This is a genomic window from Pseudomonas sp. BN415, from assembly GCF_029871195.1.
GTDB classification, from domain to species: domain Bacteria; phylum Pseudomonadota; class Gammaproteobacteria; order Pseudomonadales; family Pseudomonadaceae; genus Metapseudomonas; species Metapseudomonas resinovorans.
Genome location: NZ_SSOK01000052.1, coordinates 57,672 through 113,659 on the forward strand (window position 1 = coordinate 57,672; position 55,988 = coordinate 113,659).

52 protein-coding genes, 1 tRNA gene and 1 pseudogene (2 of these 54 cut by a window edge) are annotated in these 55,988 nt (G+C 64.8%); 29 read left to right on the forward strand and 25 right to left on the reverse strand.

What is annotated here, in order from left to right:
* From E8F20_RS12705 to pfkB, 3 genes are all read left to right on the forward strand, one after another.
* Positions 1-631, forward strand: partial view of an EAL domain-containing protein gene (locus tag E8F20_RS12705; RefSeq protein ID WP_280284027.1) — the 3' end only. The gene continues 3,107 nt to the left of window position 1, outside the view; the window shows 631 of its 3,738 coding nt (coding positions 3,108-3,738); its start codon lies beyond the left edge, outside the window; its stop codon occupies positions 629-631.
* Positions 632-646: 15 nt separating this feature from the next.
* Positions 647-723, forward strand: a tRNA-Ile gene (locus tag E8F20_RS12710).
* 99 nt (positions 724-822) lie between these two features.
* Positions 823-1,776, forward strand: coding sequence for a 6-phosphofructokinase II (gene pfkB, locus E8F20_RS12715; RefSeq protein ID WP_280284028.1), 954 nt, complete (start codon positions 823-825; stop codon positions 1,774-1,776).
* Positions 1,777-1,830: 54 nt separating this feature from the next.
* Here pfkB and E8F20_RS12720 read toward each other — a convergent pair whose 3' ends face one another.
* A complete protein-coding gene (locus E8F20_RS12720; RefSeq protein WP_280284029.1) occupies positions 1,831-2,328 on the reverse strand; it encodes a DUF1543 domain-containing protein in 498 nt (165 codons plus the stop codon).
* Positions 2,329-2,707: 379 nt separating this feature from the next.
* Here E8F20_RS12720 and E8F20_RS12725 point away from each other — a divergent pair, with 379 nt between their 5' ends.
* Complete coding sequence (locus E8F20_RS12725; RefSeq protein WP_280284030.1) at positions 2,708-3,178, forward strand: phage antirepressor; 471 nt, start codon at positions 2,708-2,710, stop codon at positions 3,176-3,178.
* Between the two features lie 194 nt (positions 3,179-3,372).
* Here the strand turns inward: E8F20_RS12725 and E8F20_RS12730 are convergent, their stop codons facing one another.
* Both E8F20_RS12730 and E8F20_RS12735 read right to left on the reverse strand, forming a co-directional pair.
* Positions 3,373-4,110, reverse strand: a complete 738-nt coding sequence (locus E8F20_RS12730; protein WP_280284031.1) for an aspartate/glutamate racemase family protein — start codon at positions 4,108-4,110, stop codon at positions 3,373-3,375.
* A gap of 8 nt (positions 4,111-4,118) precedes the next feature.
* On the reverse strand, positions 4,119-4,808 hold the full coding sequence (locus E8F20_RS12735; protein ID WP_028631099.1) for a GntR family transcriptional regulator: 690 nt from the start codon (positions 4,806-4,808) through the stop codon (positions 4,119-4,121).
* A 142-nt stretch (positions 4,809-4,950) separates the two neighbouring features.
* On the opposite strand from E8F20_RS12735, the gene E8F20_RS12740 reads away from it, so the two are divergent.
* From E8F20_RS12740 to E8F20_RS12770, 7 genes are all read left to right on the forward strand, one after another.
* A complete protein-coding gene (locus E8F20_RS12740; RefSeq protein WP_280284032.1) occupies positions 4,951-6,036 on the forward strand; it encodes an ABC transporter ATP-binding protein in 1,086 nt (361 codons plus the stop codon).
* 1 nt (position 6,037) lies between these two features.
* Positions 6,038-6,952 (forward strand): ABC transporter permease, encoded by a 915-nt coding sequence (locus tag E8F20_RS12745; RefSeq protein ID WP_028631101.1) that lies wholly within the window; start codon positions 6,038-6,040, stop codon positions 6,950-6,952.
* The gene (locus E8F20_RS12750) at positions 6,952-7,743 is read left to right on the forward strand and encodes an ABC transporter permease (protein ID WP_028631102.1); all 792 of its coding nucleotides are present in this window, start codon (positions 6,952-6,954) and stop codon (positions 7,741-7,743) included. The genes E8F20_RS12745 and E8F20_RS12750 overlap by 1 nt, the downstream gene beginning before the upstream one ends.
* Before the next feature lie 49 nt (positions 7,744-7,792).
* Positions 7,793-8,845 carry an extracellular solute-binding protein gene (locus tag E8F20_RS12755; protein ID WP_280284033.1) on the forward strand — a complete coding sequence of 351 codons (1,053 nt, stop codon included), beginning with the start codon at positions 7,793-7,795 and terminating at the stop codon, positions 8,843-8,845.
* Between the two features lie 361 nt (positions 8,846-9,206).
* Positions 9,207-10,403 carry an amidohydrolase family protein gene (locus E8F20_RS12760; RefSeq protein WP_280284034.1) on the forward strand — a complete coding sequence of 399 codons (1,197 nt, stop codon included), beginning with the start codon at positions 9,207-9,209 and terminating at the stop codon, positions 10,401-10,403.
* Positions 10,404-10,405: 2 nt separating this feature from the next.
* Positions 10,406-11,920: an amidohydrolase family protein gene (locus tag E8F20_RS12765; protein ID WP_280284099.1), complete on the forward strand. Its 1,515-nt coding sequence runs from the start codon at positions 10,406-10,408 to the stop codon at positions 11,918-11,920.
* Positions 11,914-12,576: a flavin reductase family protein gene (locus tag E8F20_RS12770; RefSeq protein ID WP_280284035.1), complete on the forward strand. Its 663-nt coding sequence runs from the start codon at positions 11,914-11,916 to the stop codon at positions 12,574-12,576. The genes E8F20_RS12765 and E8F20_RS12770 overlap by 7 nt, the downstream gene beginning before the upstream one ends.
* 99 nt (positions 12,577-12,675) lie before the next feature.
* Here the strand turns inward: E8F20_RS12770 and E8F20_RS12775 are convergent, their stop codons facing one another.
* Positions 12,676-13,587, reverse strand: a complete 912-nt coding sequence (locus E8F20_RS12775; RefSeq protein WP_280284036.1) for a LysR substrate-binding domain-containing protein — start codon at positions 13,585-13,587, stop codon at positions 12,676-12,678.
* A gap of 111 nt (positions 13,588-13,698) precedes the next feature.
* Between E8F20_RS12775 and E8F20_RS12780 the strand changes: the two genes are divergently transcribed.
* Positions 13,699-14,547, forward strand: coding sequence for an EamA family transporter (locus tag E8F20_RS12780; RefSeq protein ID WP_280284037.1), 849 nt, complete (start codon positions 13,699-13,701; stop codon positions 14,545-14,547).
* A 115-nt stretch (positions 14,548-14,662) separates the two neighbouring features.
* On the opposite strand, the gene E8F20_RS12785 is transcribed toward E8F20_RS12780, so the two are convergent.
* Positions 14,663-14,821 (reverse strand): YqaE/Pmp3 family membrane protein, encoded by a 159-nt coding sequence (locus E8F20_RS12785; protein WP_003084988.1) that lies wholly within the window; start codon positions 14,819-14,821, stop codon positions 14,663-14,665.
* A 116-nt stretch (positions 14,822-14,937) separates the two neighbouring features.
* On the opposite strand from E8F20_RS12785, the gene E8F20_RS12790 reads away from it, so the two are divergent.
* From E8F20_RS12790 to E8F20_RS12805, 4 genes are all read left to right on the forward strand, one after another.
* Positions 14,938-16,401 carry a sigma 54-interacting transcriptional regulator gene (locus tag E8F20_RS12790; RefSeq protein WP_280284038.1) on the forward strand — a complete coding sequence of 488 codons (1,464 nt, stop codon included), beginning with the start codon at positions 14,938-14,940 and terminating at the stop codon, positions 16,399-16,401.
* A gap of 273 nt (positions 16,402-16,674) precedes the next feature.
* Entirely contained in the window at positions 16,675-18,060 is a 1,386-nt protein-coding gene (locus E8F20_RS12795; protein WP_280284039.1) for a GntP family permease, read from the forward strand.
* A 169-nt stretch (positions 18,061-18,229) separates the two neighbouring features.
* Entirely contained in the window at positions 18,230-19,786 is a 1,557-nt protein-coding gene (locus tag E8F20_RS12800) for an acyl CoA:acetate/3-ketoacid CoA transferase (protein ID WP_280284040.1), read from the forward strand.
* Between the two features lie 123 nt (positions 19,787-19,909).
* Positions 19,910-21,169 carry an OprD family porin gene (locus E8F20_RS12805; RefSeq protein WP_280284041.1) on the forward strand — a complete coding sequence of 420 codons (1,260 nt, stop codon included), beginning with the start codon at positions 19,910-19,912 and terminating at the stop codon, positions 21,167-21,169.
* A 104-nt stretch (positions 21,170-21,273) separates the two neighbouring features.
* Here E8F20_RS12805 and speB read toward each other — a convergent pair whose 3' ends face one another.
* Both speB and E8F20_RS12815 read right to left on the reverse strand, forming a co-directional pair.
* Positions 21,274-22,236: an agmatinase gene (gene speB, locus E8F20_RS12810; RefSeq protein ID WP_280284042.1), complete on the reverse strand. Its 963-nt coding sequence runs from the start codon at positions 22,234-22,236 to the stop codon at positions 21,274-21,276.
* 77 nt (positions 22,237-22,313) lie between these two features.
* Positions 22,314-23,396 carry a polyamine ABC transporter substrate-binding protein gene (locus E8F20_RS12815; protein WP_280284043.1) on the reverse strand — a complete coding sequence of 361 codons (1,083 nt, stop codon included), beginning with the start codon at positions 23,394-23,396 and terminating at the stop codon, positions 22,314-22,316.
* Between the two features lie 110 nt (positions 23,397-23,506).
* On the opposite strand from E8F20_RS12815, the gene E8F20_RS12820 reads away from it, so the two are divergent.
* Complete coding sequence (locus tag E8F20_RS12820) at positions 23,507-24,418, forward strand: LysR family transcriptional regulator (RefSeq protein ID WP_280284044.1); 912 nt, start codon at positions 23,507-23,509, stop codon at positions 24,416-24,418.
* Between the two features lie 153 nt (positions 24,419-24,571).
* On the opposite strand, the gene E8F20_RS12825 is transcribed toward E8F20_RS12820, so the two are convergent.
* From E8F20_RS12825 to E8F20_RS12840, 4 genes are all read right to left on the reverse strand, one after another.
* The gene (locus E8F20_RS12825) at positions 24,572-25,924 is read right to left on the reverse strand and encodes a glutamine synthetase family protein (RefSeq protein WP_280284045.1); all 1,353 of its coding nucleotides are present in this window, start codon (positions 25,922-25,924) and stop codon (positions 24,572-24,574) included.
* Between the two features lie 25 nt (positions 25,925-25,949).
* A complete protein-coding gene (locus tag E8F20_RS12830) occupies positions 25,950-26,507 on the reverse strand; it encodes an XRE family transcriptional regulator (protein WP_280284046.1) in 558 nt (185 codons plus the stop codon).
* Between the two features lie 34 nt (positions 26,508-26,541).
* On the reverse strand, positions 26,542-27,831 hold the full coding sequence (locus tag E8F20_RS12835; protein ID WP_280284047.1) for an FAD-binding oxidoreductase: 1,290 nt from the start codon (positions 27,829-27,831) through the stop codon (positions 26,542-26,544).
* 184 nt (positions 27,832-28,015) lie between these two features.
* On the reverse strand, positions 28,016-28,921 hold the full coding sequence (locus E8F20_RS12840) for a LysR family transcriptional regulator (RefSeq protein ID WP_280284048.1): 906 nt from the start codon (positions 28,919-28,921) through the stop codon (positions 28,016-28,018).
* A 232-nt stretch (positions 28,922-29,153) separates the two neighbouring features.
* On the opposite strand from E8F20_RS12840, the gene E8F20_RS12845 reads away from it, so the two are divergent.
* Positions 29,154-29,723, forward strand: a complete 570-nt coding sequence (locus E8F20_RS12845; protein ID WP_280284049.1) for a tetratricopeptide repeat protein — start codon at positions 29,154-29,156, stop codon at positions 29,721-29,723.
* Between the two features lie 154 nt (positions 29,724-29,877).
* Here E8F20_RS12845 and E8F20_RS12850 read toward each other — a convergent pair whose 3' ends face one another.
* Positions 29,878-31,998 (reverse strand): TonB-dependent siderophore receptor, encoded by a 2,121-nt coding sequence (locus E8F20_RS12850; RefSeq protein WP_280284050.1) that lies wholly within the window; start codon positions 31,996-31,998, stop codon positions 29,878-29,880.
* Positions 31,999-32,399: 401 nt separating this feature from the next.
* Positions 32,400-32,657 (reverse strand): DUF2790 domain-containing protein, encoded by a 258-nt coding sequence (locus E8F20_RS12855; RefSeq protein ID WP_280284051.1) that lies wholly within the window; start codon positions 32,655-32,657, stop codon positions 32,400-32,402.
* A gap of 231 nt (positions 32,658-32,888) precedes the next feature.
* Here E8F20_RS12855 and E8F20_RS12860 point away from each other — a divergent pair, with 231 nt between their 5' ends.
* Positions 32,889-33,626 (forward strand): tellurite resistance TerB family protein, encoded by a 738-nt coding sequence (locus E8F20_RS12860; protein WP_280284052.1) that lies wholly within the window; start codon positions 32,889-32,891, stop codon positions 33,624-33,626.
* On the opposite strand, the gene E8F20_RS12865 is transcribed toward E8F20_RS12860, so the two are convergent.
* The gene (locus tag E8F20_RS12865) at positions 33,623-34,075 is read right to left on the reverse strand and encodes a YMGG-like glycine zipper-containing protein (RefSeq protein ID WP_280284053.1); all 453 of its coding nucleotides are present in this window, start codon (positions 34,073-34,075) and stop codon (positions 33,623-33,625) included. The two genes, E8F20_RS12860 and E8F20_RS12865, sit on opposite strands and share 4 nt — an antisense overlap.
* A gap of 178 nt (positions 34,076-34,253) precedes the next feature.
* On the opposite strand from E8F20_RS12865, the gene E8F20_RS12870 reads away from it, so the two are divergent.
* The 5 genes and pseudogenes from E8F20_RS12870 (at position 34,254) to E8F20_RS12890 (ending at position 39,010) form a co-directional block, all read left to right on the forward strand.
* A complete protein-coding gene (locus tag E8F20_RS12870; RefSeq protein WP_280284054.1) occupies positions 34,254-34,721 on the forward strand; it encodes an Lrp/AsnC family transcriptional regulator in 468 nt (155 codons plus the stop codon).
* 343 nt (positions 34,722-35,064) lie between these two features.
* Positions 35,065-36,747, forward strand: coding sequence for an NAD(P)/FAD-dependent oxidoreductase (locus E8F20_RS12875; RefSeq protein WP_280284055.1), 1,683 nt, complete (start codon positions 35,065-35,067; stop codon positions 36,745-36,747).
* Between the two features lie 14 nt (positions 36,748-36,761).
* Positions 36,762-37,556 (forward strand): carbon-nitrogen hydrolase family protein, encoded by a 795-nt coding sequence (locus E8F20_RS12880; protein ID WP_280284056.1) that lies wholly within the window; start codon positions 36,762-36,764, stop codon positions 37,554-37,556.
* Positions 37,557-37,793: 237 nt separating this feature from the next.
* A pseudogene (locus tag E8F20_RS12885) lies at positions 37,794-37,910 on the forward strand (LysR family transcriptional regulator); the annotation flags it as partial.
* A 449-nt stretch (positions 37,911-38,359) separates the two neighbouring features.
* Positions 38,360-39,010: an endonuclease gene (locus E8F20_RS12890; protein WP_280284057.1), complete on the forward strand. Its 651-nt coding sequence runs from the start codon at positions 38,360-38,362 to the stop codon at positions 39,008-39,010.
* 165 nt (positions 39,011-39,175) lie between these two features.
* On the opposite strand, the gene E8F20_RS12895 is transcribed toward E8F20_RS12890, so the two are convergent.
* The 10 genes from E8F20_RS12895 to bioB form a co-directional block, all read right to left on the reverse strand.
* The gene (locus tag E8F20_RS12895) at positions 39,176-40,954 is read right to left on the reverse strand and encodes an acyl-CoA dehydrogenase C-terminal domain-containing protein (RefSeq protein WP_280284058.1); all 1,779 of its coding nucleotides are present in this window, start codon (positions 40,952-40,954) and stop codon (positions 39,176-39,178) included.
* Between the two features lie 186 nt (positions 40,955-41,140).
* On the reverse strand, positions 41,141-42,934 hold the full coding sequence (locus E8F20_RS12900; RefSeq protein WP_280284059.1) for an acyl-CoA dehydrogenase C-terminal domain-containing protein: 1,794 nt from the start codon (positions 42,932-42,934) through the stop codon (positions 41,141-41,143).
* A 99-nt stretch (positions 42,935-43,033) separates the two neighbouring features.
* Positions 43,034-44,326, reverse strand: coding sequence for a GGDEF domain-containing protein (locus tag E8F20_RS12905; protein ID WP_280284060.1), 1,293 nt, complete (start codon positions 44,324-44,326; stop codon positions 43,034-43,036).
* 175 nt (positions 44,327-44,501) lie between these two features.
* Positions 44,502-46,307: a phenylacyl-CoA dehydrogenase gene (locus E8F20_RS12910; RefSeq protein WP_028631141.1), complete on the reverse strand. Its 1,806-nt coding sequence runs from the start codon at positions 46,305-46,307 to the stop codon at positions 44,502-44,504.
* 278 nt (positions 46,308-46,585) lie between these two features.
* Positions 46,586-46,831, reverse strand: coding sequence for a hypothetical protein (locus tag E8F20_RS12915; protein ID WP_280284061.1), 246 nt, complete (start codon positions 46,829-46,831; stop codon positions 46,586-46,588).
* A gap of 63 nt (positions 46,832-46,894) precedes the next feature.
* Positions 46,895-47,590: a dethiobiotin synthase gene (gene bioD, locus E8F20_RS12920; protein ID WP_280284062.1), complete on the reverse strand. Its 696-nt coding sequence runs from the start codon at positions 47,588-47,590 to the stop codon at positions 46,895-46,897.
* A 1-nt stretch (position 47,591) separates the two neighbouring features.
* Positions 47,592-48,407, reverse strand: coding sequence for a malonyl-ACP O-methyltransferase BioC (bioC, locus tag E8F20_RS12925; RefSeq protein WP_280284063.1), 816 nt, complete (start codon positions 48,405-48,407; stop codon positions 47,592-47,594).
* On the reverse strand, positions 48,400-49,125 hold the full coding sequence (locus E8F20_RS12930) for an alpha/beta fold hydrolase (RefSeq protein WP_280284064.1): 726 nt from the start codon (positions 49,123-49,125) through the stop codon (positions 48,400-48,402). The genes bioC and E8F20_RS12930 overlap by 8 nt, the downstream gene beginning before the upstream one ends.
* Positions 49,118-50,299 carry an 8-amino-7-oxononanoate synthase gene (gene bioF, locus E8F20_RS12935; protein ID WP_280284065.1) on the reverse strand — a complete coding sequence of 394 codons (1,182 nt, stop codon included), beginning with the start codon at positions 50,297-50,299 and terminating at the stop codon, positions 49,118-49,120. Before bioF ends, E8F20_RS12930 begins: the two co-directional genes overlap by 8 nt.
* 97 nt (positions 50,300-50,396) lie before the next feature.
* Positions 50,397-51,455, reverse strand: coding sequence for a biotin synthase BioB (gene bioB, locus E8F20_RS12940; protein ID WP_028631147.1), 1,059 nt, complete (start codon positions 51,453-51,455; stop codon positions 50,397-50,399).
* Between the two features lie 227 nt (positions 51,456-51,682).
* Between bioB and E8F20_RS12945 the strand changes: the two genes are divergently transcribed.
* The 5 genes from E8F20_RS12945 (at position 51,683) to rarD (ending at position 55,676) form a co-directional block, all read left to right on the forward strand.
* Positions 51,683-51,976, forward strand: coding sequence for a hypothetical protein (locus E8F20_RS12945; RefSeq protein ID WP_280284066.1), 294 nt, complete (start codon positions 51,683-51,685; stop codon positions 51,974-51,976).
* 22 nt (positions 51,977-51,998) lie between these two features.
* Positions 51,999-52,727, forward strand: a complete 729-nt coding sequence (locus tag E8F20_RS12950; RefSeq protein WP_280284067.1) for a ComF family protein — start codon at positions 51,999-52,001, stop codon at positions 52,725-52,727.
* 66 nt (positions 52,728-52,793) lie between these two features.
* Positions 52,794-53,558 carry a TOBE domain-containing protein gene (locus E8F20_RS12955; RefSeq protein ID WP_280284068.1) on the forward strand — a complete coding sequence of 255 codons (765 nt, stop codon included), beginning with the start codon at positions 52,794-52,796 and terminating at the stop codon, positions 53,556-53,558.
* Positions 53,559-53,624: 66 nt separating this feature from the next.
* Positions 53,625-54,599 carry a serine/threonine protein kinase gene (locus tag E8F20_RS12960; RefSeq protein ID WP_280284069.1) on the forward strand — a complete coding sequence of 325 codons (975 nt, stop codon included), beginning with the start codon at positions 53,625-53,627 and terminating at the stop codon, positions 54,597-54,599.
* A 189-nt stretch (positions 54,600-54,788) separates the two neighbouring features.
* Positions 54,789-55,676 (forward strand): EamA family transporter RarD, encoded by an 888-nt coding sequence (gene rarD, locus E8F20_RS12965; RefSeq protein WP_274800959.1) that lies wholly within the window; start codon positions 54,789-54,791, stop codon positions 55,674-55,676.
* Between the two features lie 46 nt (positions 55,677-55,722).
* Here rarD and E8F20_RS12970 read toward each other — a convergent pair whose 3' ends face one another.
* On the reverse strand, positions 55,723-55,988 hold the 3' portion of the coding sequence (locus E8F20_RS12970; RefSeq protein WP_028631153.1) for a glycine cleavage system protein R. The gene runs 253 nt beyond the window's last position; only the last 266 of its 519 coding nucleotides appear in the window; its start codon lies beyond the right edge, outside the window; its stop codon occupies positions 55,723-55,725.

Genomic DNA, 55,988 nt, shown 5'->3' on the forward strand with positions numbered 1-55,988 from the left:
CGCGGAAGAAAGCGGACTCATCCTCCCGCTTGGTGACTGGGTACTGGAACACGCCTGTCGGCAAATGCAGCACTGGCAGGAACGCCATGTCCCCTTCGGCCCACTCTCGATCAACCTCGCCGGCGCGCAACTGCGCCAGCCGCAGCTGGTGGAACGCCTGCAACGGCTCATCCAGACCCTCGGCCTCGAGCCGCAACGGCTGCAACTGGAAATCACCGAAAGCTTCATCATGAGCCAGGCCGAAGAAGCCCTCAGCGTGCTGCACAACCTCAAGGCCCTCGGCGTGCAACTGGCCATCGACGACTTCGGCACCGGCTACTCCTCCCTGAGCTACCTCAAGCGCCTGCCGCTGGACGTGCTGAAAATCGACAAGTCCTTCGTCCGCGGCCTACCCGACGACCCCAACGACGCCGCCATCAGCCGCGCCATCATCGCCCTCGGCCGCAGCATGCAACTCACCGTCATCGCCGAAGGGGTCGAAACCAAAGCCCAGGAACACTTCCTCGCCGCCGAAGGATGCGAACAAATTCAAGGATTTATCGTCAGCGCCGCGCTGCCGGCCGAGACCTTCGCCCGCAAATTCCTCAACCCCCTCCCCGCGATTGGCGCCCAGCAAAAGGCGCCTGTATAATCCGCCGGCCTTCTGGGGCCTATAGCTCAGTCGGTTAGAGCAGAGGACTCATAATCCTTTGGTCCACGGTTCGAGTCCGTGTGGGCCCACCAAATCAAAAGCCGCGCAATGCGCGGCTTTTGCGTTTCCGCCCCCTGCCATCACCTACGCTGAACCCATAGGCTGTAGTCCGGCAGTTGGAGTCGTTCGGCATGATCGCCCACCGTATCGTCACGATCACACTCAACCCGGCGCTGGATCTGGCGACCGGGGTGCCGCGTCTGTGTCCCAATGACAAGCTGCGTTGCAGCGCGCCGGTTTATGCGCCGGGGGGTGGTGGGATCAATGTGGCGCGGGCATTGCGGCGGCTGGGTGGGGAGGCGTTGGCGTTGTTTCCGGTCGGGGGCTCTACGGGGGAGCATCTGGTGGAGCTGCTGGAGGCCGAGTGCGTGGCCTGCGAGGTGGTGCCGGTGGACGGCTGGACCCGTGAGTGCATCAACCTGACCAATCAGGCCGACGGCCAGCAGTACCGCTTTGTCTTGCCGGGCAGCCCGCTCAGCGACGCGGAGCAGGCAAGCCTGTTGGCTGCGTTGGAGGCGCTGCCGGTGCCGGAGTTTTTGGTGATCAGCGGGAGCCTGCCGGAAGGTCTGCCCGCGGGTTTTCTCGCGCGCCTGCTGCGAAGCGCCCAGCAACGCGGCAGCCGTTGTGTGGTGGACAGTTCCGGCAGCGCGCTGCGGGAGGCGCTGGACTGTGGCGGTCTTGCCTTGATCAAGCCGAATCTGGAGGAGTTGGCGGCGCTGGTCGGCCACCCGATCGCCGGCCCGGAGCAGCTCGCCCGTGTGGCGTGGGACCTGTTGGCCGAGGGGCGCAGCGAGGCGGTGCTGGTGTCGCTGGGGCCACAGGGTGCCTTGCTGGTGACGCCGCATGTTTGCGAACGCATTCCCGCGCCCACGGTGCCCCGGCGCAGTACCGTGGGCGCTGGCGATAGCCTGGTGGCGGCCATGGTGTTGAAGCTCGCAGCCGGCGCGGACTGGCGTGAAGCGGCGCGCTACGGCGTGGCGGCCGGAACGGCGGCGATCATGGTCGAAGGCAGCGAGTTGTGCCGGCGCGAGGATGCGGAGCGCCTGTACGGCTGGCTGAACGGGACGCCCGCACCCTCGGCATGAGCGCGGCGCAACGGCCTGCAGCAGCCGTTGAGCCGATTAGCGCAGTTATTCGGCTCACCCCAGCACGATGTAGTCATTCCCCGAGCGAACACCACGGTGTTCCCCAGGCACCAGGTGCACATAGCGCCCGGCCACGCAGTCCAGCGGGATGCAGTCGTCCACGTCGTGCAGGTTGTCGGTGTGGGGTTTGTCCCAGTTCAGTTCGGCGAGCTGGCGTTTGCCCTTAGCCTTGGCTTCGGCCTTGTCGTGGGCGACTACCAGGAGGTAGCGGTGGTCTTCGCCGAAGGTGCCGGTTTCGTAGCCGCCGAGGTTGATGAAGTACAGCCGCGGCTCGCCGGCAGCGGGGGCGAGGTCGCTGAAGGTCACGCGGTAGCCTTCCACGCCATCCACGGCCACCCAGGAGTCGATGTGCATACCCGCCGGGCTGCCGAACCAGCCTTCGCGCAGCTGTGGATAGGTGTCTTCAAGGCGGTCCGCCACGGCGAAAACCACGTCATGCACTTCGATCTTCGCGCGGGGGTGTCGGCCGCCCAGCATCACCACGTACAGCATGTCTTGCTCCTTGGTCGGGGGCGGGAATCCTAGCATCGGAACTGGGCGAATCGATGCCCCGGCTCTTCCGAGAATTCCTACCCGACCTGGTCATTGCCGGCCTACAAGGCCGATCTGTAGCGTCTCCCACCGTCATGCCCTTGGGCGTGGCCGGGAGTGGAATCCCGTAACTTGTAGATCTTCGCAATACCGCCATAAGCAGAGTCAGCGAATGGAAGTCTTGTTCGTTGATCCTGGCCATCTATGGCGGACCGTGCGAGGGGGGCGCTTGCCCACCGGTATTGGTCTACAAGCCGGGATTCCACACCTCGCACGGTCCGCCACCCTCATACAGCAAGGATCAGGTGGCGGCTCCCCGATACCAGGAAGGAGTCTGCTCATGTCTCACGACTATTTCGTACCCACCGTTTTCCATCGCTATCGCCGCCCGTTGCGCGCCCTGCTGATCGATGATCAGGCCTGGGTGGTGGCACGCGACCTCGGCGCCCTGACCAACTGCCATTTCAACGAACGCCTCGCCGAGAAACTCGACCGCGACCAGTGGCGCATGGAAACCCTGCAGAAGCCCAAGGGCGATTTCGAGCAGCAGTTGCTGATCAGCGAAAGCGCGGTGTGCGAGGTGCTGAGGACGAACTACTACCACCCGGAAAACCGCAGCCTGCGGCAATGGTTCACCGGTGAAGTGGTGCCCGCCTTGCGCTCGGCCGCCCACCCGCACCTGCCCCGCCATCGCCGGGTGGAGTGGCAGGGCAAGGAGTACAGCCTGATGGAGTGGCAGGGCCGCAGCTGGGTGCGGGTAACGGATGTGGCGGAGTGGTTCGAGGGGCAGGGCCTCGCCCCGGCGACCTGACCCTGTGGAGGCGAATTCATTCGCTATGTCTGCGTTAGCTGTTGCGAGAGATTAACCATCGGGCCAAGAGCCTTGTAGGAGCTGGCTTGCCAGCGAATGGCCCCGCTTCGCTGGCAAGCCAGCTCCTACAGGCAGGTCTTCGACCTGTTTGGCGAATGAATCCCCCCTACAAGGTTTCACCACCGGGCGGGCAATCATGCGCCGACGGCGAACCCCCGCAGGAATCCGGCATAGGGCTTGGGCAGAGGGAAGTCGAGGTCGCCGCGCTTGCTGGTGGAGAGGCGCAGTTCGCCGAGCATTTCCACCATCTTCAACGCGGCGCTGACGCCGTCGATCACCGGCACGCCCAGTTCTTCCTGTAACCCTTGCGCCAGGTGGCTCATGCCGGCGCAGCCGAGGACGATGGCGCCGGATTCATCGCGCGCCAGCGCGTCGAGGCAGGCCGCGCGCATTAGGCGGAACAGCCCGTCCGGGTCCTGGTCCAGCGCCAGCACCGGGATTTCCACGGCGTGGATGCCCCGGCAGTGCTGGTGGAAGCCATAGCGTTCCACCAGGTGGCGGGCGATAACTTTGGTGCGGCCCAGGGTGGTGACGACGCTGAAGCCTGTCGCCACCCAGGTGGCCAGGTGCATGGCGGCTTCGGCAATGCCGATGACCGGGAAGCGTGCGATCTCCCGCGCCGCCAGCAGGCCCGGATCGCCAAAGCAGGCAATCACATGCCCTTCGGCACCGTCCCGCTCGCCATCGCGGATGGCCTGAAGCAACCCGGGCACGCAGAGCGCTTCGTCGTAGTGGCCTTCGATGGAGGCCGGGCCGGCGCTGTTGGTCACCGCCAGCAACTGGTTGGCGGGGCGCAGCAGGTGACGGGCGGCTTCGGCCAGGCTGGCAGTCATGGCGACGCTGGTGTTCGGGTTGATCAGCTGGATTTTCATGGCCGAGGTCAGGTCTCGATCAGGTGTTTCAGCGGGTGGTAGTTGGCCTTGAGCTTGCCGGCGGACTCGACGATGGCGGTTTCGATGGCCGCCAGGTGGAAGCAGGTCAGCTCGATGGCGGCGTTCTGGTTGCCGGCCTCGATGAACTCGATCAGGCGCAGGTGCTCGTCGTCGCGGCAGGCGTCGTGGCGTTCGTCGTCCAGGGCGGCGGCGTAGAGCGATGCGCGCGAGATCAGCTTGCGGAACCAGTCCAGCAGCACCGGGTTGTTCAGCGCCTCGGCGAGCTTGATGTGGAACTCGCCCAGCAAGTGGATCAGCCGCTCGTGGTCGTGGCGGCGCCGGGCCTCTTCTTCCAGCAGCAAGTGCTCGCGCAGGTCCTGCATGGCCGCGCTGTCCCGCCGCCGGCAGAGCTCGGTGACGATGCCGATTTCGATCAGCCGTCGGGTTTCGAATAACGAGCGGATTTCTTCATCGCTGGGCAGCGACACCCAGCAGCCCTTGTTCGGTTCGGACGAGACCAGGCCGTCTGCCTCCAGTTGCTTCAACGCCGCACGCACCGAGGTGCGGCTCACGTTGAAAAGCTCCGCCAGGGAGGCCTCTCCCAGCTTCATACCTGGCCGCAGTGAGCGGTTGCTGATGGCCTGGTAGACCCCCTGGTAGACGCGGTCGACCGTGGTTTCCAGCTTCTTGTCTGCCATTCGTGACTCCGTAAATGCGTTCGCAACCTAGGCCCTGCGGGAAACAGGCAAGCAGAAAAACCCGGTTGCGTTGTCAGCATAATCCGAGTATTTCTAGATTGCATTCAAATTTTGCATACAAAAACAAGGGGAATGCACCATTATGAAGCATACATCCTCCATCGAGGTGCAACGCGTCAGCAAGCGCTACACCGAAGACCCCGAAGTGGCGCCGGCGCTCGACGATGTCTCGGTCAGCATCCGCCACAACGAGTTCTTCACCCTCCTCGGCCCTTCCGGTTGCGGCAAGACCACCTTGCTGCGCTCCATCGCCGGTTTCGAGCAGGTCACCTCCGGCAGCATTCAGATTGGCGGGCAGCGCGTGGATCAACTCCCGCCCTACAAGCGCCGCGTCAACACCGTGTTCCAGAACTACGCGCTCTTCCCGCACATGAGCGTGGCCGAGAATATCGCCTTCGGCCTGGAGATGCAGGGGCTGGAGCGCGGCGCCATTCCCGCGCGGGTCAAGGAGATGCTGGCCCTGGTGCAAATGGAACACCTGGCCCGGCGGCGCCCCGCCGAACTCTCCGGCGGCCAGCAGCAGCGCGTGGCCCTGGCCCGTGCGTTGGCACCGCGCCCGGACGTACTGCTGCTGGACGAACCCCTCTCCGCGCTGGACCTCAAGCTGCGCAAGGAAATGCAGGTGGAGCTCAAGCGCGTGCAGCAGGAAGCCGGCATCACCTTCATCTTCGTCACCCACGACCAGGAAGAAGCGCTGACCCTCTCCGACCGCATCGCGGTGATGTCCGTCGGCAAGATCCTGCAGATCGGCACCCCCAACGACATCTACGAACGTCCGCAGCACCGCTTCGTTGCCCACTTCATCGGCGACATCAACTTCCTGCCCGGCAACCTCACGCGCTGTGCGCAGAACGGCAGCCTGTTCCAGCCCGAGGGTTTGTCGGTGGAAATCCCCTGCGCGCCCTCGACTCTGGACGCCGGCCAGGTGCAACTGGCCTTCCGCCCTGAGCGCTCGAAACTGGTGGCCCCGTCCGAACCGCATCACCTGCGTGGCGTGGTCGAAGCCGTGCTTTACGTCGGCACGGCCACGCTCTACCAGTGCCGCCTGGCCAACGACGTCAAAGTGATGCTGCGCGAAAGCAACGAAGGCGCGACCAGCGCCCGTCCCGTGGGCTCGCCGGTGGCGGTGCATCTGCCGCCGCACGCCTGCCTGCTGATGGAGGCCTGAGATGAGCGTCAGCGCCACTTCCCCCAGCCTCAACCGGCTGTTGTTGCTGTCGCCGGTACTGCTCACCCTGCTCTGCCTGATTGCCATTCCGCTGGGCATCATGGGCTATATCAGCCTGCTGCCGCGCAACCTCTACGGCGGCGTGGACTGGAGCGCCGACTGGCAGTGGCAGAGCTACACGCAGCTGTTCTTCCAGGAAGACTTCGACGGCAACCTGGAACTGAACTGGGTCTACGCCCAGGCGCTGCTGCGCTCGGTGCTGCAGGCCGGTGGCACCACGCTGCTGTGCTTCCTCGTGGGCTTTCCCGTGGCCCTGTGGATGACCAGCCTCAGCGAGCGCTCGCGCAACATCATGGTGCTGCTGATCACCATTCCCTTCTGGACCAACCTGCTGATTCGCAACTACGCCTGGCTGATCATCCTGCGCGAGCACGGCTGGCTGGCGCAGAGCCTCAATGCGCTGTTCCCGCAGGCCGGCGGCATCACCCTGCTGTACAACGATTTCGCCGTGGTCGTCGGGCTGGTCTACAGCTTCCTGCCGTTCATGATCCTGCCGATCTACTCCACCCTGGAGAAGCTCGACTGGCGCCTGGTGGAAGCCGCCTACGACCTCGGTGCCAACCGCGCCAAAGCCCTGCGCCGGGTGATCCTGCCGCTTTCCATGCCGGGCGTGGTGGCCGGTTCGCTGCTGGTGTTCGTGCCGAGCCTCGGCGCCTTCATCACCCCCGCCATCCTCGGCGGCGGCAAGACGCTGATGATCGGCAACCTGATCCAGCAGCAGTTCGGCACCGCACGCAACTGGCCGCTGGGCAGCTCGCTGTCCTTCCTCCTGCTCGGGCTGATGCTGCTGGCCCTGGTGCTCTACGCCCTCTACGCCAAGAAAGCCGCCAAGGCCGTCCGCCAGGGAGCCCGCTGATGATCGCCTCTCACCTGAAAAAGTTGCCACTGACCCGCGAAACCAGCCTGCTGGTACTGGCCTACCTGTACCTGCCGATCCTGGTGCTGATCGCCTACAGCTTCAACGCCAACCGCACCGCCACGGTGTGGACCGAGTTCTCCTTCGCCTGGTACGGGCGCATTCTCGCCAACCCGTCGATCCAGGCGGCGGCGCTGAACTCGGTGATCGTCGCCAGCATCGCCACCGTCTGCGCCACCGCCATCGCGCTGCTCGCGGCACTGGCCACCTACCGGCCCTTCTACGGGCAGAAGATGGTGGAAGGCGGCATCAACCTGCCGCTGATCCTGCCGGAGATCGTCACGGCGGTGGCCACCCTGCTGCTGTTCATGGCGCTCGGCATCAAGCTCGGCCTGCTGACGGTGATCATCGCCCACATCGGCTTCTGCATTCCGTTCGCCTACCTGCCGATTCGCGCGCGCCTGAACGACCTGGACAAGAGCCTGCTGGAAGCGGCCAACGACCTCTACGCCAACCCCTTCCACACCTTTCGCCGGGTAACCCTGCCGCTGCTGTTCCCGGCGGTGCTATCCGGCGCGGTGCTGGCGTTCGTGGTCAGCCTCGACGACTTCATCATGACCTTCTTCGTCGCCGGCCCCGGCTCGACCACGTTGCCGGTCTACATCTTCTCGGCCATCAAGGCCGGGGTAACCCCCGAGATCAACGCAATCTCGACCCTGATGCTGGTGATTTCCATCGTCCTGGTGGTGCTCTCCTTCTGGCTCGGCCAGCGGGGCAAACCCACCGCCTGATCCCTGTTCCACCTCTGCCCAACCTGTTCTTCAACCGGAGAGAAAAACAATGAAGTTGAAAGCATTGCGTCATGGGGTAGCCGGTCTGACCCTCGGCTGTTTCGCCGCCGCCTGCGCCCAGGCAGACGAGCCCAAGGAACTGTTCTTCTACAACTGGACCGACTACTACCCAGTGGAGCTGCTCGCCAAGTTCGAGAAGGAGACCGGCATCAAGGTCACCATGGACGGCTACGACAGCAACGAAACCTTGCTGGCCAAGCTGCAGGCCGGCGGCGCCGCCTACGACGTGATCGTGCCGTCGCACTCGATCATGCGCACCCTGATCGAGCAGGGCTACCTGCAGGAAATCGACGCGCCAAGCCTGCCGAACTTCGCCCATGTGAAACCGGCCTTCCGCAATCCCGAGTTCGATCCCGGCCGCAAATACTCGGCGCCCTACCTCTGGGGGACCACCGGCTTTTCCTACGACAGCGCACGGGTGCCGGGCGGCAAGCTGGACGAGTCCTGGAAGGAGTTCTTCGAGCCGCGTCCCGAACTGCAAGGCCAGCTCGCCGCGCTGGATACGCCGAGCAGCGTGATCAACGCCGCCAGCCACTACCTGGGCGTGGATGAATGCACCGAAAACCCGCAGGACGCCAAGCGCATCCTCGAGCTGCTGCAGAAGCAGAAGCCCTTCCTGAAGATGTACAGCTCCGACAACACCGTGGACCGCATGGCCTCGGGCGAGGTGATCATGATGCAAAACTGGAACGGCTCCACCGCCCGCGCCACGCTGCAGAAGAGCACCATCAAGTACGTCTACCCGCGTGAAGGCGTGGCCATGTTCCAGGACAACTTCGCCGTGCCGAAAAGCGCGCCGCACCCGGGCAACGCCAAGGTCTTCATCGACTGGATGATGAAGCCGGAAAACGCCGCCGCCGTGTCCAACGCCATCGCCTATGCCAACGGTATCGACAGCGACACGCTGCTGGATAAGAAGTGGCGCGTGATGGACGCCATCAACATGCCCGACGCCTACGCCGAGCGCCTGCGCCCCGAGAAGGAGTGCAGCAACCAGGCCCGCGAGCTGCAGGACCGCATCTGGTCCAAGCTCAAAGGCTGACGCCTTTTGGCCTTTGTAGGATGCGCTGGAGCGGAGCGAAACCCATCGATCCGAGCACCATCAGCATGGGTTTCGCAGGCTCTACCCACCCTACGTCCTGAGCCACGTCCGATGGCCTTTTGGCCTTTTGGCCTTTGCAGGATGCGGTGGAGCGGAGCGAAACCCATCGATCCGAGCACCATCAGCATGGGTTTCGCAGGCTCTACCCATCCTACGTTCTGAGCCACGTCCGATGGCCTTTTGGCCTTTGTAGGATGCGGTAGAGCGGAGCGAAACCCATCGATCCGAGCACCATCCGCATCGGTTTCGCTGAGCTCTACCCATCCTACGTTCGTCCACTTTCATGCGTTGAGAGGTCCCCATGACCGACACTTACTGGCTGCGCAACGTCCGCCCCTTCGGCGGTTCGGCTGAAGACTTCCTCATCCAGCACGGCCGCTTCGCCGAGCGCCGCCCGGCCAGCGGTGCGCCGTGTACAGACGGCGATATCGATGGCGCCGGACACCTGATGACCTGCGCCCTGGTGGAAAGCCACATCCACCTGGACAAGACCCTCTGGGGCCAACCCTGGCGCCCCAACAGCGCCGGCCCGACGCTCAAGGACTACATCGCTAACGAGCGCCGCGTGCTGCGCGAGGTCACCGCGCCCATCGCCGAGCGCGCCGGCGCGCTGCTGGAAAACTGCATCGCCCGTGGCTCGCTGACCATGCGCTGCCATGTGGATATTGACCCCGAATTCGGCCTGCGCCATGTGGAGGCCATGCAGGCCCTGCGCGAGCGCTACCGCGACCTGATCGACCTGGAGCTGGTGGTGTTCCCGCAGACCGGACTGGTCAGCCGCCCCGGCACCGCCGAGCTGATGCGCCAGGCCATGGGCCTGGGCGTGGAAAACGTCGGCGGACTCGACCCCTGCGGCATCGACAACGACCCCATCGCCCAGCTGGATATCGTCTTCGGCCTGGCCGCCGAGTTTGACCGGGGCGTGGACATCCACCTGCACGACAAGGGCGAGCTGGGCCTCTGGCAGATCGCCCGCATCGCCGACTACACCGAGCGCTTCAACCGCCAGGGCCGGGTGATGATCAGCCACGCCTATTGCCTGGGCATGGCGCCCTGGAGCCAGGTCAAGCCGCTGGCCGAGCGCCTGGCTGCACTGGATATTTCGCTGATGAGCTCGGCACCGGCCGACTGCTCAGTGCCGCCCTTCCTCGCCCTGCGCGAAACCGGCGTGAACCTCTGCCTGGGCTCCGACGGCATTCGCGACGCCTGGTCGCCCATGGGCAACGGCGACATGCTGGAGCGCGCCATGCTGCTGGCCTTCCGCTTCGACCTCGCCAAGGACGACGAGCTGGCCGCCGCCTTCGATGCCGCCAGCCAGAATGGCGCCAAGGCCCTCGGCCTGTCGGAACACGGTCTCACCCTCGGTACCCGCGCTGACTTCCTGCTGATGGATGCACAAAGCGTCGGCGAAGCCGTGGTGGCGCGGCCGACGCGCCAGGTCTACCGCGCCGGAAAGCTGATAGCAGCCCAGGGGCGCCTACTGGAGCGCCGTCTGTGAACATGCCGCGCATCGGCCTCAAGGCCAGTTGCGTGGTGGGCTTCGATGGCACTCGCCACGTGCTCTGGCGCGACGGCGAGGTGATCATCGAAGGCACCCGCATCCTCTTCGTCGGCCGGGGCTTTCCCGGCCCGGTGGATCAGTGGATCGACTACGGCAACGCCCTGCTCGGCCCCGGTTTCATCGACCTCGATGCCCTGGGCGATCTCGACTCCACCGTGCTGTGTCTCGACAACGGCAACGAGGCCGCCATGGGCCGCATGTGGTCGGCGGACTACCTCGCCCGCGGGCCGAAGGAGAGCTACCGCTTCGAAGAGGAAGTCTTCAAGTACCGCTACGCCTTCACCCAACTGATCCGCAACGGCATCACCACGGCCATGCCGATCACCTCCATGTACTACCGCGAGTGGGCCGAAACCTACGACGAGTTCGCGGCGGTCGCCGGTGTTGCCGGCGAGCTCGGCCTGCGCACCTACCTCGGCCCCTGCTATATGAGCGGCATGCAGTACCTGCGCGCCGACGGCAGCCTCGCCGAGCATTGGGACGAACCCCGTGGCCTGGCCGGGCTGGACGCCGCCGAACGCTTCTTCCGCGACTTCGACGGCGCTCACAACGGGTTGATTCGCGGCGCCCTGCTGCCAGACCGCATCCAGACCTGCACCCCGGCACTGCTGCAACGCACAGTCGCCCTCAGCCGCGAATTGACCGCCCCGGTGCGTCTGCACTGCTGCCAGGGACCTGGCGAAGTGGCGCTGGTGAAAACGCTGCGCGGCAAGGCGCCGCTGGCCTGGCTGGAGGAACTGGACCTGCTCGGCCCACGAACGCTGCTGCCCCATGGCATCTACATCGAAGGCGACGAGGACCTCGCGCGCCTGGCCAACAGCGGCAGCAGCCTGGTGCACTGCCCCGTCGTGTTCGCCCGCGACGGCGAAGCGCTGGACGCCTTCGGCCGCTACCGTGCCCACGGGGTGAACTTCGCCCTCGGCACCGACACCTGGCCAGCGGACCTGCTGGACAACATGCGCCAGGGCCTGAACATCGCCCGGCTCAAGGAAGGTGGCAGCGCGCAGACCAGCGCACTCGACCTCTACAACGCCGCCACCCTGGGCGGTGCCCGTGCACTTGGCCGCGACGACCTGGGCCGGCTCGCACCGGGCGCCTGCGCCGATATCACCGTGTTCAGCCTCGACGGCCTGCACCTGGGGCCGCTGTTCGATCCACTGAAGAACCTCGTCCTCGCCGGACGGGGCGACGACTGCATCGCCAGCTGGATCAGCGGCCGCTGCGTGATGGACGGCGGCCAAGTCAGCGGCGTCGATTATCGCGACCTGCAGCGTCAGGCCCAGCGCCAGTACCACAAGTTGATGCAGAGCCACGCCGACCGCGCCTTCGGCCAGCCCGACTGGCGCGACCTGTTCCAGCCGGCGATTCCCTTCGCCGATGCCTGGAGCGCAGAACGCCCGCTGTGCGCCTTCGCCAGCGAGCCCGACCAAAAACAAGAGAGAACGCCATGCTGAGCTTCGACTTCGCCCAACTGAGCCCGCGCGAGAAATACAAGATCCTCATCGGCAGCGTGGTGCCCCGGCCCATTGCCCTGGTCACCACAGTGGACGCCGAAGGCCGTGCCAACGCCGCGCCCTTCAGCTTCTTCAACGCCCTGTCCGCCGACCCGCCACTCCTCGCCCTGGGCGTGGAGAACCACGCCGACCTGACGCCGAAGGACACCACGCGCAACATCCTGCTGAACCAGGAATTCACCGTGAACATCGTCTCCGACGCGCTGGTGGAAGCCATGAACGTCTGCGCGGTGCCCTTCGAACCCGGCTTCGACGAACTGCTCGCCGCCGGGCTCACTGCACTGCCCGGAAGCCGTGTCGGCTGCCCGTACATTGCCGAAGCACCGGTCGCCCTGGAGTGCCGGCGAATGATGGGCCTGTCCATCGGCCAGTCGCGGGAAATAATCCTGGGCGAAGTGCTGATGGTGCATGTGCGTGACGAGCTGATCGACCCGAAAACGCTCTACATCGACCAGCTCGGCCTCGACGCCATCGGCCGCATGGGTGGGCATGGCTACGCCCGCACGCGGGAGTACTTCGACCTGCCGACGCGGTCGTTGCAGGCGTGGAAGGATGAGCCGGGGGCTGGCGAACGGGTTTGGCCGGAGCAGGCTTGATACAACCCTCACCCTGCCCTCTCCCAGAGGGAGAGGGGAGATTGTTTGTGCCAGGTTTCGCTACGAAGTCTTAATTGACCTGGCCATTTCAGGCGCGAGTCACCCCTCTACCTCCGGGAGAGGGGGCGGGGGTGAGGGAAATCCCGGCTCAGTGCCGCCGGCCACCTCAAAAAACGCCTTCACCACGCGCAACTCCCCATAGCGCTCCAGACACGCCAGGTAGTGCCGGCTGACCAGTCCCTCGCCTTTCAACGGAAGCGCCGCCACGCGCGGATCACGCGGGACTTCCAGCGAGTAGAGAATGCTCACCCCGAGCCCCGCGGCCACCGCCTCGATCACCGCCTCGCGGCTGTTCAGTTCCAGCGCCGCGCCCAGTTCCAGGCCCTGCTCCATGCAGGCCTTTTCGAAGGTGCGACGGGTCAGGGAGGCGGGCTCGCGTTGCAGCAGCACCTCGCTGCGCAGCTCACTCAGGGCCACGTCCTTGCGCATGCCGACCCAGGGATGCGCCACCGGCAGCAGCAGACACAGGCGCGCTTCGCCAATGGGTTGCAGCCGCAGGCCGGGGCGCTCGCTCATGTCGCTGATCAGCGCCAGGTCCACCCGCTCGCCGTTCAGCGCGGTGAGGGTTTCCTGGGTGTTGCCCAGGCGCAGGTTGATGGTCACGCCGGGGTGGCGCTCGCGCATCCGCGCCAGCAATGGCATCACCAGGTGCGGGCTGTCGGCGGCAAGGTCCAGGCGCCCGGATTCCAGCGCCTGGCTGGTATCCAGCAAGTCTTCGGCCTGTTCCGCCAGGGCGAACAGTTGGTGGCTGACGGCCGCCAGGCGCCGGCCCAGTTCGGTCGGTTCCACCTGGCGGGCGGAGCGGCGCAGCAGGCACACCTGGTAGTGCTCCTCCAGCGCCTTGATATGCCCGGTTACTGCTGGCTGGCTGATGCACAGGCGCTCGGCGGCGCGGGTGAAGCTGCCCTCGCGGACCACCGCATCGAAGGCGCGGAGCTGGAAGAGGTTCATGGCCACTCCATCAGTAGGACTTATTCGACGGATAACGATAAACGATTTGAATGATGGAACAATGAAGCCGCACGCTAGCCCGCATCTATCCCGCCATTACCGGAGCCCGCCGTGCTCACCGATACCGATCTCGCCACCCTGTTGGTGCTGCTGTCCGCACTGATGCACGCGGCCTGGAACGCGGTGATCAAATCCGGCAGCGACCGCCTCTCGTCGATGGCGCTGGTGGATGGCGTGGCCTTCTGTTTCAGCATCGCCCTGCTGCCCCTGGTGAGCCCGCCGCCGCTGGCGGTCTGGGGGCTGATCGGGCTGTCGGTGGTGGTCAACACCCTGTACCGCCTGCTGCTGATCCGCGCTTACCAGTACGGCGATTTCGGCCAGGTCTACCCGGTGGTGCGCGGCCTGCCGCCGCTGCTGGTGGCGCTGTCGGCCGGGCTGGTGTTCGGCGAACACCTGTCCGGCGCCATGCTGCTGGGCGTGGTGCTGATCTCGGTCGGCATCCTCAGCTTGCTCTCCACCCGCCTGGAGTCCCGGGCGCTGAAGGCGCTGGGCTGCGCGGCGCTGGCCGGTGCCGGGGTGGCGCTCTATACGCTGATCGACGCCCAGGGCGTGCGCCGCGCCGACAGCGTGCTGCAGTTCGTGGTTTACCTGACGCTGATGCAGAGCATGACCATCCCGCTGCTCGCCTGGGTGCGCCGCGGCCCGCTGGTGCTGCGCTTCGCTCGCGACAACTGGCGCATCGGCCTGTTCGGCGGCTTCAACTACTGCGTGGCCTACGGCTTGGTGCTGTTCGCCATGACCCTGGACAACGTGGCCAAGGTCGCCGCCCTGCGCGAAAGCAGCGTGATCATCGCCGCCATCATCGCCAGCCTGGTGTTCAAGGAGCCGTTCGGCATCCGCCGCATCCTCGCGGCCTGCGTGGTCACCGCCGGCATCCTGTTGATCAAGCTGGTGGACTGACGCCGCTCGATGGGTTTCGCTCCGCTCTACATCATCCTAAGAAGAACGCTGAGGTTCAGTGCGTAGGACGGGTAGAGCTTGCGAAACCCATAAATGGTGATCCGCCTGTCCCTTCCTACCGCTTGGCGATGATGTATACCGCGTGGACGATGCCGGGGATGTAGCCCAGCAGGGTGAGCAGGATGTTCAGCCAGAAGGCACCGCCGAAGCCCACCTGGAGGAACACACCCAGCGGTGGCAGGAGGATGGCGATGAGGATGCGGATAAGGTCCATGTGAAGCTCCTTGTGAGAAATGCCGTACGCCTGGTTACCGACCTTCGTACAGGCTAGGCGTTCATCGGGCGCACCTCCATAATCGCTGCCTGATGTTTCAGCCGGATGCCCCTGCCATGCCCATCGCCAGCGAAGACATCGACCAGAACGGTCTGGTCATCGGCGTCTCTCCCGAACGGTTCCGCGAAGTGGCCATGCCGCTGTTGTTCGATCACCTCAACGCCCAGTGCGAGGGCACCATTGCGGTGAATCGCCAGGCGCGGATCGTCTGGATCAACGACAAGTACGCCGAGAAAGTCGGCATCACGGACCCACGCAGCGTGCTCGGCAGGGAGATCGAGGAAGTCCTGCCGGCCAGCCGCCTGCGCGAAGTGGTGCAGAACGGCCAGCCGAGCATGCTCGACCTGATGGCCTTTGGCGATGAGCACTTCGTGGTCACCCGCATTCCCCTGCGCGACGAGGACGGCACCCTGGTCGGCGCCTTGGGCTTCGTGCTGTTCGACCGCGCCCGCCACCTGCAGCCGGTCATGGCCAAGTACAACCAGTTGCAGACCCAGCTGGCCGCCACCCAGCGCGAGTTGGCCAGGGCCCGCCGCGCGCGCTACACCATCGCCGGCTTCATCGGCACCAGCGCCGCCGCCAGCGAGGTGAAACGCCAGGCCCGCCGCGCCGCGCAACTGGATGCCACGGTGCTGCTGCGCGGTGAAACCGGCACGGGCAAGGAGCTGCTCGCCCAGGGCATCCACAACCTCTCGCTGCGGGCCAACGGGCCTTTCGTGGCGGTGAACGTGGCGGCCATTCCCGAATCCCTGGTGGAAGCCGAGCTGTTCGGCACCGCGCCCGGCGCCTTCACCGGTGCCGACAAACGCGCCCGAGCCGGTAAGTTCGAACTGGCCGACGGCGGCACGCTGTTCCTCGATGAGATTGGTGACCTGCCATTGCCGCTGCAGGCGAAGATGCTGCGCGTGCTACAGGAGCAGGAGGTGGAGCCGCTGGGTTCCAACCAGGTGAAGGCGCTGAACGTGCGGGTGATCGCCGCCACCCACGTGGACCTCGAAGCCAAGGTGGCCGCCGGGCAGTTCCGCGAGGACCTCTACTACCGGCTCAACGTCCTGGCCCTGCGCCTGCCGCCCTTGCGCGAACGGCGCGAGGACCTGCCAGCGCTGATCGAACACCTGCTCGACGACATCGCCAGCCGCTCCGGCCAGCCTCCCCTGGAGCTGGCCGACGACGCCCTGCACCTGCTCCAGGCCCAGCCCTGGCCGGGGAACGTGCGCGAGCTGCGCAACTTGCTGGAGCGCGCGCAGATGAGCAGCGATGCCAGCCCACTTAGCACCAGCGCCCTGCGCCCACTGCTGGTAGACCCGCTGCCAGCCGGCGCTGCCATTGCACCCTCGGCACCCGCACCAGCGCCTGCCAGCGGCGAGATTCGCCACCTGGCCGACAGCGTGGCCGCCGCCGAACGCCAGGCCATCCTCGCCGCCCTCGCCGCCTGCAACGGCAATCGCACCCAGGCGGCCGAGCGCCTCGGCATCGCTCGGGCGAGCCTGTACAACAAGTTGCAGGTGCACGGACTGTAGGGGCTATTTCTGTAGGTTGAGCAGTGCAGCTGTCCATTCGATTGGACACCTCCTTGACGGGGCGTCCAGTTTTCTGGGCAATGTCCAGATTTATAGACATCGGCTTTCCCCGCGAAATACCCCTCTCAGCCATGAAGGCCCCGCCCCAGAGCCATTGGCACGCTTTTCACCGCACTTGGCACAGCTTTCGCTGTAAGAGCGCCATGGGCCGCACAATGGCCCGCCACCGGCCGCCTCGATGCGGCGGAAAACAACAACAAGAAGGAAGTCCCCATGGGCACCCTAGGTATCCTGATTTCTCTCGCTCTGCTGATGTACCTCGCCTACCGCGGCATCAACGTACTGATCCTCGCGCCCCTCTTGGCCCTGTTGGCGGTGCTCTTCGCCGGCGACGCGGCGCTGATGCTGCCGACCTACACCCAGGTCTTCATGAAGTCCCTGGGCGGCTACCTGATCCAGTTCTTCCCCCTGTTCCTGCTCGGCGCCATCTTCGGCAAGTTGATGGACGACTCAGGCTCGGCCCGCGCCATCGCCCACGGCATCGTTGCCAAGCTCGGCCGCGAGCGCGCCATCCTGGCCATTGTGCTGGCCTGCGGCCTGCTGACCTACGGCGGCGTGTCGCTGTTCGTGGTGGCATTCGCGGTCTACCCCATCGGCACCGCGCTGTTCCGCGAGGCGGGCATTCCCAAGCGCCTGCTGCCGGGTGCCATTGCCCTCGGCGCCTTCACCTTCACCATGACCGCGCTGCCCGGAACCCCGGCCATCCAGAACGCCATCCCCAGCCCCTTCTTCGGCACCGACGCCTTTGCCGCGCCCATTCTCGGCCTGATCGGCGGCCTGATGATGCTCGTCCTCGGCAGCTGGTGGCTGAGCGCCCAGGCCCGCAAGCTGATGGCGGCCGGCGAAGGCTACGGCGAACACAAGAATGAGGCGACGGAGCAGGTTGGCGTACCCACGACTGGCTTCTGGCTGGCGCTGCTGCCGATCCTGCTGGTGATCGTCCTCAACTTCCTGATGGCCAAGCAGGTGCTGCCGAACGTCGACACCAGCTTCCTGGCCAAGCCCGAGTTCGGCGGCCTGCAGGACGCCAAGTCGGTGATCGGCATCTGGTCCATCATCGTCGCCCTCAGCGCCGCCGTGCTGCTGCTGATCGGCCTGCACTGGAAGCGCTGGACCGACCTCAAGCAGAGCCTCAACGACGGCACCTTCGGCTCCATGCTGCCGATCCTCAACACCGCGTCCGAAGTGGGTTACGGCACAGTGATCGCCTCGCTCGCCGGCTTCGTGGTGATCCGCGACCTGGTGCTCAGCGTGCCGGGCAACCCGCTGGTGTCCGAAGCCGTCGCCGTGAACATCCTCGCCGGTATCACCGGCTCGGCCTCCGGCGGCATGTCCATCGCGCTGAAGACCCTCGGCGCCCAGTATCTGGAAATGGCCAACGCCGCCGGCATCAGCCCTGAGCTGCTGCACCGCGTTGCCGCCATGGCCTCCGGCTGCATGGATACCCTGCCGCACAACGGCGCGGTGATCTCGCTGCTGGCCATCTGCAAGCTGACCCACCGCGATTCGTACAAATTCATCTTCATGAACACCGTGATCTTCCCGCTCATGGCCCTGACGGTGGTGATCACCCTGGGCAGCCTGTTCGGGAGCTTCTGACCCAGACTCCAGGCATGTACCTGGCCATGTGGGGGCGAATTCATTCGCGAAGCAGACCGCAGGTCTGCCACGGGCTCCCTGGGGGCCGCCGCGCGCCCCTTAGCGATTGAAATCGCCCCCACAGGAAAAGCTGCACCCTGAACTGAGATTCAACAGCTCGAGGAACACCATGAGCAAAGTGATGAGCGCCGCCGATGCGGTCGCCAAGATCCCGGATAACGCCAACCTGGCCACGGGCGGTTTCGTCGGCATCGGCTTCGCCGAAGAGATCGCCATCTCCCTGGAACAGCGCTTCGCCGCCGAGCAGGCGCCTCAGGGCCTGACCCTGGTGTATGCCGCCGGGCAAGGCGACGGCAAGGGCCGCGGCCTCAACCACCTGGCCCATGAGGGCTTGGTGCGCCGGGTGATCGGTGGCCACTGGGGCCTGGTGCCGGGTTTGCAGAAGCTCGCTGTGGATAACCGCATCGAGGCCTACAACCTGCCCCAGGGTGTGATCTCGCAGTTGTTCCGCGATATCGCGGCAGGCAAGCCGGGGCAATTGTCCAAGGTCGGCCTGGGCACCTTCGTCGACCCTGTGTTCGGCGGCGGCAAGCTGAATGCGCGCACCACCGAGGAGCTGGTGCGACGCATGCCCATCGAGGGCGAGGACTACCTGTTCTACAAGGCCTTTCCGATCCACGTCGGAGTGATCCGCGCCACCAGCGCCGACGAAGACGGCAACCTCTCCATGGAGCGCGAGGCACTGACCATCGAGAGCCTGGCCATCGCCATGGCCGCACGCAATTCCGGCGGCCTGGTGATCGCCCAGGTGGAGCGCGTGGTGGCCCGTGGCTCGCTGAACCCGCGCGACGTGAAGATCCCAGGAATTCTGGTGGACTGCGTGGTGGTGGCCCGCCCGGAAAACCATCAGCAGACCTTCGCCACCACCTACAACCCGGCCTTCGCCGCCGAGGTGCGGGTGCCGGTGGACAGCCTGACGCCCATGCCGCTCGACCTGCGCAAGCTGATCGCCCGCCGCGCCGCCCTGGAGCTGCCGCCGGGTGCAGTGGTCAACCTCGGCATCGGCATGCCCGAAGGCGTAGCCGCCGTGGCCGCCGAGGAAGGCGTGATCGACCTGCTGACGCTGACCGCCGAGCCCGGCGTGATCGGTGGCGTGCCCGCCTCGGGCCTGGACTTCGGCGCGGCGAGCAACCACAGCGCGTTGATCGACCAGCCCTACCAGTTCGACTTCTACGACGGCGGCGGCCTGGATATCGCCTTCCTCGGCCTGGCCCAGGCCGACGCCGAGGGCAACCTCAACGTGTCCCGGTTCGGCACTCGCCTGGCGGGCGCCGGCGGCTTCATCAACATCAGCCAGAATGCCAAGGCGGTGGTCTTCGTCGGCACCTTCAGTGCCGGCGCGCAGGACATCCGCATCGAGAATGGCGCCCTGCGCATCGTGCAGGAGGGCGAGGTGCGCAAGTTCGTCCAGGAAGTGGAACACCGCACCTTCGCCGGAAGGCTTGCTGCCGAATCGGGCAAGCCGGTGCTCTACGTCACCGAGCGCTGTGTGTTCCGCCTGACCCTTGAGGGCCTGGAGCTGATCGAGATCGCACCGGGTGTGGACCTGGAGCGGGACATCCTGGCCCGCATGGATTTCCGACCCATCGTGCGCGAACCGAAGCGGATGGATGCGCGGCTGTTCCGAGAGGGGCGTATCGGGCTGCGTGAGCTGATCGCCCCGTAAAGATTGTGCGTGATAACGCGGGCCCGTCCTGGGTCCGCGTCTTTTTCTGTCTCTTCCGCCTTCGGCGTTTCGCGCCGGAGCGGGTATCGCTGTGCCTGAACAACAACAAGAAGAGGAAAACACATGGATCGCAACACCCTCAGCCTCGCTCTCTGCGGCGTCACTGCCCTGACCTTCTGCGGCCCGGTCAGCGCCGACTTCATCAAGGACTCCAAGGCCAGCCTTGAGCTGCGCAATTTCTACTTCAACCGCGACTTCCGCCAGGACGGCGCCGCCCAGAGCAAGGCCGAAGAATGGGCTCAGGGCTTCCTGCTGCGCGTTGAGTCCGGCTACACCGACGGCCCTGTCGGCGTGGGCGTGGACGCCCTCGGCTTGCTGGGTGTGAAGCTGGATTCCAGTCCGGATCGCACCGGCACCGGCCTGCTGAAGTCCGACCGCGAGCGGCCCAATCGCGCGCAGGATGAGTACGGCGAACTGGGCCTGACCGCCAAGCTGCGCGTCTCGCAGAGCACCCTTAAGGCCGGCACCCTGATGCCCAAGCTGCCGGTGGCGCTGTACAACGACAGCCGCCTGCTGCCACAAACCTTCCGGGGTGCCTGGGCGAACTCGGCGGAAGTGGAAAACCTCAGCCTCGACCTCGGCCGTTTCGACCGCATCAACCTGCGCAATTCGTCTGATAACGAAGAAATGGCCGTGTTCAACGGCGGCAACCGCAACATTGTCCTGGGCCGGACAAAAACCAGCGACCAATTCGACTTCGCCGGTGCGACCTACAAGTGGACGCCCAACCTCAGCAGCGCTTACCACTACGGCGGCCTCGACGGCATCTACAAGCAGCACTACCTGACGCTGAACCACCTGCTACCCATCGCCGAAGGCCAGTCGCTGAAGAGCGATATCCGCTGGGCGCACAGCACCGACGATGGCGGCAGCAATGTGGATAACGATGCTTTCGGCGCGATGTTCACCTACGCCTTGGGCGGCCACGCCTTCGGCCTGGGCTACCAGCGCATGAGCGGCGACACCGGTTTTGCCAACATCAACGGCACCGATGCCTACCTGGTGAACCTGGTGCAGATCAACGATTTCGGCAACGAAGACGAGCGCTCCTGGCAGGCTCGCTACGACTACAACTTCGCGGCCCTGGGCATCCCCGGTCTGACCTTCATGACCCGCTACCTGTCAGGCGACAACGTCGACCTGCGCGGCGCCGCTGGTGAAGGCGAGGAGTGGGAACGCAACACAGACATCGCCTACGTGGTGCAGAGCGGACCGCTGAAGAACCTCGGCGTGAAGTGGCGCAACGCGAGCACGCGGAGCAACTTCGGCAGCGACATCGACGAGAACCGGCTGATCCTGAGCTACACCCTGGCGTTGTGGTGAGGTGCCACCGGTTCGTAGGATGCGGTTGAGCGCAGCGAAACCCATCAACTTGGTTGCGATGGGTTTCGTACCTCAGCCTGATGGTCCACCCGGCTGGACGCCGCTTACTTGATCCCCAACTTGTGCCGCGCCGCGTACAGGCAAACCATCTCCATCGCCAGGGTGGCGCCGGCGAGGGCGGTGACTTCGGCGTTGTCGTAGGGTGGCGCGACTTCGACCACGTCCATCCCCACCAGGTTGATGCCGCGCAGGCCACGGAGGATTTCCAGCGCCTGGTGGCTGGACAGGCCACCGCACACCGGGGTGCCGGTGCCAGGGGCGAAGGCCGGGTCGAGGCAGTCGATGTCGAAGGTCAGGTACACCGGGTTGTCGCCCACCCGCGCGCGGATACGTTCGGCGATCTGCTCGGGCGTGTGGCGGTGTACCTCGCGGGCATCCAGCACCTGGAAGCCCATCACATCGTCATTGGTGGTGCGCAACCCCACCTGCACCGAGCGTGACGGGTCCACCAGGCCTTCCCGGGCTGCGTGATAGAACATGGTGCCGTGGTCGATGCGCTTCACTTCTTCGTCCGGCCAGGTATCGCTGTGGGCGTCGAAGTGGATCAGCGACAGCGGACCATGCTTGGCCGCGTGAGCCTTGAGCAGCGGGTAGCTGATGAAATGGTCGCCGCCCAGGGTGAGCATCGCCGCGCCGGATTCGAGGATGCGCGCGGCATGGGCCTGGATGATTTCCGGCGTGTCCTGCGGAGTGCCGTGGTCGAAGGCGCAGTCGCCGTAGTCGATCACCGCCAGGTGGTCGAAGGGATCGAACTCCCAGGGGTAATGCCGCGCCCAGGCCATCTGCACCGAGGCAGCGCGAATGGCGCGCGGCCCGAAGCGACTGCCGGGGCGGTTGGTGGTGGCGGTGTCGAAAGGCACCCCGCTCACCACCAAGTCGACGCCGCGCAGTTCACGGCTGTACCGGCGGCGCATGAAGCTGGTGATGCCCGCATAGGTGGGTTCGGCTGCGGTGCCGTACAGGCTGTCGCGGGTCATGGCCTGGTCGTTGTCGAAGGCGTGGTCCATATCATTGGTCTCCAATGCCCCTCTCGCTTTGGGAGAGGGGGGCGGGCTGCGATCAGATGAGGGTGGTTGAAGGCGACTCAGTACTGAGTACGGAACGAAGTCCAGAGGCGAGTGCGCGCACGCTGGTCCTTGAGCGACTGGATCTGCTCGCCGAACAGGCGATCACGCACGTCCTTGCTCGGGTAGATGTCCGGGTCGCCGGCCACCTCCGGTGTCAGCAGCGGATTGGCAGCCTTGTTGGCATTGGCGAAGAACTGGCTGTTGGTCAGCTCGGCAATGGCGTCGGGGCGCAGCATGTAGTCGATGAAGGCGTGAGCCGCCTCGGGGTGCGGAGCGTCTGCCGGAATGGCCATGGTGTCGAACCAGATCAGCGTGCCTTCACGGGGGATGCGGTAGATCACCTCGAAGGGCATCTGCGCCTGCCGCGCCTGGTCGGCGGCGATGGCGGCGTCGCCGTTGTAGGTCAGCGCCAGGCAGATCTCGCCCTTGGCCAGGTCGTTGATGTGCTTGCCGGAGCCGACGTAGCGCACGTTCGGTTGCAGCTCGGCGAAGAGCTGTTGCACGGCCGCAAGGTCGGCCTTGTCGGTGCTGTAAGGGGCCTTGCCGAGGTAATGCAGCGCGACGCTGATGACCTCCTGCGGCGAGTCGATCACGGCGATGCCGCAATCCTTGAGGCGGCTGGCGTACTCGGGCTTGAACAGCAGGTCGAGGCTGTTCAGCGGTGCATCGGGAATGCGCTTGGCCACAGCCTCCTGGTTGATGCCCAGGCCCACGGTGCCCCAGGTATAAGGCACGCCAAAGCGGTTGTCCGGGTCGACGGTGGCCAGCTTTGCCAGCAGCTCGGCGTCGAGGTTGGCGAAGTTCTTCAGCCGTTCGCGCTGCACCGGCTGCACCGCCTGGGCCTGGATGGCGCGGGCCAGGCCACTGCTGGCGGGGAAGACGACGTCATAACCGCTGCCACCGGTGAGCAGCTTGGCGTCCAGGGCTTCGGCACTGTCGAAGATGTCGTACTTCACCTCGATGCCGGTTTCAGTCTTGAAGCCTTGCAGGGCCTTCTCCGGGATGTAGGCGGACCAGCTGTAGAGGTTCAGTGCCTTGTCTTCGGCTTGCACGGGCAAGGCGCAGGTGAACAGGGCGGCAAGCAACAAGGGGAAACGCATGGTGGGCTCCTGGAAGGGATCAGGTGGAGCCATGCTGCGCCCGGCTTTGCTTTGAATAAATATGAAGTGTTCTACTTTGGCATCTACATCTATCAATGTTTGGTGCCGCCATGCTCAGCCAGCTCCATGACCTCGACCTGCAACTGCTGCGCATCTTCGTCACGGTGGTGGAAAGCGGCGGCTTCAGCGCCGCCCAGGGCGAGCTGGGCATTGGCCAGTCCACGATCAGCACGCAGATGGCCAAGCTGGAGACGCGCCTGGGCTTTCGCCTTTGCGAGCGCGGTAAGGCGGGCTTTCGCCTGACGCCCAAGGGCGAGCAGGTGCTGGCCGCCACGCGCAAGCTGTTCGGCGCCATCGAGACCTTCAAGGGCGAGGCGCAGGGGATGGCCGACCTGCTCCTGGGGGAACTGCGCATCGGCCTTTCCGAAGCCCTCGACAACCAGGTGCTGCAACGCCTGGGCGAGGCCATCGGGCGCTTCCGTCAGCGCAACCAGGCCGTGCAGTTCGAGCTGATCAGTGCCATGCCGGCCGAGCTGGAACGGCGCCTGCTGCAAGACCAGCTGCACCTGGCGATCGGCTACTTCTCGGGCACCCAGGCGGCGCTGGACTACCAGCCGCTGTTCAGCGAGCAACAACGGTTGTTCTGTGGTGTCGGGCATCCGCTGTTCGGACGCGGCCAGGTCAGTCTCGACGACCTGGCCGACTGCGACCTGGTGCATCACCCCTACCGTTTCGAAGAGGCGCGGCAGCCCTTCCAGAGCGGCCCAAGCAGTGCGCGCACCGAACAGGTGGAGTGCAGCCTGGCCTTCATCCTGTCGGGCGCGCATATCGGCTACCTGCCGGAGCACATCGCTGCGCCCTGGGAGGCAGCCGGTCAGTTGCAGGCGCTGCTGCCGGAGGAGACCGGCTATCGCGTGCAGTTCCACCTCAGCAGCCATCGCGGGCGCCAGCCGAGCGAGGCGCAGCTGGCGTTCGTGGAGGATCTGCTGCAGGCGTTCGGCTCGCCCGTCCCCTCTCCTTGAAGCGGAGAGGGGTGACTCTCGGAGCAGCTCCCGGGCAGTCGCAGGGTGGACCACGCTTCACCGGTCCACCATCCGTACCCAGGCCGAACACTGGACGGTGGAAATGAAAGGCGATTTCCACCCTGCGTCTGCCGGAGAGGAGGACTCAGGCGATCACATGTACCAGCGGTATTCCCGCGCGCTGACCTCGTTCATGAAGTCCAGGTATTCCTGGCGCTTGTTCTCGCAGTAGACCATCACGAATTCGCTGCCCAGGCCTTCGTTCACGTCGGGGTGGCTGCGCATGGCGGTCACGGCGGTGAGCATATCCGTGGGGAAGTCGATGCCGCTGGAACGGTCTTCGTTGAGCGGCGCGATGGGCTCGCGGGCGGCGTCCAGGCCGTGCTCCATGCCGGTGAGGATGGCGGCCAGCACCAGGTAGGGGTTGGCGTCTGCGCCGGCCAGGCGGTGTTCGATGCGCAGGTTGCGGCCATCGGACTCGGGAATGCGGATGCACGCATCGCGGTCTTCGAAGCCCCAGCTGGCACGGCTGGCGGCGTTGACCATGGCGCCGTAGCGGCGGAAGGCGTTGTGGTTGGCGGCGAAGATCGGCATGCAGTACGGCAGCAAGTCGAGGCAGCCGGCCACGGCGTGGCGCAGCGGGCGCTGCTCGTTGGCGGCCAGCAGGTTATTGCCGTCACGGTCGTAAAGGCTGACGTGCACGTGCATACCGCTGCCCGGCGCATTCAGGTAGGGCTTGCTCATGAAGCTGGCGCGGTGGCCGTGCTTCATCGCCACGCCACGGGTGCTGCGGCAGAACAGAGCGGCCCAGTCGGCGGCCTGGAGGCCGTCGTCGCAGTGGCCGAAGTTGATCTCGAACTGGCCCGGGCCGAGTTCGGCGGTGATGACGTTGGCGGCGACGCCCTGTTCATTGGCCGCCTCGACCATCTCGTGGAGCACCGAGGAGAAACGCGACAGGCGCTCGATGTGCATGTTCGGCTGGTCGTCTTCGTCGTCGCAAAGCGGGTCCCGGGGGAACTGCGGCAGGCCATCCTGCAGCTTGCGGTCGAACAGGTAGAACTCCAGCTCGAAGGCCACCACTGGGCGGATGCCACGTTTTTCCAGGCGTTGCAGGACCCGCGCCAGCACTTCGCGCGGCTCGAACTCGATGGGCGCTTCGGTGCCGTCGGAGGTGATGAGCATCTGCCCCAGGGGTTCCTTCTCCCAGCGCACCGGCTTCAGGGTGCCGGGCACCAAGCGGCGCGGCGCATCCGGGTCGCCATCGTTGAAGCAGTAGTCGCCAATCGGGTAGAGCCCACCCTGGGTACCGAGCAGTACGCAGTTCTGCGGCACTTTCAGCGGACTGCCCGCGGCCACTTTCTCCACCATCTCCACGGGGTAGCGCTTGCCGTAGAAGTGGCCGGGAATGTCCAGGCAGATCAGGTCGACATAGCGGACTTCCGGGTACTGGGCACGGAAGGCGCGGACTTCGCTGAGCAGGTCGGGGTACTGGTTTGTTGTTGTCATCACTGCGGTCCTGCGAGCCGGGGCTTCAGGTGAAGACCCATAAGACTCGCGTTGGTTTGTCGGAAAGATTGGCGTAGCGGAACTGCGCATGGGGCGGCAGCTGGAAGCTGTCATTGGGATAAAGGGTGACCGGCTCGGCGTTTTCGCCGTACCAGACGGTCAGCTCGCCTTCGAGCACGAAGCCACCCTGCTCCGAGCTGTCGTCCAGGTGGCCTTCGCCGCTGGTGGCGCCGGGTGCCAGGTGGCTTTCGAGCATGGAAAAGCCGCCGGACATGGTGGGCGAGGCCAGCACATCGGTGATGCCGCCGGCGTAATAGAGCGTGCGGCGCTCGCCAGGGCGGGTGACCCAGGGCGTCTCGCGCGGCTTGCTCAGGTTGTAGAAGTAGGTGGTGGGCACGCCCAGCGCTTCGCTGATGGAAGTGAGGTCCGCCACGGTCGGACGCGAGAGCCCGCGCTCCACCTGGGAGAGGAAGCCCACCGAGCGATCGATGCGCGCGGCGAGGTCTCCCAGGGTCACGTTCTTGTGCTTGCGCAGGTCGCGAATCAGGATCGCGAGGCTTTCAATTTCGTCTTGCTTGTCCATTGGAACGCTCCGGTCGTACTCGAATGGCGCGACCTTAAATCACATCCCGCAGGCGGTAATAGGCCTTGCCCGCAGCTTCCAGGGGCGCGGCCAGCAACGAGCCGCCCGGGAAGCGCGGATTGCCGATGGCCTGGTACAGATCGAGCAGGTCGTCGTTGCCGAGGATGGCGTCGCTCACCGCCTTGGCGCCGGCCAGGGTCGGCAGGATGCCGTGACCGGAGAAGCCCTGGAGCCAGTAACGCGAACCTTCGCGGCCGATATCCGGGGTGCGCTTCATGCTGACGTCGATATGGCCGCCCCAGCCGAACTCGATGTCCACGCCCTTGAGCTGCGGGAACACGCGCTCCAGGTAGGGCCGGGTGGCCGCGGGCACGTCCTTGGGCAGGCCGCCCAGGTAAGTGCAACCGCCACCGAAAAGCAGGCGGTTGTCGGGGGTGAGGCGGAAGTAGTCCGGCACGAACTGGTTGTCGATCACGCAGCTGTTCTTCGGCAGTAGCGAGCGCGCCAGTTCCGGGTCCAGCGGCGCGGTGGCGACCTGGTAGGAGCCCACCGGCAGCAGGCGGCTGGAGAGTTGGCGATCGAGACGGTCGACATAGGCGTTACAGGCCATCACCAGGGTGCTGCCGCGCACTTCGCCCTGGGCGGTGCGGGCCACATAGCCGGAAGACGTTTCACGGTATTCCAGCACCTGGCTCTGCTCGTAGATGCGTCCGCCACGGGCTTCGATGGCGGACGCCAGGCCCTGGGCCAGCTTCAACGGGTTGAGGTGGGCGGCTTCCGGGTCGTAGAGCGCAGCCTGGTAGCGCGGGCTGTCGATCCACTCACCCAGTTCGTCACGGCCGATGAGGCGCATCTTGTCGTAACCCCATTTATGGATAGCGTCGGCCTGGGCTTCTTCGAGGAACTTCACCCGGCGCTCCATCACGGCGGTCCAAAGGCTGCCGACGCGGTAGTCCACATTGAAGCCATGGCGGACCGGCAGCTCGCGCATTTCGTCGGCGGCCCAGCGCATGCTGTCCCACAACCGGCGGGTACGCTCCAGGCCCAGCGCCCTCTCCAGCGGCGGCATATCGCAGGACCAGCCCAGCAGCGCCTGCCCACCGTTGCGCCCCGAAGCGGCCCAAGCCACGCGGCTGGCTTCCAGCAGGGTCACACGCTTGCCGGCCTCGGCCAGACGCAGGCCCGTGTGCAGCCCGCTGAAACCGGCGCCGATGATCAGGACATCGGTCTCCTCGCTGCCGGCCTGGCTCGGACGCAGGGGAATACTGCCGGGATAGGTGCGGGCGTAGTAGGTGCCGACATGCTGGGCGGACTGCTTGAACATGGGTGCCTCGTGAATTTTTCACTTTGAAATTTCATGAAAATCTACACAATGAAATTCACGAAGCCAAGCCTTTTGTTCAAAATAAACAACATAAAAACAGAATAGCGCCTGAATCAGCGGTATTAAGGCGAACGAGTGAATGAAATTACAGACAACTGATGGTCCGCCCTGCGGCGTTGCCACACTAGCGCCGGGACCACTCCTGCTGCTTCAGGCCCTCCGCCACATAGTCGAGGAAGCAGGCGATGCGCGAGGCCAGTGCGGTATTGCGGTAGTACACGGCATTGATCGGCTGGCGCACTTCGAGGGTGTCCGCAGCCAGAAGCTGCACCAGGCTGCCGCTGGCGCGGTCTTGCTGAGTCATGAAATCCGACAGGCAGACAATGCCTGAACCGGACAGGGCGAGCTGGCGCAAGGTTTCGCCGCTGGACGCCTTGATCGACGGCTCGATCTGCACGTCATCCTCCACCACAGTGCGCAGGGGCCACTGGTTGAGGCTTTCCGGCTGGGTGAAACCGATCAGGTCGTGACGTTGCAGGTCTTCCACTTTTTTCGGCGTGCCATGGGCCTTGAGATAGGCGGGGCTCGCCAGCACGCGGATGCGGCTGCTGCCCAGGGGGCGGGCATGCAGGGTGGAGTCGCGCAGGGTGCCGATGCGGATGGCGATATCGGTGCGATGCTCGATCAGGTCGATGATCTGGTCGCTGCTGTGCAACTCCAGTTCGATCTCCGGGTAACGCTTACGAAATCCCGCCACCAGCGGCACCAGCACATGCAGCATGAAGGGCGAAGCCGCATTGACGCGCAGGCGTCCTGCCGGTTTCTGCCGGCGCAAGGCCATCTGCTCTTCGGCTTCTTCCACCTGGGCGAGGATGCGCCGCGCCTGGACCAGGAACGCCTCGCCTTCCTCGGTCAGTTCCAGGCGGCGGGTGGTGCGGCGCAGCAGGGTGACGTCGAGCTTGTCCTCCAGCCGGCTCAGGGCGCGGCTGACCCCGGAGGCGGTCTGTGCCAGTTGCTCGGCGGCAGCGGTGATGGAGCCGGTGTCGACCACGGCGGTGAAGGCTTGCAGCTCGTCCAGGGTGGTTTTCATTCGTGACTCCAGCGCAAATATCTTTGGCTTGATACCCGGTTTTTCCGCATGAGTCGAGGGGCGCCCCCCATGCACTTTCTTCGTCGACGGCAGCAAAGGTGTGGTGCGCCGCCGAACACCGACTGGGCCGCTGCACGGCCCTTTCGCGAATGAATTCGCGCCCACTGGACGGATGACGCAGCCGGTGGATGCAACTACCCTCCTCCCTGTTCTGCAAGGGAGAGATCAGCCCATGTCCACTCAACGCGCTCTGCCGCGTCTCATCTGCGTTGCTACGCTCGTCCTGCTCGGCGCCTGCACCCAGCAACAGCAGCAACCCACCCCGCCCGCCGCCCCACCGCCCGCAGGCCAACCCCAGGCCCCCGCGACCACGCCGCAGGACCAGCAGACCAGCGAGTTCGAGCGGATTCGCCAACAGGCCATGCGCGGCGACCTCGACGCCCAGTACCAACTCGGCAGCCTCTACTTCGTCGGCAAGCCGCAGAAGGACCTCAAGCAGGCCGAATACTGGTGGAAGCAGGCCGCTGACAAGGGGCATGCCCAATCGTCCTTCAGCCTCGCCTTCCTCTACACGGGCCGCGCCGACCCCGCATTCGCCGACCAGCGCGCCATGCACAAGTACCTCAGCCAGGCCTCTGCCGCCGGCAACGCCATGGCCCAGCACGTGCTCGGCAGCATGTACGCCCAGGGCGCCGAAGGCCTCAAGCAGGACCCTTATCAGGCCCGAGCCCTGTTCCAGAGCGCATGCGACAAGCAGTACGCACCGAGCTGCGAGGCGTTGAAGAAGCTGCAGGCGAATTGAGTCGATCGTGCGGGGCCATTTCAATCGCCAAGCAGGCCGAATGTCTGCCCCGTAGGAGCGAATTCATTCGCGAAAGGGATTGGCACAGCGCCAATCTGCGTCCCCAGAAAGAAAAACGCTCGGCACTAGCCGAGCGCTTTCATTCACTGCGCGATCAGAACCGATAGTTGGCGCTGAGCTCCAGGGTGCGCGGTGCACCGGGGGTGATCAGGTCCACCGAGCCATGGGCCGAGGCGTAGTAGTCGCGATCGAACACGTTGTGCAGACGCAGCGCCATGTCCCATTGCGGCACGCCGTAGAGAAGCGCTGCGTCGAAGGTCGTGTAGCTGGGCATCACGACCTTGTTGTCCAGTGCGGTGTAGCGGTCATCCACGTAGTTGGCGCCCATGCCCAGGCGCCACTCCGGCATCAGGGTACGCACTACCCAGAGGTTGGCGCTGTTGCGCGGAGTCAAGGTCGGGGTCTGGCCTTCGTTGGGCACGCCGTTGGTCTTGTTGGTGGACTTGGTGATTTCTGCATCCAGGTATGCGTAGCCACCATACACATTCCATTTTTCAGTAATTTGGCCGCTGAAGGTGGCCTCGAAACCATCGGTGCGCTGCTCACCGGCGAGCACCGTCAGGTTGGTGGTCGGGTCGGTGGTCTTCATGTTGGTGCGCTCAAGTCGAAACACCGCGGCGGTGACCGAGAGGCGGTTGTCGAGCAGGTCCCACTTGGCACCTACTTCGTAGTTGGTGGTTTCCTCGGGCTCGAGGTGCTGGTTGCTCGGCGCCAGGGCAAACACTTCGCCCGATGGCTGATAACCACGGCTCACCGAGACGTAGTAGGACTGGATCTGATCCGGCTGGAACACAAGGCCGGCACGCGGGCTCCAGGTCTTGTCGGTACGGTCCAGGTCGACGTTGGCCAGGCGATCATCGTCGTACTCCTGGCCGAAGATGTCGTAGCGCACACCAAGCAGCGCCTTCCATTGCGAGTTCAGCTCGATCATGTCCTGCACGTAGAAGCCGGCGGTGTCCTGGAAGTTGGTGCCCTTGGAGGACAAGGTGCTAGCGTGTTCCGGCACTGGAACCAGGGCGTCGCGGTAGACCGGCACCTGGGCTACGTTGCTCTGGCTGAACACCCGCTGGTACTTGTCCTGGTGGCCCAGTTCGACGCCGTAGAGCAGGCTGTGCTGCATCCCGGCCAGTTGCACCTGCTGCTTCAGTTCGGTCTGGTTGAACACACCGTATTCATCACGCGCCACGTTGCCTCGGTTCAGCTTCACCAGCAGCTCGCCATTGGGCGCAGTGACGAAGCGGGTCGCACTGCTGTCGGCCAGGGTGTTGTTGCGGTCCAGGTCGTAGCGGTAGTAGCGGGTGGTGTTGCTCAGGGTCAGGTCATCGTTGATGCGGTAGTCCAGGCCGGCGGTGAAGGAGAACACTTCACTGCGGGCGTAGTCCTGATCCGCGTCGCCCGAGCCGAAGCGCTTCTCGCGGTCGACGTGTACCGGGCGGTCACCGCGAGCGGGAATGCCGAAGTCGATCAGGCGCTTGTCATAGAGGTAGGTTGCGCCCAGGTTGAGTTCCAGGTCATCGGACAGCTTGAAGAAGGCGGACGGCGCAATCGCCTTGCGGTCGATGTAGCCGTCATCGCGGAAGGTATCGCTGTCTTCGAACGCTCCGGTAACGCGGAACGCCTTGTCGCGCTGCTGCGGGTCGGCCCAGCCGGCATCGAACTGGGTGCGGCGCTTGCCTTCGCTGTCGAAGCTCACGCCCAGCTCCTGCTTGGGATCGAAACCGGGTTTCTTGCTCACACTGTTGATCAGACCGCCGGAAGATCCACGCCCGTAGAGTACGGCAGCCGGGCCTTTGATGACTTCGACGCGTTCGATGTTGGAAAGATCGCGGAAGTACAGCGCATCGTCACGGATGCCGTCGACGAACATATCGCCGATGGCGCTGAAGCCACGAATGGTGACCTGGTCGCGCTGGCCGTCACCGTTAGAAAGACCGATGCCGGGAACGTTCTTCAGCACGTCTTCCATGGACTGGGCGCCCTGGTCCTTGATCACGCTCTCGGGCACCACGTTGACGGTCTGGGGAATGTCACGCAGTGGCGCGTCGATCTTCAGCGCGCTACGGCTCTCGGTGGCCTTGTAGCTTTGCTGCTCGTAGGCACTGGTCACCGAGGTTGCCGGTATAGCCAACGCTTCCTTGGTTTCAGCCTGGACTGCGGGAATTACTAGCAGGCCCAGCATCGGCAGAGATGCCGGGGCAATACGCTTTCTAGCCACCACGAGTTCCTTGTTTTGTTTTTGCGGAAAGGAACGAATGGTAACAATTAGCATTTGTAAATCAAATGTAAATAATTCGCAGCCCGGAGATTTTACCGATCGATTTTCGTGGCATGCCTTGCAGCACCGGACGCCATGCCATGGCAGCGCTTGAATGCGCGACTGAAGGCGGCTTCGGCCAGGGATACCAGGCTCCAGTCCCGCGCCGGGTCGCGATGGATCAGGCCAATGACGCGGCCGAGCTGGCGGGCGTAGATGCGCTAATCCTGCGGGCAGGCGCCTTTTTCGAGAACCTGCTGCCGGCGCCGTGCATGATCGAGCGAAGGGGGTGGGTTAATGCACGGTGCTGCAATGGACAGCTGCCCGTCCCTGGCGAATGAATTCGCACCTCCACGCCTGCATCAGCTGTTGGCGCAGGCGCTGGACTCTTTCAGGTAGGTGACGGACTTCTCTTCGCCGTTGGAATCGACGTAGGTCATCTTCGCCTGGATGGTTTCGCAGATCAGGGAGTTCGGTTCGTCGATGGAAATGACGCGGGCGACATCCAGCGGCATGCCGTAGCGGTAGGGCACGGACTCGGCGGATTTCGCGGCGAAGACGCTGCCACTGGCCAGGAAGGCGAGCAACAGGGTGGTACTGGTGGCGATGGCACGGTTCATGGTGGTTTTCCTGGTTTGCCTGGTTTGCCTGGAAGGCCCGACATCGCTGGCGATGCGTTCTTGGCCCATGTGCCCATTGGACGCCAGGCACGGCGCGTGAAAAAGACGGCTTTGCTGAAAGCGCTTTTCCGTGGCGCGCAACAATCTTCGCCGCCCGGCGGTCATGCCCCTGCATTTGGCCGGGTCTATCGTTCCCAGACCGGGCAACGGCCACCAGACGAGGATGAGGCCATGAACACCAGTGATCTGCTCGAACAACTGCTGCGGGCCGGCCAGGCCGGTGCATCACGACAAGGCGGCGCGGACATGGCGTCGCAGGACCCCTTGGGCGGACTCGGCGGCCTGTTGGGTGGACTCATGGGTGGCGGTGGCGGCAATGCCGGGCTGGGCGGTTTGCTCGGGAGCATTCTCGGCGGCGGTGGAGGCCTGGGTGGCAACCCGATGGGCGGTGGCTCGATGGGTAGCAGTGGCGGGCGCTCCGGCGGCATGAACTACGCCGCACTGGCCTCCCTGGGCATGATGGCCTTCCAGGCGTACCAGGCCTGGCAGCGCCAGCAGCCTGCCGCTGCGCCGCAGCAGGCACTGCGCACCGTGGATCAGCTTTCTGGTGCTGATGCGGATGACCACAGCCTTGCCATTCTCCGAGCGCTGATCGCCGCGGCCAAGGCGGACGGTCGCATCGACGAGCAGGAAAAACAGACGATCTACGCCGAGATCGCCCGCCATACCGACGACCCGCAGTTGCAGGAATGGCTGGATCAGGAGGTGCGCCGCCCGCTGGACGCCGCCGAGGTCGCGCAGTCGGCAACGGACCCGGGCATGGCCGCTGAGATGTACCTGGCCAGCGTGATGCTGGTGGATGACCAGCAGGCCGCCGAACGCGCCTACCTGGACGAACTGGCCTATCAGCTCAGGCTCGATCCGGACCTGCAGGCGCAACTGGAGCGGCAGACGCGGGGAAGTGCCTAAGGGCTGACCTGGTAACCGCGCTGCTGCAGGCAGCTGGTATAGGCCGATGACGAGGTGCTGCTGGCCTGTTCATTGGCACGGCGATCCTGCCGGCGATCCTGGCGCTGACGCGAGCCGCCGACTACGGCGCCCGCTACAGCGGCATCCTTGGCTTTCTCCTGCCGGTACTCCTGCTGCAAGTCGTCATCGATACGCTCGTAATCGTTGCTGCGCGCCTGCCCGACTGCGGCGCCCGCCATAGCACCAGCGGCGGCGCCACGAACGCGACCTCCGCTCGTGGTCGAGCTGGAGTTGGATGTCGAACTGCCGGCCTGGGCCTGGCAGTTGGCTATGTCCTGCTGGATCTGTTGCTGGGTCTGGCCTTGCAGGGGCACCACGGTTTCGGCGAACGCGGGCAGGCAGACTAGCGAGGCGAGCAGGGTCAAGCGGCAAGAAACGATTGGGCGCATGGCAATAGAGCTCCAGGAGCAGGTGGGGGGAATCGGCAATTCGCCGGCCTTGTAGCGTTCAGTCTGGCGTCGAGCGGGTTACCACGACGTGAGCGCCGACCAGTGGGCGCGGTCGCCATGCTTCAGGTAGCCTTGCGCACCCGCTAATCTCTGACCACCGCCCCGCGCCGAGTCCACCATGTCCGACCTATCCCTCGACGAAATCGATCGCCAGTTGATCGCCGCGCTGCAGATCAATGCCCGCGAGAGCGTCGCCATGCTCGCCCGGCGCCTGGGCATCGCACGCACTACGGTGACCTCACGCCTGGCGCGACTGGAGAAGGCGCAGATCATCACCGGCTACGGGGTGCGCCTGGGCCAGCGCGTGGCCGATGGCGGCCTGCAGGCCTATGTGGGCATCACGGTGAAGCCGCGCAGCGGCAAGGACGTGCTGCGGCGCCTGACCAGCATGGCGGAGGTGCAGGTGCTCTGCGCGGTGAGCGGCGAGTTCGATTACGTGGCCTGGCTGCGCGCCGATTCCCCCGAGCGCCTCGATGAACTGTTGGACCAGATCGGCAGCGTCGATGGGGTGGAGAAGACCACCACCTCGATCATTCTCAGCTGCAAGATAGATCGCGGTCAGCCGCTGGCTCCAACCTCCCCGTGAACGCTGTGCCGTAGGGTGGACCACGCTTCACCGGTCCACCATAGGGGTCGGCTCGAATGGGGAGATGAAAAGTGATTTCCACCCTACTGAATGCCATCCGCGGGACGGGAACTGCAGAGTGCCGTCCGCCCCAAGCAATCCTGATTCCCTCCGTTGCCGGCTAACCTGATGGAAAGCAGGTGCGCAGCCATTTTCGTCAAAATGAATTATCAGCTCGTCGCTTTGCAGTGCATAACTACCAAATGACGACACTCTGCGTCTTATGGACGAAATCGGCGCTCCCTAGAATGGCCTGCAACGCTGCCCTGCCCGGCAGCCCCTCTCACCGCCTTCAAGGTCGATCATGAACAACAACAATCGCCACCCCGCCGACGGCAAGAAACCCATCACCATCTTCGGCCCGGACTTCCCCTTCGCCTTCGATGACTGGATCCAGCACCCGGCTGGCCTGGGCAGCATTCCCGCCGAGCAGCATGGTGCCGAGGTGGCGATCGTCGGCGCCGGCATCGCTGGTCTGGTGGCGGCCTACGAGCTGATGAAGTTGGGCCTGAAGCCGGTGGTGTACGAAGCCTCGAAGATGGGCGGGCGCCTGCGCTCGCAGACCTTCGAAGGCACCGACGGCATCATTGCCGAGTTGGGCGGCATGCGCTTCCCGGCCTCCTCCACCGCCTTCTACCACTACGTGGACATGCTCGGCCTCGAGACCCAGCCCTTCCCCAACCCGCTGACCCCGGCCTCGGGCAGCACGGTGATCGATATCGAGGGCAAGACCTACTACGCCGAGAAGATGGCCGACCTGCCGGCGCTGTTCCAGGAAGTGGCCGACGCCTGGGCCGACGCCCTGGAAGACGGCGCGCGCTTCGGCGACATCCAGCAGGCCATCCGCGACCGCGATGTGAAGCGCCTGAAAGAGCTGTGGAACACTCTGGTGCCACTGTGGGACGACCGCACCTTCTATGACTTCGTCGCCAGCTCCAAGGCCTTCGCCAAGCTGTCCTTCCACCATCGCGAAGTGTTCGGCCAGGTCGGCTTCGGCACCGGTGGCTGGGACTCCGACTTCCCCAACTCGATGCTGGAAATCTTCCGCGTGGTGATGACCGCCTGCGACGACAACCAGCACCTGATCGTCGGCGGCGTGCAACAAGTGCCGCTGGGCATCTGGCGCCATGAGCCGGAGCGTTGCGTGCACTGGCCTGCCGGCACCAGCCTGGCTTCGCTGCACAGCGGCGCACCGCGCCCGGGCGTGAAGCGCATCGCCCGTGCCGCCGATGGCCGCCTGGCTGTGACCGACAACTGGGGCGACACCCGTCATTACGCGGCCGTGCTCACCACCTGCCAGAGCTGGTTGCTGACCACCCAGATCGAGTGCGAGGAATCGCTGTTCTCGCAGAAGATGTGGATGGCCCTGGACCGCACCCGCTACATGCAGTCGTCGAAGACCTTCGTGATGGTCGACCGCCCCTTCTGGAAGGACAAGGACCCGCAGACCGGCCGCGACACCCTGAGCATGACCCTCACCGACCGCCTCACCCGCGGCACTTACCTGTTCGACAACGGCGACGACAAGCCGGGGGTGATCTGCCTGTCGTACTCGTGGATGAGCGACGCGCTGAAAATGCTGCCGCACCCGGTGGAGAAGCGCGTGAAGCTGGCCTTGGACGCGCTGAAGAAGATCTACCCGGACGTGGACATCGCCGGCCATATCATCGGCGACCCCATCACCATTTCCTGGGAAGCCGACCCGCACTTCCTTGGCGCCTTCAAGGGCGCCCTGCCGGGTCACTACCGTTACAACCAGCGCATGTACGCACACTTCATGCAGGACGACATGCCCGCCGAACAGCGCGGCATGTTCATCGCCGGTGACGACGTGTCCTGGACTCCGGCCTGGGTGGAAGGTGCGGTGCAGACCTCGCTCAACGCGGTGTGGGGCATCATGAAGCACTTCGGCGGCAAGACCTCGGTTGAGAACCCTGGCCCCGGTGACCTGTTCGCCGAACTCGGCCCCATCGCCCTGCCGGACTGAGCCAGGAGAAGCCTATGCGCATCGCCCTCTACCAATGCCCGCCCCTGCCGCTGGATCCGGCGGCCAACCTCGATCGCCTGCAACAGCGGGCGATTGAGGCCGCCCAGCGCGGCGCGGCGTTGCTGGTGTGCCCGGAGATGTACCTCAGCGGCTACAACATCGGCCTGGAGGCGGTCAGCGCCCTGGCTGAGCCATGCGACGGGCCTTGGGCTGCGCGGGTGGCGGACATTGCTCGTGAAAACGGCATCGCCATCCTCTACGGCTACCCGGAGAGCAGCGCCGGGGGCGCCATCTTCAACGCGGTGCAACTGATCGACGCCCAGGGCCACCCCCTGGGTAACTACCGCAAGACGCACCTCTTCGGCGAACTGGACAACGGCATGTTCAGCGCAGGTGGCGATGACTATCCGCTGCTGGAGCTGAACGGCTGGAAGCTGGGGATGCTGATCTGCTACGACGTGGAGTTCCCCGAAAACGTCCGCCGCCTGGCGCTGAACGGCGCCGATGTGGTGCTGGTGCCAACGGCCAACATGGTGCCCTACGACTTCGTCTGCGAGGTGCTGGTCCGCGCCCGCGCCTTCGAGAACCAGTGTTACGTGGCCTATGCCAACTACTGCGGTGGCGAGGGGGAAATCCGCTACTGCGGTCTCTCCAGTATCGCCGCGCCGGATGGCACGCTGGCAGCGGTGTGCGGTCGCGAGGAAACCCTGGCCTTTGCCGAGCTCAAGCGCGACAAGCTGGAGGCTTCGCGGGCGAGCATCACCTACCTCAAGGACCGGCGCGCGGAGCTGTACCGTCCGCTGGTCTGAAACCTCTGTGTGGGCGAACTCATGGGTTAAGTCTGCATGCAAGCAGCTGCACTGCCCGTAGGAGCTGGCTTGCCAGCGAATGGCCGCGTTTCACTGGCAATCCAGCGCCTACAAGACTCTTGGTCCGGCTCTCGCCACAGCTAACGCAGACATAGCCAAATCATTCGCCCCTAGATCGAACCGCACCCGCCTCAATCCCAATGCCGAGGAGAAGCGTCAGGTCAACGCGGCATGCCGGCCACCGTTCTGCCTGGCCGCGCGCGGCAGATGCACGCCAACCAGGGGCTGCTGTGGAAGCCGCTGAGCGAGCCACGGGTGCCATTGAAGGCGGGATTGGTATTGCTCGATGCGTAGCACCGATAGGCGACCCTGGAGTTGCTGCGCTCAATGCTGGGAGGGGTGGTGGAGCCGAAGGACCTGCTGCTGTAGCGGAGTTTCAGAACGCAGAAAAAGAAAAACCTCGCCGAAGCGAGGCTTTGCAGACTGTGTCCCGACATCCCTGATCTGACCGCCATCCTGGCGGAAATCCGGCGTATCCCTGTTTTGCAGTGCGCTTCCTGCGCTACGTCCAATGTGGTGAAGATTAGCCCCCGCCACAGACGCCCGAAAGGAGCCATAGCCACCAGCACTTGTAAGCCAATGCTTACATGATTTGGCAATTAGTCTGAACGGTCTTATCGCAACCCGGCCGCACAACCAAGCAAGCGATCGGTTGGCCTTGGTTTGCCCGCGGCGCTATTGTTAGACTCGTTTTGTCCTACAAGAACAACAGACCCCGACAAGGTGGTCCCAGGGTCATCAGCATGCGCCCAGTCGTTACTGCCCTTTCCTGCCTGGCGGCCGTGGCCGCCAATTTCGCATTCGCCGGTGGCCAGGATCGCCTGGCCGATCCCAAAGCCGCAGTCGAGCAGGCCTTCTGGCAACAGCTCTATGCCGGCGGCGGCACCACGCTTTATTGCGGCAAGACCTTCAGTGCCCCCGGCGGCCTGCTCAGCGCCAGCCCGGTGTACAGCACCAAGCAGATCAAGAGCGCCCTGCGCTGCGTCACCGACAGCCAGTGCCAATCCGCGAATCCGCAGTACCCCTACATGCTCTCCGACCTGCACAACCTCTACCCGGACCAGTCGCGCATTGAGCTGGCACGGCGCAACGCCCTGTTTGGCGATGCCGGTGATGGCGGGCAGAGCAAAGTCGCCGACTGTGATTTCAAGTCCTCCTACCAACTGGTGGAACCCCGCGATGCCGCCAAGGGCAACGTGGCCCGGGCGATCTTCTACATGCACAGCGAGTACGGCCTGCCGATCGTTGGCCAGTTGCAGATGTTCCAGCACTGGAACCGCCTGGACCCGGTGGACGATGACGAACGCGCTCGTAACAGCCGCATCGAAGCGATCCAGGGCAATCGCAACCGCTTTATCGACGATCCGACGCTGGCGGATTCGTTGCAGCCGTAGTGGGCCTCGTAGCGGCGACTTCAATCACCAAACGGACCGCAGGCACGCCCTGCATGCCGAGGGACAGCCGCCGGCCATGGCGAATGAATTCGCTCCGACTGAAAGACACCTTGCTGAAAACACGAAGCCCCGCATGAGCGGGGCTTCGTGTTTGCGGAGTACCGCTTAGAACTGCGCGGCGTCCAGCAGGTAGAGCGACTCGCTGCCGGCCTTCACCGAGGCGGTCAGGGAGTGGATGCGCGGCAGCAGGCGGGCGAAGTAGAAACGCGCGGTACCGAGCTTGCTGGCGTAGAAGTCGTCCTGGCCTTCCTTGCCCAGCGAGGCGCGAGCCATCAGGGCCCACATGTAGGCGTAGGCGGTGTAGCCGAAGACGTGGAGGTACTCCACCGAGGCGGCGCCGACTTCGTTCGGGTTGTTCTTCGCGCTGTCCAGGACCCAGGCAGTCAGATCGTCGAGGTTGGCGATGGCAGCTTTCAGCGGCTCGATGAACTCGGCCAGCTCCGCGGAAGCGCCATTGGCAAAGGCCTTGATCTCGTCGGAGAAGTGCTTGTAGAACGCGCCGCCGCTGCCGACTACCTTGCGACCCACGAGGTCGAGGGCCTGGATGCCGTTGGTGCCTTCGTAGATCTGGGTGATGCGCACGTCACGCACCAGTTGCTCCTGGCCCCACTCGCGGATGAAGCCGTGGCCGCCGAACACTTGCTGGCCGTGGACGGTGGTTTCCAGGCCGAGGTCGGTGAGGAACGCCTTCGCGACGGGGGTCAGCAGGGCGACCATTTCTTCGGCGCGTTTGCGCACGACGGTGTCTTCGCTGAACTTGGCGGTATCCAGCTGCATGGCAACGTAGCTGGAGAACGCACGACCGCCTTCGTTGGCAGCCTTCATGGTCAGCAGCATGCGACGCACGTCGGGGTGGACGATGATCGGGTCGGCGGCCTTGTCCTTGGCGACCGGGCCGGTCGGGGCACGGCTCTGGATGCGGTCACGCGCGTATTCCACGGCGCTCTGGTAGGAACGCTCGCCGGAAGCCAGGCCCTGGATACCTACGCCCAGACGCTCGTAGTTCATCATGGTGAACATGGCGGCCAGGCCCTTGTTCGGGGCGTCGATGATGTAGCCGGTGGCGCCGTCGAAGTTCATCACGCAGGTGGCGGATGCCTTGATGCCCATCTTGTGCTCGATGGAGCCACAGGACAGGGAGTTGTTCCCACCCAGGGAACCATCGGCGTTGACCATCACCTTGGGCACCAGGAACAGGGAGATGCCTTTCGGACCAGCCGGGGCGTCCGGCAGCTTGGCCAGTACCAGGTGGATGATGTTCTCGGTCAGGTCGTGCTCACCGCCGGTGATGAAAATCTTGGTACCGGTGATCTTGTAGCTGCCGTCGGCCTGGGGTTCGGCCTTGGTGCGGATGATGCCGAGGTCGGTGCCGGCATGGGGTTCGGTCAGGCACATGGAACCGGCCCAGACACCCGCATACATGTTCGGCAGGTACTTTTCCTTCAGCTCTTCGCTGGCGTGGGCGTTGATCGACAGGCAGGCGCCGGCCGTCAGCATCGGGTACAGGCCGAAGGAGAGGTTGGCCGAGTTGACCATCTCTTCCACCTGGGCGGAGATCACCTTGGGCATGCCCATGCCACCGAAGACAGGATCGCCACCCACGCCGACCCAGCCACCTTCGGCGTAGGTCTTGTAGGCCTCGGGGAAACCGGCCGGGGTACTCACGGCACCGTCCTTCCACTGGCAGCCTTCTTCGTCGCCGCTGCGGTTCAGCGGGGCGATCACGCCGCCGGTGACCTTGCCGGCTTCTTCCAGGATGGCGGAAGCGGTATCGACGTCGACCACTTCGGCCAGGGCGGGCAATTCAGCCCAGAGCTTGGCCACCTCGAAGACTTCATTGAGGACGAAGCGCATATCGCGCAGGGGCGCTTTGTAGTCAGCCATGTGCAAACCTCGCAAACACTCTACAGGTGGCCGGGTTGGCCGGTTTCACGGATAGACCGGAAGTGTACATGACCAACTTTTTGGAGACATAGTGTCATTTAGTGACCATATATTCACATGCAGTCACCTCGCTATCCAGAATGGAAAAGGCCCGCACGGGGCGGGCCTCAAGCCGTTCATCGGCGCCTACAAGTAGAAATGTTCGGCCGGCAGCCCCATCAGGCAGTCGCTTCCTGCCTCCACCGCAGCACGGTGGGCTTCGGTGCGCGGTAGCAGGCGCTTGAAGTAGAAGTCGCAGGTCACCAGCTTGGTCTGGTAGTAAGCGCTGTCGCCCTCGCCTGCCTGCAGCTTGGCATCGGCCACCAGGGCCATGCGCAGCCAGAAGTAGGCCAGGGCGATGTAGCCGGAATACATCAGGTAATCCAGCGCCGCGGCCCCCACCTCGTCCGGGTTTTTCATGGCGGCCATGCCGACCTTCTGGGTCAACTCGCCCCACTGCTGGTTGAGGCGCACCAGTTCAGCCGCATGAGCCTTGAGACGCGGATGCTCAGCCTGGGCCTGGCAGAGCTTGTGGATCAGCCTGGTGAAGCCGCGCAGCAGCTTGCCCTGGCTGCCCAGCACCTTGCGGCCGAGCAGGTCCAGCGCCTGGATGCCGTTGGTACCTTCGTAGATGGGGGCGATGCGGCAGTCGCGCACCAGCTGTTCCATGCCCCATTCGCGGATGTAGCCGTGGCCACCGAACACCTGCATGCCGAGGTTGGTGGCTTCCAACCCGGATTCGGTCATGAAGGCCTTGCAGATAGGGGTGAGGAAGGCGAGCAGGTTGTCGGCTTCCTCGCGGGCGGCGGCATCCTCGCTGCGGTGGGCGATGTCCAGTTGCTGGGCAGTGAAGTAGGCCAGGGCGCGGTTGCCTTCGTTGAAGGCCTTCATGGTCAGCAGCATGCGGCGCACGTCGGGGTGCACGATGATTGGGTCGGCGGCCTTGTCCGGCGCTTTCGGGCCAGTAAGGGCGCGCATCTGCAGGCGGTCGTTGGCGTAGCGCACGGCCCCCTGGTAGCTGGCTTCGCCGAGGCAGAGACCCTGCATGCCGGTGCCGAGGCGAGCGTGATTCATCATGGTGAACATGCAGTTCAGGCCCTTGTTGGCTTCGCCAATGAGGTAGCCCGTGGCGCCATCGAAGTTCATCACGCAGGTGGCCGAGGCCTTGATCCCCATCTTGTGCTCAATGGAGCCGCAGGACACGGCATTGCGCTCACCCACTCCCTCTCCGACGGGAAGGAATTTAGGCACGATGAACAGGGAGATGCCCTTGGTGCCGGCCGGTGCGTCGGGCAACTTGGCCAGCACCAGGTGCACGATGTTCTCGCTCATGTCGTGCTCGCCGGCGGAGATGAAGATCTTGGTGCCGGAGATCGCATAGCTGCCGTCGGCCTGGGGCACTGCGCGGGTCTTGATGATGCCGAGGTCGGTCCCGCAATGGGGCTCGGTGAGGCACATGGTGCCGGTCCAGCGGCCTTCGGTGAGGCGGGTCAGGTAGGTCTGTTTCTGTTCTTCACTGCCGTGGGCGTGGATGGCCGACATGGCGCCGTGGGTCAGGCCCGGGTACATGGCCCAGGACTGGTTGGCCGAGGCGACCATCTCGCTAATGATCAGCCCGAGGGAATGGGGCAGGCCCTGGCCACCGTAGGCCGGGTCTGCGGCCAGGCCGTTCCAGCCACCTTCGACGTACTGGGCGAAGGCTTCCTTGAAACCCTTGGGCGTAGTCACCACGCCGTCCTGCCACTGGCACTCCTCTTCATCGCCCGAGCGGTTGATCGGCGAGAGCACCTGCTCGCAGAACTTGGCGCCTTCTTCGAGGATGGCGGCGACCATGTCCGCGGTGGCATCACTGGCGTTCAGGGCCGCGTAGGTGGCCGGGTAATCGAAGACTTCGTCGGTGAGGAAGCGGATGTCGCGCAACGGGGCCTTGTACTCGGGCATGGCAGGTCTCCTTGAGGGGGTATCCAGCGACCCTACTTTGCCCCCGTTCGCCCGACAACGACGCTGCCGCTGCTGAATGGAGCGTCATAACCACCCGTGTCAGCCAGTGGCGCGCTTGACCCGCACCGCGCCGCGACGGTTTTCGCCATGGCGGAAGACCCGGTTGCGACCTGCGCTCTTGGCGCTGTAGAGCGCCTGGTCGGCGGCCTTGATCACCTCTTCCGGGGTGCGCTGCTCGGTGTCGCGCCCGGCCACGCCAATGCTGACGGTCACCGATACGGTCTGCCCGCTCGGAGCACCGCGTCTGGCCCTGCCGGTTTCGTCATTCTTCGGTCGGCTACCCTGGTCGCGCAGGTGCATCTGGTACTGCTCGATGGCCTGGCGCACGGTTTCCAGGTGGAGCATGCAATCCTCCACCGACTTGCCCGGGAAGAGGATGGTGAACTCCTCGCCGCCATAACGGTAAGCCTTGCCGCCGCCGCCCACCTTGCGTAGCCGGCTGGCAACCAGGCGCAGCACCTGGTCACCGACGTCGTGGCCGTAGGTGTCGTTGAATTTCTTGAAGTGATCGACATCGGTCATCGCCAGCACGTAGTTGCGCCCGAGGCGCCGCAGCCGCTCATTCAAGGCGCGACGCCCGGGCAGACCGGTGAGCTCGTCACGGAAGGCCATCTGGTAGGCCTCATGGGCCACCGAAGCGGTCAGGGCAAGCATCACCATACTGCTCATCACATGCAGGGCGTGGGGCAGCAGGAATGCCTTGGGCAGCATCCACAGCAGGCCGGCCAGCCCCAGCAGCTGCGCGGCATGCTGCGGTCGCGGCTGGCGCAGGTAGGTGACCAGCAGGGACACCAGGGCCACGACGAATGCGAGGTAAGCGAGCTGCACCAGGGTCATCCAGCTGCCGTGCAGCAGCGGCCAGTGAACCTTGCCGATGAAGCCCAGTACGATGTCCGGGTAGCTGGTGCCAAACGCCACCACCACACCGAGCACCGCGATCAGCACAGCACCTCGGGCGACGAAGTCCTGCAGCAAATGGGTGCGCTCCTCCCAGCAGCCATACAGGCCATAGAGCATGGGCAGCAGCAGGCAGGCCGGGTGGAACACGAGCCCGACGTCTTCCCGCACCACGCGCTCGGCCTGGTAGTAATCGACCTGGGTATCCAATTGGTAGTACGCGAGGTAGACCACCAGCAGCAGCGCCACCTGGCGCACCCGCCCGTAGGCCGAGCAGAAGGCGCCGCCCAGCAGCAAGAGCAAAGTGGGCAGCACGTTGAAGAGCGAGGTGAAGAACTCGTTCATTTCCGACAGCGAGCCCGCCACTGCGCCCCCGACCACCAGCAGCAAGGGAGGCAGGAAATGACTGGGACGATAGGACGCACGAGGCCGCACGGAATCTGATCCTGGGGTTCGAATGACGGGGAAAAGTCGAGATGGCGATATGATTGCACAGGTGCGAATCGCAAACACGGGGGCCTGTGCGAAGTCCTCCACAACCCGGCGGATGGGGCACACCGGAAACGAAAAAGCCCGCCGAAACGGCGGGCTCTTCGTGTTGCGTTGAACCTTAGTAACCCAGGTCGAAGTCTTCTTCGGCCATGTCCATCAGGTTGCTGGCACCGGACAGCATGGTTTCCACGTGGGTACGGGTACGCGGCAGGATGCGCTTGAAGTAGAAGCGCGCGGTCTGCAGCTTGGCCTTGTAGAAGGCGGCATCGCCTTCTCCGGCAGCCAGTTTCTCGGCAGCCAGGCGAGCCATGTCGGCCCAGAAGTAAGCCAGGCAGGCGTAGCCGGAGTACATCAGGTAGTCCACCGAAGCGGCCCCGACTTCCTCGCGGTCCTTCATGGCGGCCATGCCGACCTTCATGGTCAGCTCGCCCCACTCCTTGTTCAGCTTGGCCAGCGGCTCGACGAACTCCTTCACGGACTCGTTGGCTTCGTTGGCCTGGCAGAACTTGTGCACGATCTTGGTGAAGCCCTTGAGCGCTTCGCCCTGGGTCATCAGGATCTTGCGGCCCAGCAGGTCGAGCGCCTGAACACCGGTGGTGCCTTCGTACATCATCGAGATACGGCAGTCGCGCAGATTCTGCTCCATGCCCCACTCGCTGATGAAACCGTGGCCACCGTAGATCTGCATGCCGTGGGAAGCGGATTCGAAGCCCACTTCGGTCATGAAGGCCTTGGCGATGGGGGTCAGGAAGGCCAGCAGGCCGTCAGCAGCTTTCTTCTGCTCTTCGTCCTGGCTGTACTTGACGATGTCCACCTGCTTGGCGGTGAAGTACACCATGGCGCGGTTGCCTTCGGCGAAGGCCTTCATAGTCAGCAGCATGCGACGCACGTCCGGATGGACGATGATCGGGTCGGCGGCCTTTTCCGGCGCTTTCGGGCCGGTCAGGGAACGCATCTGCAGACGCTCGCGAGCGTACTTGATACCCCCCTGGAAACCGATCTCGGCGTGGGCCAGGCCTTGCAGCGCGGTACCCAGGCGAGCGGTGTTCATGAAGGTGAACATGCAGTTCAGGCCTTTGTTCGCCGGGCCGATCAGGTAACCGGTGGCGCCGTCGAAGTTCATCACGCAGGTCGCGTTGCCGTGGATGCCCATCTTGTGCTCGATGGAACCGCAGGAAACGGCATTGCGCTCACCGGCCGAACCATCGGCGTTCGGCATGAACTTCGGAACGATGAACAGGGAAATACCCTTGGTGCCGGCCGGGGCATCAGGCAGGCGGGCCAGGACGATATGGACGATGTTGTCGGCCATGTCGTGTTCACCGGCGGAGATGAAGATCTTGGTGCCGGAGACTTTGTAGGAACCATCAGCCTGGGGCTCGGCCTTGGTGCGCAGCATGCCCAGGTCGGTACCGCAATGCGGCTCGGTCAGGCACATGGTGCCGGTCCACTCGCCGGATACCAGCTTGGTCAGGTAGGTGTGCTTCTGCTCGTCGGTGCCGTGGGCGGACAGGGTGTTCATCGCGCCGTGGGACAGGCCGGGGTACATACCCCAGGACCAGTTGGCCTCGCCAACCATCTCGCTGATGGCCAGGCCCAGGGATTCCGGCAGGCCTTGACCGCCGTGGTCGACGTCGTGAGCCAGGCTCGGCCAGCCGCCTTCGACGAACTGCTTGTAGGCTTCCTTGAAACCAGTCGGGGTCTTAACGCCGGACTCGCTCCAGGTGCAGCCTTCGGTGTCACCCACACGGTTCAGGGGAGCGATCACCTGCTCACAGAACTTGGCACCCTCTTCGAGGATGGCGTCGACCATGTCCGGGGTAGCGTCCTGGCAGCCAGGCAGGCTCTGATAGTGCGCTTCGTAGCCGAGCAGCTCGTCACGAACGAAGCGGATATCACGCAAGGGGGCCTTGTAATCAGGCATAGCGGTAAACCTCTGCAGTGGGTTCCTGGTTCAGCTGACCGGAGCGCCGGTCGCTAACGGCATCTTGTGGTGATCGCAGGCGCAATCAAACAGGCGTTTGAAACATACGTTTACGCCAAAACCTTGTCAAGCGCTCCGCCGGACCGGCCGGTCACGTCCCTGGCAGGCAGCACGAAGCCCTGCCTCCAGACAGTAAAGATCAAGAAGCAGCACAGGAGTTGGGGGAGGAAACAGGAAGGAAGAATGCGAAAGGGCCGCTTGACGCGGCCCTTGAAGGATCAGGCGAAGGTGTCGATCAGGCTGCCGATCATCTGGTCGGTGGCCTTGGCGACCATGCTGCCAGCCTCGGCCTGGACCTTGCCGGCCTCGAGGGCGAGCAGAATGGTGGTGAGGTCGGCAGGCTGCTGCGAGTCCGCGCCAGCGACTGTGTTGCTGGCTATTTCACCGGCTGCCTGCTGGATCATGCGCTGGCCGGACTGAATGGCGCCAAGACCGGCGCTGAAGCCACTACCCTGGATTTCCATGGCGGATACCGAAGCTCGAAGGAAGACGCCGGCAATTGAAGCAGCCCGCCACGCGCTGCGCAATCAGCGCGGGACGAATGTGCCCAGCGGCGACAGGTCGAGATGACGCGCCACCGCCGCCGGGGTCGCGTCGGCCAGGCGCGGCACGCGGCCGAGGCAGGGGGCTGGCAGTCGCTCGGCCAGGGTGGAGAGGTTCTCGTCCAGGCGCGAGGTCTGCGGATCGACCACATTGGCTACCCAGCCCGCGAGAGTCAGGCCATCCCGCTGAATGGCCTCGGCAGTCAGTACCGCATGGTTGATGCAGCCCAGGCGCACTCCGACGACCAGGATCACCGGCAGCCCAAGCGAAATCGGAAGGTCAGAAAGATTGGCGGAACCCGCCAGCGGCACGCGCCAGCCGCCAGCACCTTCCACCAGGCTGATATCAGCGCCCCTGGCCAGCACGCTGCGCACTGGTGCCGCCAGCGCGTCGACATCCAGCACAACACCCGCTTCACGTGCTGCGAGGTGCGGGGCGATGGCTGGAGCGAAGGCCAGCGGGTTGACCTCGTCATAGCTCAGCGGCAACGAGCACTCACCCAGCAACGCCAGGGCATCGCTGTTGCGCAGGCCGTCAGGGGTCTCTTCACAACCGGACGCGACCGGCTTGGCAGCCGCAGTGGATAGGCCCTGCATCCGCGCAGCGTGAAGAAGGCCGGCAGCGATGGTGGTCTTGCCGATCTCGGTGTCGGTGCCAGTGACGAAGTAAGCCGCCGCCATATCAGTCTTCCTTTTTCAGTACGCCGTAGACCACTTGGTACGTAGCCGGTAGGCCCTGGGGCTGGCGGAAGCGCTCATAGGCCTCCACCAGCGCGAGGATGCGCGCCCGCCCAGTCAGCCCACCCGGCCGGCCGGGATTGAGATTGTGCGCGCCAAGGGCCTTGAGTTCGTGGGTCAGGGTGCGCAGGTCAGCGTAATGCAGCACCTGGGGTTCGCTGCCCAGGTCCAGTGGCAGTAGGCCGCTGGCGGCACAGAGGTCCTGGTAGTCCTCCAGACGACGGAAGCGATTGACGTGGACGAAGCCGTCCACAGCCTGCCAACTGTCGCGCAGTTCCTGCAGGGTGCCGACGCACAGGCTGCTGAAGGCGAACACGCCACCCGGCTGCAATACGCGGCGCGCTTCGGCGAGCACGGCGGCGAAGTCGGCGCACCACTGCACGGCGAGGCTGGAGAAAATCAGTTGCTGGGTTCCACTGGACAATGGCAGATGCTCGGCGTCTCCGGCAATGAAGCGCCGGGCGCCACCCAGTGGACGGGCATGACGCAACATGCCCTCGGCGATATCCACCGCCAATCCATCGCTCTCCGGGAAGCGTCCAGCCAGGGCCCGTGAGAAGTAGCCGGTGCCGCAGCCCAGGTCGAGCCAATGTTGCGGTACGAACCTTTCCGGTAGTCGACGCAGCAGTTCGTTGCCGACCGCCCGTTGCAAGGCGGCGACGCTGTCGTAGCTATCTGCAGCACGAGAAAAGGAAGCCGCCACCTGGCGCTTGTCCGGCAGATGGCCTTCGGCTTCGGCGGCGATTCGCGCGTCAGACATCGTCACCCTCGCGCATGAATCGGAGGATGGCCGCTGCGACCTCATCGGGTCGTTCCAGCGGCAGGCCGTGACTGGCGTCATCGACCACCTGGACTTCCAGGTCGGGAAGCCACTCCAGCAGCGCGGCGGCGGCCGTGGCTGGCACCAGTGCATCGCGCCCACCGAACAGGTGCAGTTGCGGACCGCCGTAGCCCTGGACGGCCGCGCGGATATCCAGCACGTCCAGCAGACGCAGGCCGGCATCCAGCACCTTGGGCTCGGTGGGCAACTGGGTGACTTGCAGCTGCCGCGCCAGGGTCCGGGCATCCCGCGCGCCCTGGGCCACCAGCATGGTGAAGCGCCTCAGGGTCTGTGCGTGATCGAGACGGCAGGCCTCGTGGAAGGCCGCGAAAACTTCCTGGGACATGGCGCAGGGCCAATCATCACGGTCGCGAAAACTCATGTTGCTGCACAGGCCGATCAGCCCTCGGCAGGCATCGCCACGACGTGCAGCCAGTTGCGCAGCCAGCATGCCGCCGAGGGACCAACCCGCCAGCCAGCAGTCCTTGGGCAGGCGAGCGTCCAGCTCGTCCAGCCAGGCGCCGGCCTGCTCCAGGGCGGGCAACGGTTCGATCTCCACCAGCAGGTGTGGCGCGCGCTCCAGCAAGGCATCGCGCAGGGGCTCCAGAGCGGCCGGGCCGATAGCCCAGCCCGGCAGCAGAATCAGGCGTTCACGCATCAGAGACTTCCTCCTTCGCAAGGCTTGCCCAGCATTCGGCCAGGGCACTCAGCAAGGATTCAAGCTGTTCTTCCGTGTGGACGGCGGAGAACGTGATACGCAGCCGCGCGCTACCCGCCGGCACAGTGGGCGGGCGAATGGCGCCGACCAGGATGCCGCGCTCGCGCAGCAGGGCGGAAAGTCTGAGGGCGCGGGCACTGTCGCCGACCAGGATCGGCTGGATGGGCGTCGGGCTGTCCATCAGGGTCAGGCCGATTTCGGCCGCGCCTTCACGGAAGCGTCGGATCAGCGCGTTCAGGTGCTCACGGCGCCAGCTTTCGCGCTGCAGCAGTTCCAGACTCTTCAGCGTGGCGCAGGCCACGGCCGGCGGCTGGCTGGTGGTATAGATGTAGGGGCGGGCGAACTGGATCAGGGTTTCGATCAGTTCCTCACTGCCGGCGACGAATGCACCGGCGGTGCCGAAGGCCTTGCCCAAGGTGCCCACCAGAACCGGCACGTCCTCCAGGCCCAGACCGAAGTGTTCGACGATGCCGCCGCCTGTTGCACCCAGCGGGCCGAAGCCGTGGGCGTCATCCACCATCACCCAGGCGCCACGGGCCTTGGCTGCAGCGCATATGGCGGGCAGCTCGGCCAGGTCGCCGTCCATGCTGAACACGCCGTCGGTCACCACCAGAGTGTTGCCCTCGGCTTTCCCCAGGCGGCTGGCCAGGCTGTCGACATCGTTGTGCAGGTACCGCGAGAAGCGCGCTCCGGAGAGCAAGCCGGCGTCCAGCAGCGAGGCGTGGTTGAGGCGGTCTTCCAACACCGTGTCACCCTTGCCCAGCAACGCGGTGACCGCCCCCAGGTTGGCCATGTAGCCGGTGGAAAACAGCAACGCGCGGGGCCGGCCAGTGAATTCGGCCAGGGCCAGTTCCAGATCGTGATGCGGACCGCTATGACCGATCACCAGGTGCGAAGCACCGCCACCGGCACCCCATCGCTCCACGCCACGCTGCAGCGCGGCCTTCACTTCAGGGTGGTCGGCCAGGCCCAGGTAGTCGTTGGAACAAAAGGCCAGCATTCGCCGGCCATCCACCACGACTTCGGGCCCTTGCGGGCTCTCCAGCAGCGGCCGCTGACGATAGAGGTTGTCCGCATGGCGGGCGGCAAGACGCGAGGCGAGATCAAAAGGCATGGGCGGTTCGGTTGTTCGTAGGAGCCAGCTTGGTGGCGAACCTGCAGGAGCCGCCCTCGCGAGCAAGCTCGCTCCTACAGGGGTCGTTGACGGGGTGTCAGGCGGATGCGGCGTCGTAGAACAGCTGCGAATCGCGTTGTTCCACCAGGGCCTGCTCGATGGCAGCCTGGTGCACTTCATCGGCGTGCTCTTCACGCTCTTCCGGCTTGATCCCCAGGCGAGCGAACAGTTGCATGTCCTTCTCCGCCTGCGGGTTCTTGGTGGTCAGCAGCTTCTCGCCGTAGAAGATCGAGTTGGCGCCCGCCATGAAGGCCAGTGCCTGCATCTGCTCGTTCATCTGCTCGCGACCGGCGGACAGGCGCACGTGGGATTTCGGCATCATGATGCGGGCGACCGCCAGGGTGCGGATGAAATCGAACGGGTCGACGTCTTTCTCTTCCGCCAGGGGCGTGCCCTTCACTTTCACCAACATGTTGATAGGCACCGATTCGGGGTGTTCGGGCAGGTTGGCCAGTTGGATCAGCAGACCGGCGCGGTCGGCCACCGACTCACCCATGCCGAGGATGCCGCCGGAGCAGATCTTCATCCCCGCCTCACGCACGTAGGCCAGGGTCTGCAGACGCTCGCTGTAGGTGCGGGTGGTGATGATGTTGCCGTAGTACTCCGGCGAGGTATCCAGGTTGTGGTTGTAGTAGTCGAGGCCGGCTTCGGCCAAAGACTGGGTCTGCTCCTGGGTCAGCTTACCGAGGGTCATGCAGGTTTCCAGGCCGAGCTTCTTCACGCCTTTGACCATTTCCAGCACGTAGGGCATGTCCTTGGCGGAAGGGTGCTTCCACGCGGCGCCCATGCAGAAGCGGGTCGAGCCGATGGCCTTGGCCTCGGCAGCGGCCTCGAGGACCTTCTGCACTTCCATCAGTTTTTCCTTGTCCAGGCCAGTGTTGTAATGGCCGGACTGCGGGCAGTACTTGCAGTCTTCCGGGCAGGCGCCGGTCTTGATCGACAGCAGGGTGGAAACCTGTACCCGATTCGGGTCGAAGTTCGCGCGGTGAACGGTCTGGGCCTGGAACAGCAGGTCGTTGAACGGCTGCTCGAACAGCGCCTTCACCTCGGCGAGGGACCAGTCATGACGGGTAGCGATGGATGCGGTTGCACTCATGGAGGTTTCCTTCGACGCTTGCAGGGGCGCCTCTTGTCAGGGATACCCGGAGTCGGACTCCGGGAATTCAGGCTTAGGGCATCATAAGTTGAGCTGTGACGCTGTCAACCAGTCTTGCGACACAGGTCAACATCTGATCGTTTTTTAACCACCAATTCCACTGGACCAGATTTCCCCGTCAGGCTCAAATCCCTGGCAGCCTGCCGCTGAAGGAGCAACACACTGCAATGCGTACAGAAGGATTTTTCGAGTGGCTCGGCCGGATCATCGGCACCGCCATCCGCTTCATCGTCGACCTGCTCTCTGGCGTGCTTGACGGTATTGGTCAGGCTATCGACGACTTTCTCAACGGCCTGGCACGGGCCATCGGCATGGACGTGTCCTTCTTCAGCCTGATCCTGCTGCTCGTCGGACTACTGCTGCTCTACAGTGGTGTCCGCGCCTTCATCCGCAAGTCCATCATCGGCGGCCTGGTCCTGACCTTTCTCGGTCTGCTGGTGATGAGCTGGCTGATCGCCTGAATCCTGTCCCAGGGAGGGGACCATGCTTTCCATGCTCGCCCGGTTGCAGCCGGCCTGGCTTCGCCACACACCCACCTGCCAGCTTTGTCGCGCGCCGGGTAGCGACCTGGCCATCTGCGCAGGCTGCGAGGCCGAACTGCCCTGGCTCAGCGGACACTGCATCGTCTGCGCCCTGCCCTTGCCCACCCATGGCCTGCCCTGCGGTGAGTGCCTGAAACGGCCACCGCCCTTCACGCGGGTCGAGGCGCCTTGGCGCTACGGCTTCCCGGTGGACAGCCTGATCACCCGCTTCAAGCACCAGGGCCGCTGGCCAATTGGCCGTTTGTTGGGAGAATTGCTCGCCCGCCACCTGGAGCACGCGTTCCATGAAGGGCTGCCCCGTCCCGACGCCCTGCTACCAGTTCCCTTGAGCGCACAACGCCTGCGCCAGCGTGGCTTCAACCAGGCACAGATGCTGGCGCGCTGGCTGGGCAACGAACTGTGCCTCCCGGTGCAGGACGACTGGCTGCATCGCATCGAGGACGTCCCGCCCCAGCAGGGCCTGGATGCTGCCGCCCGGCGCCGCAACCTGCGCCGTGCCTTCGCATTGCCCTCGCGGGTTGAGGTGAAAGGCCTGCACCTGGCCCTGGTGGACGACGTGCTGACCACCGGCACCACCGCACATGTCCTCGCTCGCCTGTTGAAGCGCGCCGGCGCGACTCGGGTGGACATCTATTGCCTGGCACGCACGCCCCGGCCGGGAGAATCCTGAAAGCTTGACGCAGCGAACAGGCGGGAGCAGCCTGCGCGCCAGATCCCCCGACGAACCCGTCCGTTCATGAGCCTGACCAGCGCCCTCACCCAGCAACTCACCCGTCGCCCGCAGCGCCTGGCGCTGCTGGAGCAGATCGCCGTACAAGGCTCGATCACCCGCGCCGCCAAGGCCGCAGGCCTGAGCTACAAGGCGGCCTGGGATGCCATCGACGAACTGAACAACCTTGCCGAAAAGCCTCTGGTGGAACGCTCCGTGGGTGGCAAGGGCGGTGGCGGTGCGCGACTGTCCGCCGAGGGTGAACGCCTGCTGGCCCTCTACAAGCGCTTGGAAAGCCTGCAGGCGCGCCTGCTGGAAAGTGCCGAAAGCGAGCAAGACCTGGAGTTGCTGGGTCGTCTGATGCTGCGCACCAGCGCACGCAACCAACTGAGCGGCCGAGTGCTCGGCATCGAATCCAGGGGGCGCAACGATCTCGTGAGCATCGAACTGGCCGGCGGTCCCTGCCTCTTGGCGCAGATCACCCACGACAGCACCGAAAAGCTGGAACTGGCGCCAGGCCGCAGCGTGGTGGCACTGATCAAGGCGGGCTGGCTGCGACTGCAGCCCATATCAGAACCGGCAGATGACGCGCTGAACCAGTTGCAGGGACGGATCGAGGAAATCCTCGACGCGGCCGACAGCCCCAGCGAAGTGCGCATCGCCCTGGCCAGTGGCCAAACGCTCTGCGCCCTGGTCGAGCCCGAGCGCTTGGCGCATCTCGGCGTCAAGGCCGGCGACAGCGTTCGCGTGCAGTTCGCGCCCGGTCAAGTGCTGCTCGGCACCGCGCTCTGAGGGCCGTCAACCGTACGCTGCGCGACCATTGGGGATAGACTGGGCGCCTGACTGCCGGAGCTGCCCATGTCCCACCCCTTCGATGACCTCACACCCGACCTGGTACTTGACGCCGTGGAAAGCCTCGGCTTTCTCAGCGATATGCGCATCCTCGCGCTGAACAGCTACGAGAACCGCGTTTACCAGGTGGGCATCGAGGACGCCGAGCCACTGATTGCCAAGTTCTATCGACCGCAGCGCTGGAGCGACGAAGCGATTCTCGAAGAGCACAGGTTCAGCGCCGAACTGGCCGAATGCGAAGTGCCGGTAGTAGCGCCGCTGCACCGCGACGGAAAGAGCCTGTTCGAGCACGCCGGTTTCCGCTTCGCCCTGTTCCCCCGTCGCGGAGGCCGCGCACCGGAGCCCGGCAACCTCGACCAGCTCTACCGCCTCGGCCAGTTGCTCGGCCGCCTGCACGCCGTCGGCAGCACTCGCCCCTTCGAGCACCGCGAAACCCTGGCGGTGGACAACTTCGGCCACCAGTCCCTGGCGACTCTGCTGGAAGGCGGTTTCATTCCCCGCAGCCTGCTGCCGGCCTACGAGTCGGTCGCTCGAGATCTGCTCATGCGCCTCGACAAGTTGTTCGCCGAAGTGCGCTACCAACCGATTCGCATGCATGGTGATTGCCATCCCGGCAACCTGCTGTGCCGTGACGACGTCTTCCATGTGGTGGACCTCGACGATTGCCGCATGGGGCCGGCGGTGCAGGATCTATGGATGATGCTGGCGGGGGATCGCCAGGAACGCCTCGGCCAGCTCTCCGAGTTGATGGACGGCTACCAGGAGTTCCACGACTTCGACCGTCGCGAACTGCCGCTGATCGAAGGCCTGCGCGCCCTGCGCCTGATGCATCACAGCGCCTGGATCGCACGCCGCTGGGACGACCCGGCCTTCCCCATGCACTTCTCCTGGTTCGGCAGCGAACGCTACTGGGGCGACCAGATCCTCACCCTGCGCGAGCAAATTTCGGCGTTGGACGAGGAACCGCTGAAGCTGTTCTGAACCTATCGCCTCCTTGTAGGGGCCAATTCATTCGCCCCTACAAGGAGCAGCGCTTGTCAGCTGCCGTAAAGAACGCCTTACGCGTTTCGCTTGCACAGCCTTGCGGAAAAACCTGAGCACACAGACAAGCCACGACGCCGCCCACTAGAATGTCGCACCACTCGTTAGCTGCCTAAGCAAGGACATTCCATGGCAACCGCCGACCCGCGTCGCGGGTACATCCTGGGGCTCACCGCCTACGTCATCTGGGGCCTCTTTCCGCTCTACTTCAAAGCCATCCAGAGCGTTCCGGCGCTGGAGATCATCGTTCACCGCGCGCTGTGGTCGGCCCTCTTTGGCGCCGCCTTGCTGCTGGTCTGGAAGCACCCGGGCTGGTTGCGCGAGCTGCGCGAGAACCCCAAGCGCTTTGGCGTACTGGCCGCCAGCGGCATGCTGATCGCCGGCAACTGGCTGGTCTACGTATGGGCGGTGAACAACGGACGGATGTTGGAAGCCAGCCTGGGCTATTACATCAACCCGCTGATCAATGTACTGCTGGGAATGCTGATTCTCGGCGAGCGCTTGCGTCGTCTGCAGTGGATCGCCGTACTGCTGGCGGCCATCGGCGTCGCGCAACAGATTTGGCAAGTCGGCGCGCTGCCTTGGGTGTCCCTGACCCTGGCGCTGACGTTCGGCTTCTATGGACTGATCCGCAAGCAGGCCCCGGTAGCGGCCCTGCCCGGGCTGGTCGTGGAAACCTGGCTGCTGCTGCCCCTGGCCGTTGGCTGGTTGCTGCTGACCCCGAGCGCGACTTCCTCCCAAGCGAGCTTCTGGTCAACGCCTGAGGCGCTCTGGTTGATCGCGGCGGGCCCCATCACCCTGGTGCCCCTGGTGTGCTTCAACGCCGCCGCGCGCCACCTGCCCTACACCACCCTGGGTTTTCTCCAGTACCTGGCGCCGACCCTGGTGATGCTGCAGGCGATATTTCTCTTCGGCGAACACTTCGACCCCAGCAAGCTGCTGGCTTTCTGCTTCATCTGGGCCGGCCTGGCCATCTACAGCGTCGACGCCTGGCTGACCCTGCGGCGCAACAGCTGATCGCCAGGGTGGAAATCCGCGCCGCGGATTTCCACCCGATCGCCACTCATTTCTCCTGGTGCAGATTCAACTCAACCATCAGGTCATCGGCCAAGGTCTCCAGCTTGGCCTGCAACACATCCAGGGACAGAGTCAGCGGCACCGCCAGCACGGCCTCGGCGTGGAACAGCGGTTCACTGCTCATGGGTGCCGGCACCACCTCGGTGATCAGGCTTTCCAGGTTGACCCCCAGTTCGGCCAGCAGCCGGGTGATGTCGCGGACGATGCCCGGCCGGTCATTGCCCACCAGATCCAGCAGGATCGGCTTCCAGG

Excerpts from the sequence above, each read along its gene's own strand:
- pfkB (WP_280284028.1), top strand. The coding sequence starts at position 823 with ATGATCGCCCACCGTATCGTCACGATCACACTCAACCCGGCGCTGGAT.
- E8F20_RS12720 (WP_280284029.1), bottom strand. The coding sequence starts at position 2,328 with ATGCTGTACGTGGTGATGCTGGGCGGCCGACACCCCCGCGCGAAGATC.
- E8F20_RS12725 (WP_280284030.1), top strand. The coding sequence starts at position 2,708 with ATGTCTCACGACTATTTCGTACCCACCGTTTTCCATCGCTATCGCCGC.
- E8F20_RS12730 (WP_280284031.1), bottom strand. The coding sequence starts at position 4,110 with ATGAAAATCCAGCTGATCAACCCGAACACCAGCGTCGCCATGACTGCC.
- E8F20_RS12735 (WP_028631099.1), bottom strand. The coding sequence starts at position 4,808 with ATGGCAGACAAGAAGCTGGAAACCACGGTCGACCGCGTCTACCAGGGG.
- E8F20_RS12740 (WP_280284032.1), top strand. The coding sequence starts at position 4,951 with ATGAAGCATACATCCTCCATCGAGGTGCAACGCGTCAGCAAGCGCTAC.
- E8F20_RS12745 (WP_028631101.1), top strand. The coding sequence starts at position 6,038 with ATGAGCGTCAGCGCCACTTCCCCCAGCCTCAACCGGCTGTTGTTGCTG.
- E8F20_RS12750 (WP_028631102.1), top strand. The coding sequence starts at position 6,952 with ATGATCGCCTCTCACCTGAAAAAGTTGCCACTGACCCGCGAAACCAGC.
- E8F20_RS12755 (WP_280284033.1), top strand. The coding sequence starts at position 7,793 with ATGAAGTTGAAAGCATTGCGTCATGGGGTAGCCGGTCTGACCCTCGGC.
- E8F20_RS12760 (WP_280284034.1), top strand. The coding sequence starts at position 9,207 with ATGACCGACACTTACTGGCTGCGCAACGTCCGCCCCTTCGGCGGTTCG.
- E8F20_RS12765 (WP_280284099.1), top strand. The coding sequence starts at position 10,406 with ATGCCGCGCATCGGCCTCAAGGCCAGTTGCGTGGTGGGCTTCGATGGC.
- E8F20_RS12770 (WP_280284035.1), top strand. The coding sequence starts at position 11,914 with ATGCTGAGCTTCGACTTCGCCCAACTGAGCCCGCGCGAGAAATACAAG.
- E8F20_RS12775 (WP_280284036.1), bottom strand. The coding sequence starts at position 13,587 with ATGAACCTCTTCCAGCTCCGCGCCTTCGATGCGGTGGTCCGCGAGGGC.
- E8F20_RS12785 (WP_003084988.1), bottom strand. The coding sequence starts at position 14,821 with ATGGACCTTATCCGCATCCTCATCGCCATCCTCCTGCCACCGCTGGGT.
- E8F20_RS12790 (WP_280284038.1), top strand. The coding sequence starts at position 14,938 with ATGCCCATCGCCAGCGAAGACATCGACCAGAACGGTCTGGTCATCGGC.
- E8F20_RS12795 (WP_280284039.1), top strand. The coding sequence starts at position 16,675 with ATGGGCACCCTAGGTATCCTGATTTCTCTCGCTCTGCTGATGTACCTC.
- E8F20_RS12800 (WP_280284040.1), top strand. The coding sequence starts at position 18,230 with ATGAGCAAAGTGATGAGCGCCGCCGATGCGGTCGCCAAGATCCCGGAT.
- E8F20_RS12805 (WP_280284041.1), top strand. The coding sequence starts at position 19,910 with ATGGATCGCAACACCCTCAGCCTCGCTCTCTGCGGCGTCACTGCCCTG.
- speB (WP_280284042.1), bottom strand. The coding sequence starts at position 22,236 with ATGGACCACGCCTTCGACAACGACCAGGCCATGACCCGCGACAGCCTG.
- E8F20_RS12815 (WP_280284043.1), bottom strand. The coding sequence starts at position 23,396 with ATGCGTTTCCCCTTGTTGCTTGCCGCCCTGTTCACCTGCGCCTTGCCC.
- E8F20_RS12820 (WP_280284044.1), top strand. The coding sequence starts at position 23,507 with ATGCTCAGCCAGCTCCATGACCTCGACCTGCAACTGCTGCGCATCTTC.
- E8F20_RS12825 (WP_280284045.1), bottom strand. The coding sequence starts at position 25,924 with ATGACAACAACAAACCAGTACCCCGACCTGCTCAGCGAAGTCCGCGCC.
- E8F20_RS12830 (WP_280284046.1), bottom strand. The coding sequence starts at position 26,507 with ATGGACAAGCAAGACGAAATTGAAAGCCTCGCGATCCTGATTCGCGAC.
- E8F20_RS12835 (WP_280284047.1), bottom strand. The coding sequence starts at position 27,831 with ATGTTCAAGCAGTCCGCCCAGCATGTCGGCACCTACTACGCCCGCACC.
- E8F20_RS12840 (WP_280284048.1), bottom strand. The coding sequence starts at position 28,921 with ATGAAAACCACCCTGGACGAGCTGCAAGCCTTCACCGCCGTGGTCGAC.
- E8F20_RS12845 (WP_280284049.1), top strand. The coding sequence starts at position 29,154 with ATGTCCACTCAACGCGCTCTGCCGCGTCTCATCTGCGTTGCTACGCTC.
- E8F20_RS12855 (WP_280284051.1), bottom strand. The coding sequence starts at position 32,657 with ATGAACCGTGCCATCGCCACCAGTACCACCCTGTTGCTCGCCTTCCTG.
- E8F20_RS12860 (WP_280284052.1), top strand. The coding sequence starts at position 32,889 with ATGAACACCAGTGATCTGCTCGAACAACTGCTGCGGGCCGGCCAGGCC.
- E8F20_RS12865 (WP_280284053.1), bottom strand. The coding sequence starts at position 34,075 with ATGCGCCCAATCGTTTCTTGCCGCTTGACCCTGCTCGCCTCGCTAGTC.
- E8F20_RS12870 (WP_280284054.1), top strand. The coding sequence starts at position 34,254 with ATGTCCGACCTATCCCTCGACGAAATCGATCGCCAGTTGATCGCCGCG.
- E8F20_RS12875 (WP_280284055.1), top strand. The coding sequence starts at position 35,065 with ATGAACAACAACAATCGCCACCCCGCCGACGGCAAGAAACCCATCACC.
- E8F20_RS12880 (WP_280284056.1), top strand. The coding sequence starts at position 36,762 with ATGCGCATCGCCCTCTACCAATGCCCGCCCCTGCCGCTGGATCCGGCG.
- E8F20_RS12890 (WP_280284057.1), top strand. The coding sequence starts at position 38,360 with ATGCGCCCAGTCGTTACTGCCCTTTCCTGCCTGGCGGCCGTGGCCGCC.
- E8F20_RS12895 (WP_280284058.1), bottom strand. The coding sequence starts at position 40,954 with ATGGCTGACTACAAAGCGCCCCTGCGCGATATGCGCTTCGTCCTCAAT.
- E8F20_RS12900 (WP_280284059.1), bottom strand. The coding sequence starts at position 42,934 with ATGCCCGAGTACAAGGCCCCGTTGCGCGACATCCGCTTCCTCACCGAC.
- E8F20_RS12910 (WP_028631141.1), bottom strand. The coding sequence starts at position 46,307 with ATGCCTGATTACAAGGCCCCCTTGCGTGATATCCGCTTCGTTCGTGAC.
- E8F20_RS12915 (WP_280284061.1), bottom strand. The coding sequence starts at position 46,831 with ATGGAAATCCAGGGTAGTGGCTTCAGCGCCGGTCTTGGCGCCATTCAG.
- bioD (WP_280284062.1), bottom strand. The coding sequence starts at position 47,590 with ATGGCGGCGGCTTACTTCGTCACTGGCACCGACACCGAGATCGGCAAG.
- bioC (WP_280284063.1), bottom strand. The coding sequence starts at position 48,407 with ATGTCTGACGCGCGAATCGCCGCCGAAGCCGAAGGCCATCTGCCGGAC.
- E8F20_RS12930 (WP_280284064.1), bottom strand. The coding sequence starts at position 49,125 with ATGCGTGAACGCCTGATTCTGCTGCCGGGCTGGGCTATCGGCCCGGCC.
- bioF (WP_280284065.1), bottom strand. The coding sequence starts at position 50,299 with ATGCCTTTTGATCTCGCCTCGCGTCTTGCCGCCCGCCATGCGGACAAC.
- bioB (WP_028631147.1), bottom strand. The coding sequence starts at position 51,455 with ATGAGTGCAACCGCATCCATCGCTACCCGTCATGACTGGTCCCTCGCC.
- E8F20_RS12945 (WP_280284066.1), top strand. The coding sequence starts at position 51,683 with ATGCGTACAGAAGGATTTTTCGAGTGGCTCGGCCGGATCATCGGCACC.
- E8F20_RS12950 (WP_280284067.1), top strand. The coding sequence starts at position 51,999 with ATGCTTTCCATGCTCGCCCGGTTGCAGCCGGCCTGGCTTCGCCACACA.
- E8F20_RS12955 (WP_280284068.1), top strand. The coding sequence starts at position 52,794 with ATGAGCCTGACCAGCGCCCTCACCCAGCAACTCACCCGTCGCCCGCAG.
- E8F20_RS12960 (WP_280284069.1), top strand. The coding sequence starts at position 53,625 with ATGTCCCACCCCTTCGATGACCTCACACCCGACCTGGTACTTGACGCC.
- rarD (WP_274800959.1), top strand. The coding sequence starts at position 54,789 with ATGGCAACCGCCGACCCGCGTCGCGGGTACATCCTGGGGCTCACCGCC.